Annotated in this window: 49 protein-coding genes, 2 pseudogenes and 1 other annotated feature (1 of these 52 running past the window's edge); of the genes and pseudogenes, 12 read left to right on the forward strand and 39 right to left on the reverse strand. The window is 31.8% G+C overall.

The genetic code is table 11. The features are described 5' to 3' along the window. Window positions 1-2,084: G5 domain-containing protein (locus tag O5Y44_RS02610; RefSeq protein WP_371465464.1), on the reverse strand; the 2,084-nt coding region annotated here is incomplete at its 3' end. 182 nt (window positions 2,085-2,266) lie between these two features. Continuing rightward, complete coding sequence (locus O5Y44_RS02615) at window positions 2,267-2,569, reverse strand: YSIRK-type signal peptide-containing protein (protein ID WP_316447324.1); 303 nt, start codon at window positions 2,567-2,569, stop codon at window positions 2,267-2,269. Window positions 2,570-3,491: 922 nt separating this feature from the next. Between O5Y44_RS02615 and O5Y44_RS02620 the strand changes: the two genes are divergently transcribed. Together O5Y44_RS02620 and O5Y44_RS02625 are read left to right on the forward strand one after the other, a co-directional pair. Next, window positions 3,492-4,256: a M15 family metallopeptidase gene (locus O5Y44_RS02620; RefSeq protein ID WP_271966163.1), complete on the forward strand. Its 765-nt coding sequence runs from the start codon at window positions 3,492-3,494 to the stop codon at window positions 4,254-4,256. A 24-nt stretch (window positions 4,257-4,280) separates the two neighbouring features. Continuing rightward, a complete protein-coding gene (locus O5Y44_RS02625; RefSeq protein WP_371465466.1) occupies window positions 4,281-5,198 on the forward strand; it encodes an SH3 domain-containing protein in 918 nt (305 codons plus the stop codon). A 53-nt stretch (window positions 5,199-5,251) separates the two neighbouring features. On the opposite strand, the gene O5Y44_RS02630 is transcribed toward O5Y44_RS02625, so the two are convergent. The 3 genes from O5Y44_RS02630 to O5Y44_RS02640 form a co-directional block, all read right to left on the reverse strand. Beyond that, on the reverse strand, window positions 5,252-6,493 hold the full coding sequence (locus tag O5Y44_RS02630) for an MFS transporter (protein WP_371465467.1): 1,242 nt from the start codon (window positions 6,491-6,493) through the stop codon (window positions 5,252-5,254). A 312-nt stretch (window positions 6,494-6,805) separates the two neighbouring features. Beyond that, window positions 6,806-7,402, reverse strand: a complete 597-nt coding sequence (locus O5Y44_RS02635) for a ComF family protein (protein WP_371465468.1) — start codon at window positions 7,400-7,402, stop codon at window positions 6,806-6,808. Between the two features lie 3 nt (window positions 7,403-7,405). Then, window positions 7,406-8,944, reverse strand: a complete 1,539-nt coding sequence (locus O5Y44_RS02640) for a DEAD/DEAH box helicase (RefSeq protein ID WP_371465469.1) — start codon at window positions 8,942-8,944, stop codon at window positions 7,406-7,408. 291 nt (window positions 8,945-9,235) lie between these two features. Here O5Y44_RS02640 and hpf point away from each other — a divergent pair, with 291 nt between their 5' ends. Both hpf and O5Y44_RS02650 read left to right on the forward strand, forming a co-directional pair. Next, window positions 9,236-9,781, forward strand: a complete 546-nt coding sequence (gene hpf, locus O5Y44_RS02645; RefSeq protein WP_271987217.1) for a ribosome hibernation-promoting factor, HPF/YfiA family — start codon at window positions 9,236-9,238, stop codon at window positions 9,779-9,781. 663 nt (window positions 9,782-10,444) lie between these two features. Then, on the forward strand, window positions 10,445-11,020 hold the full coding sequence (locus tag O5Y44_RS02650; RefSeq protein WP_371465470.1) for a DJ-1 family glyoxalase III: 576 nt from the start codon (window positions 10,445-10,447) through the stop codon (window positions 11,018-11,020). A gap of 53 nt (window positions 11,021-11,073) precedes the next feature. Here the strand turns inward: O5Y44_RS02650 and O5Y44_RS02655 are convergent, their stop codons facing one another. From O5Y44_RS02655 to rpsF, 5 genes are all read right to left on the reverse strand, one after another. After that, the gene (locus tag O5Y44_RS02655) at window positions 11,074-12,150 is read right to left on the reverse strand and encodes an iron-containing alcohol dehydrogenase family protein (RefSeq protein WP_271966173.1); all 1,077 of its coding nucleotides are present in this window, start codon (window positions 12,148-12,150) and stop codon (window positions 11,074-11,076) included. 231 nt (window positions 12,151-12,381) lie between these two features. Next, window positions 12,382-13,599 (reverse strand): HD domain-containing protein, encoded by a 1,218-nt coding sequence (locus tag O5Y44_RS02660; protein ID WP_371465471.1) that lies wholly within the window; start codon window positions 13,597-13,599, stop codon window positions 12,382-12,384. Between the two features lie 105 nt (window positions 13,600-13,704). After that, entirely contained in the window at window positions 13,705-13,953 is a 249-nt protein-coding gene (gene rpsR, locus O5Y44_RS02665; RefSeq protein WP_003148047.1) for a 30S ribosomal protein S18, read from the reverse strand. A 23-nt stretch (window positions 13,954-13,976) separates the two neighbouring features. Beyond that, complete coding sequence (locus tag O5Y44_RS02670; RefSeq protein ID WP_271966176.1) at window positions 13,977-14,546, reverse strand: single-stranded DNA-binding protein; 570 nt, start codon at window positions 14,544-14,546, stop codon at window positions 13,977-13,979. Window positions 14,547-14,559: 13 nt separating this feature from the next. Continuing rightward, window positions 14,560-14,847 carry a 30S ribosomal protein S6 gene (rpsF, locus tag O5Y44_RS02675; RefSeq protein WP_003144346.1) on the reverse strand — a complete coding sequence of 96 codons (288 nt, stop codon included), beginning with the start codon at window positions 14,845-14,847 and terminating at the stop codon, window positions 14,560-14,562. Window positions 14,848-15,576: 729 nt separating this feature from the next. Between rpsF and adhE the strand changes: the two genes are divergently transcribed. Then, entirely contained in the window at window positions 15,577-18,219 is a 2,643-nt protein-coding gene (adhE, locus tag O5Y44_RS02680; RefSeq protein ID WP_371465472.1) for a bifunctional acetaldehyde-CoA/alcohol dehydrogenase, read from the forward strand. Between the two features lie 102 nt (window positions 18,220-18,321). Here adhE and O5Y44_RS02685 read toward each other — a convergent pair whose 3' ends face one another. The 6 genes from O5Y44_RS02685 to O5Y44_RS02710 form a co-directional block, all read right to left on the reverse strand. Next, window positions 18,322-19,035: an MFS transporter gene (locus O5Y44_RS02685; protein ID WP_371465474.1), complete on the reverse strand. Its 714-nt coding sequence runs from the start codon at window positions 19,033-19,035 to the stop codon at window positions 18,322-18,324. A gap of 12 nt (window positions 19,036-19,047) precedes the next feature. Continuing rightward, a complete protein-coding gene (locus tag O5Y44_RS02690) occupies window positions 19,048-19,557 on the reverse strand; it encodes an MFS transporter (RefSeq protein WP_371465475.1) in 510 nt (169 codons plus the stop codon). A 172-nt stretch (window positions 19,558-19,729) separates the two neighbouring features. Then, entirely contained in the window at window positions 19,730-22,543 is a 2,814-nt protein-coding gene (locus tag O5Y44_RS02695) for a DEAD/DEAH box helicase (RefSeq protein WP_371465476.1), read from the reverse strand. Window positions 22,544-22,563: 20 nt separating this feature from the next. Further along, window positions 22,564-23,367, reverse strand: coding sequence for a dihydropteroate synthase (folP, locus tag O5Y44_RS02700; RefSeq protein ID WP_371465477.1), 804 nt, complete (start codon window positions 23,365-23,367; stop codon window positions 22,564-22,566). Window positions 23,368-23,510: 143 nt separating this feature from the next. Further along, entirely contained in the window at window positions 23,511-24,968 is a 1,458-nt protein-coding gene (locus O5Y44_RS02705) for an MATE family efflux transporter (protein WP_371465524.1), read from the reverse strand. 325 nt (window positions 24,969-25,293) lie between these two features. Further along, window positions 25,294-25,881: a GNAT family N-acetyltransferase gene (locus tag O5Y44_RS02710; protein ID WP_371465478.1), complete on the reverse strand. Its 588-nt coding sequence runs from the start codon at window positions 25,879-25,881 to the stop codon at window positions 25,294-25,296. Between the two features lie 1,125 nt (window positions 25,882-27,006). Between O5Y44_RS02710 and O5Y44_RS02715 the strand changes: the two genes are divergently transcribed. Further along, entirely contained in the window at window positions 27,007-27,285 is a 279-nt protein-coding gene (locus O5Y44_RS02715; RefSeq protein WP_371465479.1) for a type II toxin-antitoxin system RelB/DinJ family antitoxin, read from the forward strand. After that, window positions 27,275-27,598: a type II toxin-antitoxin system RelE/ParE family toxin gene (locus O5Y44_RS02720; RefSeq protein ID WP_371465480.1), complete on the forward strand. Its 324-nt coding sequence runs from the start codon at window positions 27,275-27,277 to the stop codon at window positions 27,596-27,598. Before O5Y44_RS02715 ends, O5Y44_RS02720 begins: the two co-directional genes overlap by 11 nt. 42 nt (window positions 27,599-27,640) lie before the next feature. Here the strand turns inward: O5Y44_RS02720 and O5Y44_RS02725 are convergent, their stop codons facing one another. Then, the gene (locus O5Y44_RS02725) at window positions 27,641-28,483 is read right to left on the reverse strand and encodes an SDR family oxidoreductase (protein WP_371465481.1); all 843 of its coding nucleotides are present in this window, start codon (window positions 28,481-28,483) and stop codon (window positions 27,641-27,643) included. Between the two features lie 212 nt (window positions 28,484-28,695). Here O5Y44_RS02725 and O5Y44_RS02730 point away from each other — a divergent pair, with 212 nt between their 5' ends. Beyond that, window positions 28,696-30,129, forward strand: a complete 1,434-nt coding sequence (locus O5Y44_RS02730) for a bifunctional folylpolyglutamate synthase/dihydrofolate synthase (RefSeq protein ID WP_371465482.1) — start codon at window positions 28,696-28,698, stop codon at window positions 30,127-30,129. Window positions 30,130-30,275: 146 nt separating this feature from the next. On the opposite strand, the gene O5Y44_RS02735 is transcribed toward O5Y44_RS02730, so the two are convergent. Continuing rightward, window positions 30,276-31,034 carry a Cof-type HAD-IIB family hydrolase gene (locus O5Y44_RS02735; RefSeq protein ID WP_371465483.1) on the reverse strand — a complete coding sequence of 253 codons (759 nt, stop codon included), beginning with the start codon at window positions 31,032-31,034 and terminating at the stop codon, window positions 30,276-30,278. A 4-nt stretch (window positions 31,035-31,038) separates the two neighbouring features. Then, window positions 31,039-32,745 (reverse strand): PTS transporter subunit EIIC, encoded by a 1,707-nt coding sequence (locus O5Y44_RS02740; RefSeq protein ID WP_271987229.1) that lies wholly within the window; start codon window positions 32,743-32,745, stop codon window positions 31,039-31,041. Window positions 32,746-32,984: 239 nt separating this feature from the next. On the opposite strand from O5Y44_RS02740, the gene O5Y44_RS02745 reads away from it, so the two are divergent. Continuing rightward, window positions 32,985-33,752, forward strand: coding sequence for a MurR/RpiR family transcriptional regulator (locus tag O5Y44_RS02745; RefSeq protein ID WP_271987230.1), 768 nt, complete (start codon window positions 32,985-32,987; stop codon window positions 33,750-33,752). Window positions 33,753-33,948: 196 nt separating this feature from the next. Here O5Y44_RS02745 and O5Y44_RS02750 read toward each other — a convergent pair whose 3' ends face one another. Genes O5Y44_RS02750 through O5Y44_RS02760 form a run of 3 tightly spaced genes read right to left on the reverse strand, consistent with a single transcriptional unit; the run spans window position 33,949 to window position 38,040 of the window. After that, window positions 33,949-36,573 (reverse strand): hypothetical protein, encoded by a 2,625-nt coding sequence (locus tag O5Y44_RS02750; protein WP_371465485.1) that lies wholly within the window; start codon window positions 36,571-36,573, stop codon window positions 33,949-33,951. 24 nt (window positions 36,574-36,597) lie between these two features. Next, window positions 36,598-37,203 carry a YtpR family tRNA-binding protein gene (gene ytpR / locus O5Y44_RS02755; protein ID WP_371465486.1) on the reverse strand — a complete coding sequence of 202 codons (606 nt, stop codon included), beginning with the start codon at window positions 37,201-37,203 and terminating at the stop codon, window positions 36,598-36,600. Window positions 37,204-37,239: 36 nt separating this feature from the next. After that, complete coding sequence (locus O5Y44_RS02760; RefSeq protein WP_271966208.1) at window positions 37,240-38,040, reverse strand: DUF1444 family protein; 801 nt, start codon at window positions 38,038-38,040, stop codon at window positions 37,240-37,242. Window positions 38,041-38,217: 177 nt separating this feature from the next. Between O5Y44_RS02760 and O5Y44_RS02765 the strand changes: the two genes are divergently transcribed. Beyond that, window positions 38,218-38,478 carry a transporter gene (locus O5Y44_RS02765; protein WP_371465487.1) on the forward strand — a complete coding sequence of 87 codons (261 nt, stop codon included), beginning with the start codon at window positions 38,218-38,220 and terminating at the stop codon, window positions 38,476-38,478. A gap of 50 nt (window positions 38,479-38,528) precedes the next feature. Here O5Y44_RS02765 and O5Y44_RS02770 read toward each other — a convergent pair whose 3' ends face one another. Beyond that, window positions 38,529-39,950 carry a peptide MFS transporter gene (locus tag O5Y44_RS02770; protein ID WP_371465488.1) on the reverse strand — a complete coding sequence of 474 codons (1,422 nt, stop codon included), beginning with the start codon at window positions 39,948-39,950 and terminating at the stop codon, window positions 38,529-38,531. Between the two features lie 331 nt (window positions 39,951-40,281). Between O5Y44_RS02770 and O5Y44_RS02775 the strand changes: the two genes are divergently transcribed. Beyond that, window positions 40,282-41,445, forward strand: coding sequence for a multidrug effflux MFS transporter (locus O5Y44_RS02775; RefSeq protein ID WP_371465489.1), 1,164 nt, complete (start codon window positions 40,282-40,284; stop codon window positions 41,443-41,445). 42 nt (window positions 41,446-41,487) lie between these two features. Here O5Y44_RS02775 and O5Y44_RS02780 read toward each other — a convergent pair. The 14 genes and pseudogenes from O5Y44_RS02780 to O5Y44_RS02845 all read right to left on the reverse strand — a co-directional run. After that, window positions 41,488-41,766, reverse strand: a pseudogene (locus tag O5Y44_RS02780) (transglycosylase SLT domain-containing protein); the annotation flags it as partial. Between the two features lie 159 nt (window positions 41,767-41,925). After that, window positions 41,926-42,528 (reverse strand): annotated as a pseudogene (locus tag O5Y44_RS02785) (ubiquitin-like domain-containing protein); the annotation flags it as partial. Window positions 42,529-42,532: 4 nt separating this feature from the next. After that, entirely contained in the window at window positions 42,533-43,321 is a 789-nt protein-coding gene (locus O5Y44_RS02790; RefSeq protein ID WP_371465490.1) for a TatD family hydrolase, read from the reverse strand. A 280-nt stretch (window positions 43,322-43,601) separates the two neighbouring features. Beyond that, window positions 43,602-44,093 carry a Cys-tRNA(Pro) deacylase gene (gene ybaK, locus O5Y44_RS02795; RefSeq protein ID WP_102169840.1) on the reverse strand — a complete coding sequence of 164 codons (492 nt, stop codon included), beginning with the start codon at window positions 44,091-44,093 and terminating at the stop codon, window positions 43,602-43,604. A 144-nt stretch (window positions 44,094-44,237) separates the two neighbouring features. Continuing rightward, window positions 44,238-45,131, reverse strand: coding sequence for an ATP-binding cassette domain-containing protein (locus O5Y44_RS02800; RefSeq protein WP_371465491.1), 894 nt, complete (start codon window positions 45,129-45,131; stop codon window positions 44,238-44,240). After that, a complete protein-coding gene (locus O5Y44_RS02805) occupies window positions 45,131-45,997 on the reverse strand; it encodes an ABC transporter ATP-binding protein (protein ID WP_371465492.1) in 867 nt (288 codons plus the stop codon). Before O5Y44_RS02805 ends, O5Y44_RS02800 begins: the two co-directional genes overlap by 1 nt. Window position 45,998: 1 nt before the next feature. Then, complete coding sequence (locus tag O5Y44_RS02810; protein WP_371465493.1) at window positions 45,999-46,823, reverse strand: ABC transporter permease; 825 nt, start codon at window positions 46,821-46,823, stop codon at window positions 45,999-46,001. A 1-nt stretch (window position 46,824) separates the two neighbouring features. Then, window positions 46,825-47,781 (reverse strand): ABC transporter permease, encoded by a 957-nt coding sequence (locus O5Y44_RS02815; RefSeq protein ID WP_371465494.1) that lies wholly within the window; start codon window positions 47,779-47,781, stop codon window positions 46,825-46,827. 195 nt (window positions 47,782-47,976) lie between these two features. Continuing rightward, a complete protein-coding gene (locus O5Y44_RS02820) occupies window positions 47,977-49,536 on the reverse strand; it encodes an ABC transporter substrate-binding protein (protein ID WP_371465495.1) in 1,560 nt (519 codons plus the stop codon). Between the two features lie 321 nt (window positions 49,537-49,857). Continuing rightward, window positions 49,858-51,021: a 5-methyltetrahydropteroyltriglutamate--homocysteine S-methyltransferase gene (locus O5Y44_RS02825; RefSeq protein ID WP_271987243.1), complete on the reverse strand. Its 1,164-nt coding sequence runs from the start codon at window positions 51,019-51,021 to the stop codon at window positions 49,858-49,860. Between the two features lie 52 nt (window positions 51,022-51,073). Then, entirely contained in the window at window positions 51,074-51,445 is a 372-nt protein-coding gene (locus O5Y44_RS02830) for a GFA family protein (protein ID WP_271987244.1), read from the reverse strand. Window positions 51,446-51,662: 217 nt separating this feature from the next. Next, entirely contained in the window at window positions 51,663-52,403 is a 741-nt protein-coding gene (locus O5Y44_RS02835; RefSeq protein ID WP_271987245.1) for a cyclase family protein, read from the reverse strand. A gap of 95 nt (window positions 52,404-52,498) precedes the next feature. Further along, window positions 52,499-52,749 (reverse strand) — a binding site (T-box leader). A gap of 262 nt (window positions 52,750-53,011) precedes the next feature. Continuing rightward, entirely contained in the window at window positions 53,012-53,482 is a 471-nt protein-coding gene (locus O5Y44_RS02840; protein WP_271987246.1) for a threonine/serine exporter family protein, read from the reverse strand. Further along, the gene (locus O5Y44_RS02845) at window positions 53,482-54,252 is read right to left on the reverse strand and encodes a threonine/serine exporter family protein (RefSeq protein WP_003147646.1); all 771 of its coding nucleotides are present in this window, start codon (window positions 54,250-54,252) and stop codon (window positions 53,482-53,484) included. The genes O5Y44_RS02840 and O5Y44_RS02845 overlap by 1 nt, the downstream gene beginning before the upstream one ends. 477 nt (window positions 54,253-54,729) lie before the next feature. Between O5Y44_RS02845 and O5Y44_RS02850 the strand changes: the two genes are divergently transcribed. Continuing rightward, the gene (locus O5Y44_RS02850; protein ID WP_371465497.1) at window positions 54,730-56,235 is read left to right on the forward strand and encodes a C69 family dipeptidase; all 1,506 of its coding nucleotides are present in this window, start codon (window positions 54,730-54,732) and stop codon (window positions 56,233-56,235) included. 899 nt (window positions 56,236-57,134) lie between these two features. Here the strand turns inward: O5Y44_RS02850 and rplQ are convergent. Both rplQ and O5Y44_RS02860 read right to left on the reverse strand, forming a co-directional pair. Next, window positions 57,135-57,503, reverse strand: coding sequence for a 50S ribosomal protein L17 (rplQ, locus tag O5Y44_RS02855; protein ID WP_003144119.1), 369 nt, complete (start codon window positions 57,501-57,503; stop codon window positions 57,135-57,137). 21 nt (window positions 57,504-57,524) lie between these two features. Beyond that, window positions 57,525-57,671, reverse strand: the 3' portion of a protein-coding gene (locus O5Y44_RS02860; RefSeq protein ID WP_271987248.1) for a DNA-directed RNA polymerase subunit alpha. Its footprint extends 795 nt past the window's final position; the window shows 147 of its 942 coding nt (coding positions 796-942); its start codon lies beyond the right edge, outside the window; its stop codon occupies window positions 57,525-57,527.

Genomic DNA, 57,671 nt, shown 5'->3' on the forward strand with positions numbered 1-57,671 from the left:
ACTCCATCTTGTCCACGTTCACCTTGAACACCTTGAGCTCCTTTGTCTCCTTTTGGTCCTTGTGGTCCTTGGATTCCATCTTTACCTTTATCCCCTTTAAGTCCTTGTGGTCCTCTAATATTACCAATTTGTTTCCAGTTTTCGCCTTCTTTTTTGTAAACGTCCCCTGTAGTAGCATCAATGTAAGTGTCACCGTCTTTACCATCTTTAGCAGTTGGCGCAGTAGCTCCACTTAGTAATTCAGCACCGTTACGTCCGTCTGCTCCAGAAGCTCCATCTGCACCATTACGTCCATTTGTACCATTCAAGATATCACTTGTACCAATTAATTCATCCACACCTGGATCGTATTTACCGTTACCGTTATTATCATAGTATGCTGTAATACGAGTACCCTCTACTGGTTGTGATGCTGATGCTGTAGATGGGTCGTCTGCTAATGCTCTTCTTACTCTTCCACTTCTTTGATTATTAATTCTTACTGCTGCTTCTGCTAATGCATTTAAGTCAATAGTTGGTGTACGTCCATCTTTACCATCTTTTATGTTAGCTACAACAGACTCTTCACCAGGAACTGTAAATGTAATGTCAGTACTACGACCATCTGCTCCACGAGCAGTTGTAACTTTAGGAGTAGCTCCCTTGTCACCTTTCTCACCTTTTGCACCATCTGCAATCACAACTTCTTTTAATTTTTTATCTGAATTATCTAACTCATTATTACCATTTTCATCATAATAGAAAATAACTGTTGTTGTTTTAGCTTCTTCATTTCTATTTGTTGCAACTAATGGAGATTTCCCATCAAATCCATCTCTTACAACAGTATTAGTCACATTTCCTCTACCATCATTAATAGTGATCGTGTGTGTACCATCAGCTTTATTATCTTTAACAGTAACTGTTGGAGTAACTCCATCACGTCCTGCTGCTCCTGTTTCCCCACGATCTCCTTTGTCACCTTTGGCTCCAGTTAATCCGCGTTCTCCACGATCTCCTTTGTCACCTTTGGCTCCAGTTAATCCGCGTTCTCCACGTTCTCCTTTGTCACCTTTGGCTCCAGCTAATCCGCGTTCTCCACGTTCTCCTTTGTCACCTTTGGCACCATCTTTAATATCTATATTTTGTATAAGTTCATCTACACCTTCATTATAGATATTATTTCCGTCTTTGTCTAAATAGAATGTTAAGTGATTAGTATCACCAACTTTATTTTGATCAACACGTGGTTTTACTACTTCTGTTTTTTCAACTAAGTCTTTTGCTACACCAATTTGAACAATACGTGGTTGTGCTTCTCTTGAAATGGTATTACTAATTGGTAATCCTAGAACTGTTTCTTCTCCGAATTTATGTACTTTATAAGTTATTTGACGTTCACCATTAACACCGTCTCTAACTTTTTTTGTTTCACCTTCTGCCAATTTAGTTGTTGGTAGATAGATTGTTTGGAAGTCAATCGCTTCAGTAAAAGTTCTTCTTCCTGCAGCCCCTCCTGTTGGGTTTGCATCTAAGTATAATGGGCGCTCTTTAAAGTAATAGTTTGAATTACTATAAGGGTCATTAATAGTAGCTTCACTTCCTCCACCTTGGTTAACGTTAAATGTCGTTGTTTGTAATCTAAATGATAGATCTCCATTTACATTACTGAAAGGTAAGAAGAATTTTATTAATTGATTTTGTCTAGTATCTACTGAACTTGCTAAAGTATATCCAGAATGAGACATAAAGTTTTGCCCCTTAACAATACTAGGATTCCCATTAGTCCCTGATACACTTCTTAATTGTGGTGCAGCAAAACCATTACCTGTGTGAAGGATAAAATTATTTCTTACAAATTCTCCACTTCCAGGACTTTGGTAATTAATAGACACATCAATACCATTTCCTCTACGAGTTGTTGTTACATCATAATGAATTGGATGAGCACCACGTGCAGATCCCTCACCTCTAAATGTATGAGTGCCATTACTTACATCTGTTGGCTCAATTGCATCTTCTTTTCTTAAACGTTCAATTTTGTCATGATTAGTCGCTGCTGATGCATTCACTATATTCGTAGGGGTTGCAGTTGGATGATTCACTGGTTGACTTGGGGCTGGACGACTTGGTCCACGTCTTCCAGCTGTTCTGAATCCACTGTATCCTTCTGTACTAGAAACAGCTCTATCAGTACTAGTTTCTCTAGTTTCAGCTTTTGGTGCTGTAGCTACTGTTTCTTTAGGCGCAGATTGAGCCTCTACAGCCTTAGATTCTACAGTTTCAACTACTTTTTTTCTGTACCAGTAGCTGCTACATTATTATTTTTCTCTTTTTCTACAACTGTTGTTATAGCCTTTTCCCACGTATTAGCCGTGGTACTACTTCCACTCTCCGTTGCAACAGCTTGTGTTGATGCTTGAGATGATGTATTTTCTGACGCTTGCGCATCTGCTCCTCCTAGAAAGAAAAGCCCTGATAAAATAGCTACACTGGCAGCTCCTACGTTATACTTACGAATACCGTAACGATTAAACTTCTCGGTAGTATTTTCATCTATCTTCCAATTAGTTTTTGATTTATTCTTCATTGTTAAACTCCTTTTCCCTGCAATAAATGTATTTTTAGGCCATTTATTAAAACCTGTTATGATTCGTCACAAAATGTTCACCTAAAAATCGGCAGCTTTTATGATGATAATATATAAATCATTGACTAAAATATACACCTTAATCTGCTATATGTCAAGCTCTTTTAAAAGCGTTTTAATTTATTCTCTAAAAAATATTAATATAGTATTTTTTACAATAATGTTAACAACTTAATATGAATACGACTCCAAACCCTTTATATCAATGCACTAAGTATTCTTAAGCAATATTTTATTTTTATATTTCTTAGACATAAAAAATTACTAAGACTGCTATAATTCAATCCTTCTTACGTCAACATTTTGTTAGATTATATGACATGAAGTTAATGTTATTTTTTATATTTTTTAACTAATTAAATTCTACTACTGTTTCAGTCACAATTATTACAGTGTTTTATTTATTTCACTATTCTATTAAATATTTTTATGCCCACTATAAAAAATATCATGAATACTTTAGCTAAATCTAGTATAAATCATTGGGAAATTAACACATTAAATTCTTTACATCAATATTTAGAAAATACATATATTACCTAAATATAATAATTCTATTTTTAATATAAAAATAATATAAATATGTCTTTTATATTAATATTTTATATTAGTATTTTTAACATTATTACACCTGAAACAATAATAAATTAGAAATATTTTTTAATATAGATTTAGAAATTTAAGATTATTAAACTCTAATATAGTAATTTTTTAATAAAAATCATGTTTATAATTGACAAAAACAGCTATTCAACTTATCATATTTAATAAGAGATATATTTAAATTAGTATTTATATTTTTTTGCATTAATATTATGAATTAAATGCGGTTATTAAACTTAAAGAAAGGGTTATTTTTTTTATGAAAAAATATATTATTACTATCGTTACAGTTACTTTAGTAGTTTTAACTGTTGCTTTGGGTGGCTTTTATTATTTAACTAAAGATGATAAAGCAACAACTCCTAATTCATCTAATCAAAAACAAGATTCTAAGACTTCTACTAATAAAGAGAACGATAAAAATAAAAATGGTGAAAATGAATCATCAACTATGGGTAAAACTCCAGAAACAGTTACTAAACCTACAGTTATCAACGGTATTATTTTAGCTAATAAAAAACATCCATTACCTGCTAATTATAATCCCGGAGAAGATCCTACTGCACGACAAAAAGTTAACAAACTTATTGCCGATGCTCAAGCATTAGGTCTTAATGTTTCTAACCAAGTATCAGGTTTCAGAGCCTACGATACTCAGGCTGGTCTGTACAATAATTATGTAGCTGCTCATGGAAAACAAGAAGCAGACAGATTTTCAGCTCGTCCTGGATACAGTGAACACCAAACTGGTTTAGTATTCGACCTTATCGACAATCAAGGTAAACTACTAGGGTCAGACGGAACTAACGAAGCCAGTAAAAAGGCTGCTGAATGGTTAGCAAATAACGCACATAAATATGGATATATCGTTAGATACAAACCAGAATTCGTAGATAAAACCGGTTATATGGAAGAAAGTTGGCATATCCGTTACGTTGGAGAAGACATCGCTAAAACAATCCACGAAAAAAATATTTCACTTGAAGAGTATCTAAACGCTCCTGGTGGAGATTACGCCAACTAAAATATTATTAAAAAGGAGAATTAAATGAATAGAAATAGTCAAGGCCCAAACAACCAAAACTTCAATAATCAAAATTTTGATCCTAACTATAATTACGATCCGAATCTGAATAACACTCAATACAATAATCAAGGTTATGATCAACAATATCAAAACACTCAATACCAAAACACACAGTATCAACAACCTCAAGATTATAACAACCAACAACAAAACTACAACGTTCCTCCTATGTATATGGAAGAACCTAAAGAAAAAAAGAAAAGTATTATTCCAGTTGTATTAACAGCTATCATCACTTTTGTAGTACTAGTAGTAGAATTATACTTCGGCTATAATAAATTCTTGAAAAAAGAAAATGTTATCGACTTAGCTACATATGAAGTAAACTTCGTAACATATGGTGCTGAAGGTGAAGGAAAACCTGAAGTTGACATTAAAAAAGTTCCTGAAGTTGCTAACTCAAATGCGGAAATCTCAAACTTATTATCAAACCCAGACATCTCATTTGATAAACAAAGTAATTTAAAAAATGGTGACAAAGTAGAAGTAACTATTTCATTAAATAAAAATACAGTAAACAAATTAAAACTTAAAACAACAGGAGAATTTAAACGTACATTCACTGTTAATGGTTTAAACGAAAAAGCTAAAGAAAAAGAAACTATTATCGTTAAAGAAAGCTCTTCCAAACCTTCAGCTTCTTCTAGCTCTTCAAGTTCTGGAAGTCGTCGTAGTGATGAGCGTACAGTTTATGTTAGACCATCAGCTGGGGTTAACTTAAGAAGTTCTTCTAACGACTCAAGTAGTATCATTACTCCTATTCCAGTAGGACGTTCTGTTTACCAACACTATATCGAAGTAAACTCTGAAGGTGAAGCATGGGCTTATGTTTCATACGGAGGAAGTAATGGTTGGATAAGAGCCGACCTAATCGGATAATAAATTTAAAATAACAAAAAAGTTGATTCACAAAATCGTGAATCAACTTTTTTTTAATTATCTCTAACTTTGATTTTAACCATAAGCATACTTACTATAGTTATTCCTATAACTATTAAGAATATTGCTTTACTTTGCGAGAAACCAAATAAACCATTTTTCACATGTTTAGCAATCCATACATATACATAATCTCCGTAATAGATTCCTAGCGCGAAGAACGCTTGGTATATCCCCATACTTACATTACGGTATTCTCTATCAAAATATTGCATAGCAAGTGAGATTAGCGCATTATATGCACCTCCATACCCTAATCCGTTAAGAATATAACTAAAATAAATAACATATGGATTATTAACATACAACGCTATTATGTAGAATGCTAATGAACATCCTAATAAGAATAATAAGGTTTTTTGAATACCCCATTTTCTAGTGAAATACACTCCCACAAGAACCCCTGCAATAAGCTGAGGAACAGCAAAGACTGCATCCATATACGCAAGCATAAGCGGCGTCATGTTTAGCTCTGTTTTACCATAAGCTATCATATTAGCACCACTTGTTGAAAATTTAATAAATGAAAGTAACAATGCTAATAAACAGATATAAATAAAACTCTTATGCTTAATTACTACTTTTACTTTATCAAATGAAAAACCACTATCAATTGGGCGATAATCTTTCATCATAAACGATAATATAAACGTTACTACTGCAATAACACCTGCTACTATCCACATATAATCAAAGTGTTTATATGTATTCATAGTAAAGACATATTGTATCGGTGCAGCGATAAATTCGGCTAATAACGGTGCTACAGATAATATCGAAACTGATACCGCAGCCTTATCTCTTGAAAATGTTTCTGAGAAAATAACATTAAATAAGGCAAGCATTGTTGCACTTATACCTAGAGATAATGACGATAGGTATAACGTCACATAACTTCCGTTAAACGTAACTAAAAACGATGTTACAATTAGTAAAAATAACGAGATCTGCACGAATATTTTTCTTCTCTTAAAAATATCGCTCGCTAAAAACATCGGCAACCTTACAATTAAACTCATAAGTCCATAACCTGCAGCAATCTGTGCAGCAAGTACCGGAGTTAACGAAAGTCCACCTTGTTCAACCGGCGTTATAGCATATAATTTTCTATATGCTCTTATAATACTTATTGCCGACCAAAATAAAACTAATATCCAAAAAATAATAATTTGATCTTTATTTAATTCAAATTTTTTCGACAAGAAAACTACTAAAATTAAAATTAATGCGATCATTATAAATGAAAATAAAATTTTTGTTTTAACCATCTCCTAACTGTACAATTTGAGGTTGCTCCAAAAGTTCTAAAAATTAACAAAATTTATATGAGAACTCATAGACGAAGTGGTTTATTGATATCTAAATGCGCTTTATAAAAGCTTTTTAGATATCTAATAAACTGTGCGGGGGTGACTTGACAAAATCGATTTCTACGAAATCACGATTTTTGAGTCACTCCCAACCTTTCTAAGACAACATTTAAAATCAACTTTAACATTATACCACAAATATCTAAGTTGTTAAGTAAAAAATACTCAGATTATTTATTAAATCACTTTCGATAATGTCAAAAAACTTATATTTATCTTTGGATAAAATTCTCTTATAGTTTTAGCACAACCTAATAGGGTATTCCCACTTGTAAATATATCATCTATAATTAATAAACTCCCAACCTTTTCCATTTTAGAAACAGTAGGTAGAATATAATATTTATTCTCCCTTCTCTCTTTATGAAGTTTCGCCTGCTTTTCTCTATATTCACAGCCTAATATCTTCTCAAAATTAATATCGCATATTCTGCATAGCTGTTCAATATGATCAAATCCTCGTATAATCTCCCGAATCTCATTAGTAGGTACAATCGTTATCAAATCAAACTTATTTAAAGATAAAAATTGTTTAAATAAATTTTTAAACTTCAGCGCACACGCTACATCTCCAAAATATTTTATTGAATAAATATCATCTTTTACAAACTTATAATCTGAGAAATAATAGAGAGTGTATTCTCCTACTTCTAACACATTTATATCAAGATGTCCCTTACATTCAGCACACAGTTGAAATTTTTCCTTTGTTTTAAAAATTGTATCGAAACCTAACTTACTCCTAATTTCTGATCCACAAAAACTACAATTCATAATCTACCTCCTATTTAACTTTCTATATTTAGCCAAGTTATTCATATATTCAATCTCTTTAATCGCCGCTTTCATCTCCCCGCTAATTTTATCCGATAAAAATACTATATCCCCACTATTATCATAATCTTTTCTTCCTACTCGCCCAGAAATTTGGATTAATGCTGACTTTGTGAAATTTATATGTTTTGCATCAAAAATTATCACATCTAGATAATCAAAAGTCACACCGCGTTCTAATATAGTAGTAGTTACAAGAATATCTATTTTCCTATCATAATACGCCCTGATCTTTTCACTCCTATTTTCATCTTCACTATATACAAAATCTATAATAATATCATCTGCCAAGCTCTTATTTAAATAAAGTACAGTCGTCTCACACATTCCTATTTCAGGGACAAATATTAAGATTCGTCTGTTTTTCGCTAACCTGTCTTTTATAAATTTCTCTATAAATTTGGATTTTTTCGTAAAATCAAACACCTCTGCCTTTTCAATTTTAATTTTCGGCACGGGTAATAAATATCTATGGTATCGTATAGGTATTTTAATAACTTCATCGACACTAGCTTTAATTTTATTTGAAGGCGTAGCTGATAAAAACACAAATACCCCATTATTTTTCAAACTTGTTTTCGCACCATTTTCTAAACATTCATCCCCTGAATACGGAAAAGCATCCACCTCATCAATTATCACTATATCAAAATAATTGTAATACTTCACAAGCTGGTGAGTAGTCATTATATAAAAATTAGATTCTTCTAAAACCTTCTCTTCACCGTGTAATACACTTATAGGATAACCACTAAAATCGCGAGAAAATCTTTCAAATAATTCTTTAACTACATCTCTCCTTGGAATAGCTAAGCAAATAGTTTTATTTTCTAGAATCGCTTGATAAATTACCTCATAAACTATTTCTGTCTTTCCTGCACCACAAACAGCCCAGACTAGTGTACTTAGATCTTTTCTAGTATTCTCTACCAATCTTTCACTCGCTATCTCCTGGACATCACTCAGTTTTACACTTAGTCGTTTAGGTTCTTCTATTTTCGATACTGGAATATTAATATGAATTTTTACAAAATTATCATCACTTCTTCCAAAATCAATACACCTCCTACAATACGTAGTCTTCATACCATTATTTTCAAAACTAAAAAATAAATTTTGATCTCTATTGTCGCATTGTAAACAATGATATTTATCCTCGTCCAACTCTACTGAATATATCTTCTGGATATAAGGACAATTATCTAAACATTGTAATTTAATTTTTAAATTGAGTAATCTAGAAATAGACAAAAGCAGCCCATTGTACTTTCTTAAAAAAGTTAAATCACTTTCTTTCATAGTATAGACTGCTCCTGTAGTTATCTCATCATAAATTTCTTCAAAATCATCGTTTCTTTTCCCAAAACTATCATAACTCTCTTTGATTCTTCTATAATTAATTCTTTTCTCATAATCATCCATTTTTGAATAATAAATTATATAAAGTGCTTCTATAAATTCACAGTACTCCCTAAAAAACATTTTTTCTCCCCTCCTCAGCTGTAAATATTTATTAAATTTTCAGATTATTTTTACTCATATAGTTAATATTTTAAGCTTCTACAATTCTTTCTAACTTCCATAATTGCTATATTTAATTTTATTTTAACAAAAATATATTTATAAAGCAAAATAAATATCCATTTTATAAAAGTGACATTTTTATGCAAACTATATTGCTAACGTTATCAAAAAGTGGTATAATATAACTATAAAAAGAGGGGGAACCCCCTATAAAGTAGCTAGGCTACTTTATGAAAGGAGTGCTTTAAAATGTTAAGATATCAAGTACGAGGAGAAAATTTAGAGATTACTCAAGCAATTAGAGAGTATGTTGAGAACAAAGTTTCTAAATTAGAAAAATACTTTGCTGACAGTTTAGAAGCAAACGTTTACGCTAATGCTAAAGTATACAAAAATAATAAGAAAAAAATTGAAATCACTGTGCCACTTAAAGGTGTAACACTTCGTGCAGAGGAAACTAACGAAGACTTATACGCAGCTGTTGATTTAGTTGTAGACAAACTTGAACGTCAAATGAGAAAACACAAAACTAAAATCAACAGAAAAGGACGCGAAAAAGGATTTGTTGAAGAAAATCTTCTTACTAGCGAGTTAGAAGAAACTGAAGAAACTGCATTAGATTTCGGTAAAGTTAAACAACTTAAAGTAGAATCAATGACAAGAGAAGAAGCTGTATTCCAAATGGAACTTCTAGGACACGATTTCTTCGCATTCTTAGACAGCAACACAAATGAAATTTCAGTAGTATACAAACGTCGCGACACTGGATACGGAGTTCTAGAAATTTCTAAATAATTAACAATGAGTTTAAACTTAATCAACCATCTTCCGTAGGTGGTTGATTTTTCTTTGCAAATGCAATAAAATTAAAATAAAGAAATAAAATAGGTATATAATTTCTCTTGTATTTTTTCATACTCTTATAGCGGCGAAGGACGAAGCTGACCCAAAAGTACTAGATTTTAAAAATAGTATACATAAAAACTCATAAACGCAGTGGTTTATCGATATCTAAATTCACTTTATAAAAGCTTTTTAGATACCTAATAAACTGTGCGGAGGTGACTCGACAAAATCGATTTCTCCGAAATCACGATTTTTGAGTCACTCCCTAGTAAATGAGCCTATAATCTCATTTACTCCTTACAAAATTGTTATTCAATTTTGTTATCACCACTATAGAGTATTTTAAAAGAATATTTTAAGAGTAGACTAATTTTATTGTATCCAATTAGTTTTTATATTCCTTACTATTTTATAGTAGCTAAAGTAAAACACAATAGTGTTTTACTGCGAAGAAATAAGACTACAGGCTTATTTCTTAACCGGAATATCCTTTTGTACAACAAAAGATATGGAGGTGTCGCAAGCTACACAAAAAATAGTAAGGAGAGAAAATATAAACTTACAAAATACCTTTTCTATAACTACACACAATACCTATTAGGAGGATTTTTTATGACTAAAAAAGTTGCTTTATTCGTTGAAAATGGAAGTGAGGAGCTAGAATTTATCGCACCTCTAGATATATTACGCCGTGCAAATATTCATGTTGATCTAATTTCTGCCAACAACGAAGATCGCATAACAAGCTCACATGATGTGAAAATAATAGTAGATAAAAAAATTAACGATATCGACAATATCCTTGACTATGATGCTATAGTAATCCCTGGTGGAATGCCCGGAAGTACACTACTTCGTGACAACGACAAAATAATAACATTCTACCAAGACATGTATAGCGCTGGAAAACTTGTTGCAGCTATCTGTGCAGCACCTATCGTTTTAAGTAGAGCTGGTATACTAGAAGACAAAGAAGTGACTTCTTACCCAGGATTCGATAAAGAAATTAACTGCAAAACTTACAATAACGAAAAAGCAGTAATCGTTGATAAAAATGTAATCACTGCCCAAGGACCAGCTGTCGCAATTTTATTCGGTTACGAAATCGTTAATTATCTACTTCAAGACGATACCGCACAAAACATTAGCAACGCAATGTTAGTTCCAGTATTAAAAAATAACTTATAAAACATAAAAATTAAGACCTCAGATTGAATCATCCGAGGTCTTTTATCATTTTATTATTTTGTTAATTCTTCTAATTCTTTCATCGCATTAAATACAACTTCTGGTGTACAAACATCAACTGCAAGTTTAAACGTTTCTTTTTCACTAGCTGCAAATTCTGCAATTTTCTTCATTTTTTCTTCTACATCTTCAGTTACATTAACACAAGCTAAGTTGTAAGCTAAGTTATTGTCTTTATAGAATGGAACAAGTTTCTCAACTTCTTCTCTCTTACCTTCAGCAAGTAATTGAACTAAGATACCATATGATACTTTTGTACCGTGTAACACAGAGTGTGTTTCTTTAACTAAACTCATACCATTATGAACTGCGTGAGCTCCCGCCATACGTCCATAGTGAACACCGAAGCATCCAACACATCCTGAGATTGCGAATACTGTGTCTACAGCATTTTTGAAACTTTCAGTTACTTCACCTTTTTCCATAGCTTCTAATGCACCATTAGCATCACGTAAAAGTACATCACGAGTGATTTTAGCTGCTTCTAATCCCATTCTTACAAAAGGATCGTTAAATTTATTGTTTCTTTCAACTAAAACTACTGCTTCATACCATTTTGCTAAAGTATCACCGATACCTGCTACGAAATATTCTTTTGGTGATTCTAATAATAAATCTAAGTCTGCCACACAAGCATATGCAGTACGTTTAAAGTATGCAACTTCTCTAAATGTGTGGTCTGGGTGATAAACCGCAGCTACAGGTGCATAAGGTGCACAAGTTGCGATTACAGTTGGTACTGTCATGTACTCAACGTTTAAGTTTTGTGCTACACCTTTGGCAGTGTCGATAACACGACCTCCACCTACTCCAAGAACTACATCAACACCTTCTCCAAATTCATCTGCAATACGTTGCATATCTTCATAAGATGCTGATCCATCATATTTTGCCACTCTAAATTCTCTATTTCCTTTATAAAACTTCGTAAACGCCGCGTAAGATTTTTCTCCAGTAACAATCAAAGGAGTTTTAAACCCTTCTAATCTATTATCAAGTGCAGACAATGCCCCACTTCCTGAAATATATTCACTTACCCCTGGTCTCGCTACATTTGCTAATTCAAACATTTTACATCTCTCCTTTGTTGTTAATTTATTTTTGTTTTTTATAATGTAATTATGATTATAACATTTCCGAAAACTAAAATCAATAGTAAGTTAAAAATATTTTATTTTCTGACAATTAAATTAAAAATTAAAAATCCTCATCTTTTAACCCTATATAAAAACAAGGCAACATAGAAGTGTTCCTATTTTATCTCTTTTAAAACATATCTACATTACCTTAAATTTTTTATTCTATCTCGGGAAAAATATAGTTCCCTCTTTTTTAGTCTGACCTTTCGTTATAGATTCAACGATAGTACTCGCTTTTTCAAGAGCTACTATCTGTCCATCTAATTTCTCAATTAAAATTTTTCTACCTTTATACGGGCTATAGACACTCGCTTCTATATTCTCTATCCTTAAATAGTATTGTTCATCATACCCATTCTCACGTAGCATATTTTGTATTTGAGCTAAATTCTCTTCATTATAATCTACATACTCAAAAAGTTTTCTATTTTGCAATCTTTTCGCTAAATCTGCAGCTATTACATCCTCTTTATCTTGGATAAGAGCACAACAGTATAATAACGAATTCTCATCTAATCTGAAGTACTCTTCTTCACTAACTTCAGCTTTTTCTAAAAATGGAATTAGCACCTTCATATCTTCAAAATAATCTTTATTGTCTTTAAAAATATCTTTCAATCTATTAAATAGTTGAATAAACACTGCTTCATAACTTCTAGCTACAGGGTGATAGTAAACTTGCCAGTACATTTGGTACCTCGCCATAATATAATCTTCTACACTATGGATACCTGTATGTTTTACTACAATCACCTTCCTACCTTCACTTGTTTTTCTAACACGCATCGTACGCAATATTCTTTCTAAGTCAAATTGTCCATAACTCGTAGCTGTAAAGTAAGAATCACGTAGTAGATAATCCATTCTATCAGCATCGAGTTGCCCAGAAACAATCTGATTCAATATATCATTTTCATGAGTATGTTGAATAATAGAAACTATATCTTCAGGCATTTTTTTAGATACTGCTCGTAAAATAGAATTAAGTTCAGTGTCCCCCAATATTATTTTTGCTGTATATTCCTCATGACTATGATTAGTTACATGTTCAAAAGCATGAGAAAACGGACCGTGTCCAACATCATGTAATAACCCAGCAAGCATCACACACACTTTTTCATATTCAGTTAACTCAGCGCATAGCGTCTTAACCTCAGTTACCATCCTTCTTACAATTTCATATACCCCTAACGAGTGAGAAAATCTTGAATGTTCGGCTGTTGGATATACTTGAAAATCTCCCCCTAATTGTCTAATACGACGCAATCTTTGGAATTCTTTACTATCAAGACAATTCCAAATCACTTCATAATGAATATGAATATAACTATGTACTGGATCCTTTAATACTTTAGTTTCATCTAATCTTTTTAATTCCATCCCTATTCCCCCTATCATAACCGATAATTTTTACTATATTTCTCTCTTATTATATCAAAGCACAAAAAAAAGACAAGCCTAAGCTCATCTTTTTCACTCTTATTCTTATTTTTCGTCTACTACGTATGGTAAAAGTGCCATGTGTCTAGCTCTTTTAATTGCTGTAGTTAACATTCTTTGGTACTTAGCTGAAGTACCTGTTACACGACGTGGTAAGATTTTTCCACGTTCAGAGATGAATTTTTTAAGTAATTCTACATCTTTGTAGTCGATAAATTCTACGTTATTTTTAGTGAAATAACATACTTTTTTACGACGACGCATGTTGTTACGACGATTGTTATTTACTGCCATTGTGCATGTCCTCCTATGTAATTTTAGTCTTCTTTAAACGGATTTACTACATCCTGCATGAAGTCATCATCTAGATTACTTGGGAAGTTTTCCCCAAAGTCAGAGAATGATGAACTATCATTAATAAAATCTTGCATAGCTGAATTAGCTTGTCCAAAGTTTTGATTAGTATTGTTGTTATAATAATTTTGATTATTATTATACGCTGGTTGTGATTGAGGTTGATTAAAACTCATAGAGTCAAAACCATTGTTTTGTCTACTATGTGAGCTATTTTTTGATTCAAGGAATTGAACAGTTTCCGCTACTACTTCAGTAACATAAACTGTGTTTCCATCTTTACCTTGATAATTTCTCGTCTGTATTCTACCTTCAACAGAAATCAGACTACCACGTCCTAAAAAACGTGCCATATTTTCTGCTTGCTTTCTAAAAGCTACACAGTTAATAAAGTCTGCTTGTCTTTGACCATTTTGGTCAGTGAATGTTCTGTTTACAGCTACTGAGAAATAAAGCATTGGAATATTCGAACTAGAATATCTCAATTCTGGATCTTTAGTTAATCTACCTACTAATACTACACGATTTACCATAGTATTTCACCCCTTATTTTTCTAATCTTACTACCATGTGACGGATGATGTCATCGCTAATTTTTGCTAAACGATCGAATTCTTTTGTAGACGCATCTGTTGCTGAAGTTAATTCTACTACATAGTAGTAAGCATCACTGAAGTCTTCGATTTCATAAGCTAGGCGTTTTTTACCTAAATCTTTAACTTCTACTGCTTCTGCACCTTCTGAAAGAATATTTACGAATCTATCAACCACAGCTTTTTTAGCTTCTTCATCGATACGTGGTTGAACAGCAAACATTACTTCATATTTTCTCATGTGTGTGTTACCTCCTTTTGGTCTTTGCGACTCTCTAGTTTACTAGAGAGTAAGGAGTAATAAAATTACTCTAGCGATTATTATATCAATTCTAAAAATAAAAATCAACTAATAACTATGTATTTTTTAAATATTTTTTAATTTAATCATCGTTAATAAATATAAGGAGATCATAAATATAATTCACATTAAAAAATTACTGAAAAAATTACATTCTATCTCCCTCTCCTACTTAATTACCTCTTAGTTAGACTACGATAAATATACTTGTTATTCTTTTCATTCTATTATAATACACAAATCCACTATTCTTTAATCGATAGCCGTTATCAATACTAGAAATTTTATTTTTAACATTATATTTAACTATCCAAAATAATAACACTCTCTATAATCTGTTATATATCAATTATTTATTATAATGTAAAATAATGTTGAAAACAACTATTATCAAAGTAATTTATTTATATAACAGAAATATATTATTGAATTTAAAAATGTGCGAATCATTAATTTGTACGTTCAAATTTTATATGAAAATATATATTTTATCTAGGTTTTTAGTTGTATAACAGATGTTTACAACGATTAATTATAGGTGTAAAATATAAATGTAAACAAATAAGAGGTGTTTATAACAAAAATTAAATGATAATTATCCACTATTATACTTTACAGATATTCTCATTATTTCTGTTATAAATTCCTGAATTAAAAGGAGTAAAAATCATGTCTAAAGAAAAATTACAAACTGTAGATCCAGTTGAAGAAGTAAATACGTTAGTATCAAAAGCATTAGTTGCTTTAGATGAATTCAAAAAGATCGAAGATCAAGAGAAAATTGATGCAATAGTTCAAGCAGCAGCCGTTGCAGCTCTTGAAGCACACGGACCGCTAGCTGTTGCAGCAGTTGAAGAAACTGGTCGTGGTGTTGTTGAAGATAAAGCGATTAAAAATCTTTATGCATGTGAATACATTGTAAACTACATGCGCGATCTTAAAACTGTTGGAGTAATCGATAAAGATGACGTTGATGGACTTACAGCTATAGCTGAACCAGTTGGTGTTGTTTGTGGTGTTGTACCAACGACTAACCCAACATCAACAACAGTATTCAAATCTCTAATCTGTTTAAAAACTCGTAACCCAATAGTTTTCAGTTTCCACCCATCTGCAAATGAATGTTCTAAACAAGCAGCTCGTATCGTTCGTGATGCAGCAGTTAAAGCAGGGGCTCCTGAAAACTGTATCCAATTCATCGAAAAACCATCTATGGAAGGAACACACGCTTTGATGAACCACGATGGTGTAGCTACAATCCTTGCTACTGGTGGTAACGCAATGGTTCGCGCAGCTTACTCTTGCGGTAAACCTGCTCTAGGTGTTGGTGCTGGTAACGTACCTGCTTATGTACACAAAGAAGCTAAACTTAAACAAGCTGTTAACGACATCGTATTAAGTAAAGCATTCGATAATGGTATGATTTGTGCCAGTGAACAAGCTGCAATCGTTGATAAAGAATTATACGATGAATTCGTTAAACTTATGAAATCTCACAGAGTACACTTCGTAACTAAAGAAGAAAAAACTAAATTAGAAAACTTATTATTCGGTGTTGAAGCAAACTCTGAAAACTGTGCCGGAGCTAAATTAAACTCTGTAATCGTTGGTAAACCAGCTACAGAAATCGCTAAACTAGCTGGATTCGAGGTTCCTAAAGGAACAGTAATCTTAGCTGCTGAATGTAGTGAAGTTGGTGTTAAAGAACCACTTACTCGTGAAAAACTATCTCCAGTATTAGCTGTATTAAAATCTAGTAGCACAAAAGATGGTATTGAAAAAGCTAGACAAATGGTTGAATTCAACGGTCTAGGACACACTGCAGCAATCCACACTCAAAACGAAGAAGTTGCTGAAGAATTTGGTAAAGTAGTTCGTGCTTGTCGTGTAGTTTGGAACTCACCTTCTACATTCGGAGGAATCGGAGATGTTTACAATGCATTCATCCCATCTCTAACTCTTGGATGTGGTAGCTATGGACGTAACTCAGTATCTGGTAACGTAAATGCTATCAACTTACTAAACATCAAATTAATCGGTCGTAGAAACAACAATATGCAATGGTTCAAATTACCTCCAAAAGTTTACTTCGAACCAAACGCAATCAAATACTTAAGTGAAATGGAGGGTTTAGAGAGAGTAATGATCGTAACTGACGAATCAATGGTTAAACTTGGTTTCGCAGGACGCATCATCGATCAATTAAACCGTCGTAAAAATAAAGTTCAATACGAAGTATTCGCTGGAGTAGAACCTAACCCTGATATCACAACTGTAAAACGTGGATTAGAAATCATGAATACTTTCAAACCTAACGCTATCGTAGCACTAGGTGGTGGTTCTCCAATGGACGCAGCTAAAATCATGTGGTTATTCTACGAAAGACCAGATGCAGACTTCACTGAATTAGTTCAAAAATTCGCAGATATCAGAAAACGTACTGTAAAATTCCCTCACTTAGGACAAAAAGCTAAATTCATCGCTGTTCCAACAACTTCTGGTACAGGTAGTGAAGTTACACCATTCGCAGTAATCTCTGATAAAGAAAATGATAAAAAATATCCGTTAGCTGACTATGCTATCACTCCACACGTAGCAATCGTTGACCCAGTACTAGTTCAAACTGTACCAGCTAGACCAACAGCTTCAACAGGTATGGACGTATTAACACACGCAACAGAAGCATACACTTCTATCCTTGCTAACGATTATACTGATGGATTAGCACTTCGTGCAATCAAACTTGTATTCGAAAACTTAGAAAAATCTGTTAAAGAATTTGACAAAGATGCTAGAGAAAAAATGCACAATGCTTCTTGCTTAGCTGGTATGGCTTTCGCAAATGCATTCTTAGGAATTTCTCACTCAATGGCCCACAAAATCGGTGGTAAATTCCACACTATCCACGGTGAAACTAACGCAACATTATTACCATACGTAATCAAATACAATGGTACTCGCCCAGGTAAAGTATCTCTATGGCCTAAATACGAACACTATCAAGCTGATGAAAGATTCCAAGACATCGCTCGTATGCTAGGACTAAAAGCTGATACTCCTGAACAAGCAGTTGATTCTTATGCTCAAGCAGTATTCGAACTTGGTAAACGTGTAGGAACTCCAATGTGCTTCAGAGATCATGGTGTTGACTACGAAGCATTCAAAGCAGCTCTACCTACTTTAGCAATGGATGCTTACGAAGACCAATGTACTCCAGCCAACCCAAGATTAGCTCTAATCAAAGATATGGAAGGTATCATGGAAGCAGCTTGGTTCGGATTTGATGAGAAAAAATTCGTAGAAAATCAATAAGCTATTCATTCATAATCTCAGAACATTAAACTCATACTTCTTTTCATCCATGAAGTAATGAATAGAATCATCCCCTTAGACAAAATCTAAGGGGATTATTTTTTATTGTTTAACTTTAAATGAATACATCAAAACTATAATTAATAATACTAATAAACTATATAATGCAAATGATGCACTAATAGCGTTAGCGAAAAATAATATTACTGTTGTTCCTATTGGTACTGAAATAGTAATAACGGTACTAAAAATACTATATATTGACGTTTGTCTTTCCTCAGGAACTGATTGTAAAATCAATGCATCTAGTTTTGGATTCGATATTCCTGCAAAATAACCTATTATTACAGTTAAAATAAAAAGTATAAATTTATTTTGGAGTATCAATAGATTTCCTACATACATAATGAATAAAATTATTTCTAATATAGCATTATTTCTTAAACTCATATTTTTATAAAAACTAATTTGGTAGACACCTCCGATAATTGTACTAACTACTTCCACTATTTCTAATAAAGTAATAGTATAGGCTACATTCCCAAATAGTAAGGTCTCATTTTTTACTAGAATTACTAGAAGTAAAGCGAACATCGCAGATGAGTAAAAATTCATCCCTAAAAATAGTATAACAAAGTTATAAATTTTCTTTATCTCACGAAGTATTTTAAAGTTTTCAATAGTATCTTTTAAAAATCTTTTAGTACTTACCTTCTCTTTATTATCTACTTTAAAACTACCAATCTTCTCTTTCATCAATTTTTTGTACTTTGTCAGTATTAAAAATGCTATCAAGAATAACGCTGCATTCAGCATTCCAAAATATGATTAGTTATAACTTAAGAGTCCTAAAACGAATACTCCAACAGCCTTTCCACCAAGTGAGATTGTATTGTTTATAGAACTAATAAATGCTAATGCTTCACTTAGTTGTTCTTTGCGCACTAATCTAGTATTAATCGACATTGATAAATAGCCATTATAACCACCTAGTATATCTGCAACTACATTTACAAATACTAATACAATAAAAATCCACCATTGGACTCCGTAAATGCACACGAAAGCGAATAACGAAAATAATAAAAACTGATGAAATCTTGTCGATAATATTCTGTTGTACTTATCTTTTGTCTGATCTGCAAAATATCCTAAGATAAATGAAATAATATAAGGCAATGTCGTAGCTACCGAAACTATACTTACGGCTAATTCTGGATTCGGTAAATTCGTCGCATAAATAATAAACGCAATATCAAATAACGTTCTACCAGCATTCCCAAACGCCGATGAAATAGTGAATAACCTATAGAGTTTATTTTTCAAGAAAATATTCATCGAATACCACCTCCTATATTATTTTATATTTTACAATCAAACTGTAAAGTTTTCAATAACCAAAATACACTCAATATATTCCCCACAGTACAAAATAAAAAAGAGCAACTAAATGAAATCCTAATTCCCATGAACTCAAATTCGTCTTAGTTACTCTTTAATCTATTATATTTTATATTCTATCCCTCGTGAAATATTCGTACATATCTTCTCGAATTGGAGTCTGTATTTTATAGAAGAACTGAATTACAGTATCTCCGCTTCTTTCTCTAGCTACTAATTTAGGTTCTCCTGTCGTCTTCATCTCACCTAGGAAATAAAATATTCGTGCTCCATCCTTATCATCTTTATTTTTCCTCATAAATAGATAGATTTTCGTTTCATTATTATAGAAATAGTCGCACTCTTTTGATTCTAAATTCCTTCTCGGCTTCGACATCGAAGTAAATCCATTATCCGGTAAAAATCCATGCGTATAATCACGGTTAAATGAATTTTCATCAATATCGTAGTTAATAAATACAGGCAAAGTCTTCGTTCTTTCATCGTATTTATAACCACCTATAGCGAGTGGCACATAGTTAATTCCCCATGAGAATAATTTACAAATATCTTCAAAACTATATTTCTCATACAATACAAAATTAGTATCTTTGTATAAATTATCTTTGTAATATTTATTATATCTGTAAATTCCATAGTCTACCAAATCTTGTAACAATTCCCTAAAAATCTCAGACTGCAGTTGTTCTTCAAACTTCTTAGATATTTTTATCTCAGTTGCATTCTCATCTAAAAATATACAATCATGAAACTTCTTCTTAGTAACACTACTAGTTACAAAATTATTAGTAAGTATCTTTCTACTAACATCCAGCTCATAATCTGCAATAAATTTATTATAGTCTTTCAACATAATTTCTTCAAAAGATGTAAGAACACTACGCTTCTTGTCCTCTAATAACAAACGTAGAATTATAAGTTCTTCTATCTTTTTACTCAAGATTAAATTAGTAGAAACAAAATTTAACATATTCTCTGCAGTCTTCGTCAGTTTTCCACTATATTTAAACTGTTTTTCCTTCTTAGATAAGAATGAATAATAACTTCCAGCTACCTCGAAAATCTTCCTAATATCTATAGCGTCATAGCCCTCAAAGTCTAAATACGTAGGTATTCTACCTAGTTTATTTTTAAGCTTGTTATACTCATCAGTAACAAATAACCACGTATTTAACTTCACATTATCTATCGCGCTATAAATTCTCTGTTTAGAGATTTCATCAAAATGAATAGTCGATGTCCCAGGAATATACCTAGTCCCCTGGGATAAAAACTTCCTTACAGTATCTTTATCATAACTATTATCACCAGATAGAGCCACAGGAATTAAAAAGTTATTTTTATAATTGGCTATAAAATCTATTATTACCACGAACTCCTTATCCGCAGATTTTCGCAAACCACGACCTAGCTGTTGAATAAAGATAATAGAACTTTGCGTAGGCCTTAACATAATTACCTGATTAACCTCAGGAATGTCTACACCTTCATTGAAAATGTCTACGGTGAATATATAGTCTAACATATCGCCATCATTCGCAACTAACTTAGCAATCTCCTGTTCACGACGCTCCTGACTATCTTCACCTGTTAAGCTAGTAGCCTTATAACCACGTTCATTAAACTCTTCACTAAGAACCTTAGCTTCTTGTTTCGATGAACAGAAAACTAAACCCTTTACCCTATCTCCTGAATAGCCATAATAATTAATTTTACTTATAATATGCTCGACACGTTCATTAGACACTAGATTTGAAAACTCGCTCAGTTCGTCAATAACCTTACCATCAACTGCTAGATCACTAATCCCGAAATAATGAAACGGACATAATAGTGAATTTTCCATCGCTTCTTTTAAGCGAACTTCATAAACAATATTATTGTTAAATAATTCATAAATATTAAAACTATCCGTTCTATCAGGGCTTGCCGTCATCCCTAGATAAAATGTCGGTTTAAAATAATCCATCAATCTAAGATAACTGTCAGCTCCTGCCCTATGTACCTCATCTATTATAATTTCATCAAAATGAGTATCATTAAAACTCTTAAAAACATCTTCTTTAGACATAGTTTGAACTGTAGAAAAAACAAAATCCGCTTCTATATTTTTCTCTTTACCTGTAAGTAAACCATAGCTGCGACTAGTTCCAAAAATAGTCTTGAATGTCTCCAGCGCCTGACGAGCAATCTGTTCTCTATGAACGATAAACAACAATCTCTTAGCACCTATACTCTTCATCGCAAAAGCAGCCGCAAATGTCTTACCAGTTCCTGTCGCGGAAATAAGAAGACCCTTGTTATCTTGATTACGAAGTTTTTCTAAGTTTTCTATAAAACTCCTTTGCATCTTATTCGGTTTAATTTCCTCGGAAATAATTTTCTCAGTAACAGTCTCAATCTTATTACTAGCGAATTCTTCAACATACTTATCTTTTATTTCAGAGTAAGACTTGGCCTTCTTCCATAAGCTATTAAACTCATATAGAATGTTATCCGTTAGAATCCTATCACCCTCAACAAAAGTATTCCATTCTTTATTTATCGTAAGTGCAGCACTCGTTAAGTTCGAACTTCCCATCAGTACTTTCCATGAGTCACCTCGTCTAAATAAATAACCTTTAGTGTGGAAACCGTGTTTATTTTCTACACAATCATAAATTTTTAGAGAGATATTTTTAAAATTAGACAATTTCTCTAATACTTTAGGAGTATTAAAATATAAATAATTCGTCGTTAAAATTTTTCCACGGATGTTTTTTTCTTCTAAATTCTTCAAAGTCTGAAGTAAACTAGTTAAACCACTTTCTGAAATAAATGCCACGCTGAAAATAAATTCATCGCAAATTTCTAATTCACTCTCAAGCGTACTAAGAACTTTCATCGCTTCTAGATGATTATTATAAACAAATGTATTCTTCATTTTAACCTCCTTCTGTTAGATTAGCCATTAATTATTTCATATGTTATTAGGGCTTCTTTCATAACTTTTACATTATGAACACGTACCATTCTAGCTCCTCGTTTCACCGCTTCTAATGATAAAGTAGCACTTACTATATCTCTATCTTTCGGGTTACTATTACCACCTAGTACATAATCTGTAGTTCTCTTTCTACTTACCGCATATAAGATTTCACAACCTAGTGAATTAAGTAATTCTAGTTTACGTGTAATTTCTAAGTTAGCTTCTGCAGTTTTGCCGAATCCCATCCCAGGATCAACGATTATGTTTTCTATTTTCACACCTGCATTTAAGCAAATATCCACACTCTCACCTAGTTCACGTACAACTTGTTCAATCTCTTTCCCTTCTTCTACACCACCATTGTGCATAATAAAGATAGGAATATCATGTTTAGCAGCAACATCAGCCATAGTACTTCCTTTAGCACCATTCACATCATTTAGTACATCTACCCCTGCTTCAATCATGTATTCAGCTACATTAGGCTTATACGTATCGACACTAAAACACACATCAGGGAATGTTTTTCTTAAAGTTGGAAATACACTTTGTAATCTAGCAAATTCGTCTTCCTCACTAACTACTGTCGAACCTGGACGAGTTGATTCAGCACCAATATCAATGATATCCGCACCTTCAGCTACCATCTTACGAACACCTTCTATCGCAGCTTCCACATCATAAAAATCTCCCCCATCTGAAAAAGAATCCGGAGTAAAGTTCAATATTCCCATAATTAAATATTTTTTTTCATTTAATAATTGTTTTAATTTATTCATTCTGTCACCTTATCATTTTATTTTACATACCTTACTATTATATCACGTGACTATGGGGTTTGCAGTAAAAAAAGAAGTAACCCTAAAATTATGATTTTAGAATTACTTCTCTATTTTGTTAATTAGGTACTACTCCCAACTTTTTACTCACTCTTTTTCTTCAACGAACGAATAACTGGTTCTTTCCTAAATGCATAATACAATTGAGCTGCCATTACAACCCATAGAATAGGTTCTACAAATATTACTCCTAAATATCCTGCACTTGGAATAATAAATATTACAAATAATATTTTCCCTAGCATTTCTATAATACTTGAAACTAGTGGCATCATCTTTTGTCCTAATCCTTGCAGAGCATTTCTCAATACTAAAAGTATCGCTAAAAATGGGTAAAATACAGAACTAATCTTAAGATATAGCGAAGCTTGGTAAATTAGTTCTTCATCGTTACTTCCCGTGATAAGTTCATTTAAATATGGACTTGCGAAAAATAACATAATACAGATGAAGACTGACCAAATTATCGTAACAAGCGCACCCTTACGTAATCCTTCAACTATTCGACTATACTGTCTTGCTCCGAAGTTTTGCGATGTAAAAGTCGTTATGGTCGCACTCATAGATCCTACTGGAAGTAGTGAGAACATCATTATTCTTCTAGCACTCGTCTGAGCACTGATAATTACTGGACCTAAGGCATTAATCGATGTTTGTAAGATTACTGTACCAATTGAAACAACAGAAAACATAAGTCCCATTGCCAAACCTTGGCTAAATAAATCAGAATAAAGTTTTTTATTCCATGTAAAATGTTTTTTTGTTGGAATTAGAAATGGTGTTTTTCTACGAATATAGTTAAAACATAATACTGCAGAAATACCTTGTGAAATAATAGTTGCAACTCCAGCCGAACGTACACCCATATGTAGATATGCTATGAAATATGTATCTAATACAGTGTTAATAATTGCTGAGAAAATTAAGAAATATAATGCAGCCTTACTATCTCCAACCGCACGAAGTAATCCCGCACATAAATTGTACGCAAGAGTAACACCTACAAATACTACTATAAGATAACTATACTTATAAGACTGATCAATGATATTACTTGGTGTTCCTAGTAATTTCAGTAATGGATATAAAGTAAAATTACCTAATACTGCAATCACAATACTCAATACCCCACCTATTACAAATGTGGCAGCTACAGCACTCTTTAACTTTTCATAATTTCCTGCACCGTAATGACGAGCAATAACAATACCCATACCATTTCCTATACCTAATGCAAAACCAACTACAAGCTCAAATATCGCAGCAGTAGCTCCAACAGCAGCAAGGGATTCTTCTCCAAGGAATCTACCAACAATCATAATATCTACCGTATTATAGAGTTGCTGAAAAATATTTGCTATCATAATTGGTATCGCAAAAGCAATCATCGCCCGTAAAATCGGACCTTCTAATAAATTTACTGATGTTTTTTTCATAAATAATATTATAGCACTTTGAAATAAAGTTTCAAGAAAAAACCTGAAAACTATTCTGAAAATGGAGAAAGGCCCATCTTTCGATGAGCCGTATATTTCACTGATTCGAAACTAAGAATTTTATCGTCCTTTCGTCCTAAAAATTCTAGTTTCTGTAGCATGTGTTATTCGTACATTCTATCTTCATCCTTTGGACTTGATAGAATTACGACTAACCGATGAAAAAAATATCTATTATCTACATAGTTTAAACTCAAAATCAAAAATTACCCTAGAAATGGAGAAAGGCTCATCTTTCGATGAGCCATTTATATTATGAAAAAAAATATTATTAAGTTTTGTTATGTTTATATTATATCCTGCTTACCTTACATGAACTTTAGGTTATAATTAAAATGAAACTAAAGTTGAAAAAATTTGAAAATAATAATTATCTAGTTCTTTTCATAATATACTTCAAATTTGGACATTCTATCACTTTATCAATTTTAAAACCTAATTTCTCATACAGGTTCTTAGCGATTATATTAGAATCAAATACTGTTAAAGTTATACTATCAATATTTTCATCTTCAAAAATACGCTGAACAAATGCCCCTAATGCATTCTTTCCAAGACCTTTCCCTACTTTTTGTGGATTTAAAATAAATCTCCCTAAATGCACATTATCTCCCTCGATTTTTATAATTTGTATTATCCCAAGAAATTCTTCTTCATGAAAAATAGAAAATATATTCTCTAATTTCTGTATCTTATTTAAATTTAAAGGATAAGAAACCTTTAATCCCATCCATTGCTTTTGAAATTCTTCACCTTTCTCATTCGACCATTCACAGATCACTAGAGAATTGTTTTTGCTTATACCTTTTTCAAATCTAATATCCATATCTACACCTTCGCAAATATCATCTATACTAAATATTTGCACACTATTCGATTCTTTATAGAATTGTTCTAACTTAATTTCTAAAAATCTAGATTTTTCATTTGCTAATCCCTTAACAGTATGAACATTCACAAAATTTTTAAAATGGTTATCTTAATTCATTCTATCTAAATAAATTAGATATATCAAATAGTTATGCCTTTTATTTAACCTTAACTAATAAGGTTTTCTCTTCTTCAAGTATCTCTCCTTAATCAATAAGGCTCTCAATACACCCTAATAATATCTTAAAAATTATTACTTGTCAAATCTCCATAAAAATGGAGAAAGGCTCATCTTTCGATGGACCGTATATTTCACTGATTCGAAACTAAGAATTTTCTCGTCCTTTCGTCCTAAAAACTCTAGTTTCTGTAGCATGTGTTATTCGTACATTCTATCTTCATCCTTTGGACTCGATAGAATTACGACTAACCGATTAAAAAAAATATCTATTATCTAAATATTTTAAACTCGAAATCAAAAAATACCCCAAAAATGGAGAAAGGCTCATCTTTCGATGAGCCGTATATTATGAAAAAAAATATTATTAAGTTTTGTTATGTTTATATTATATCCCACTTACCTTAAGCAAAGTTTAGACTATAATTAAAATGAAATTAAAGTTGAAAAAATTTGAAAATAATCCCCTGAAATGGAGAAAGGCCCATCTTTCGATGGACCATATATTATGAAAAAAAATATTATTAAGTTTTGTTATATTTATATTATATTCCACTTACCTTACATAAACTTTAGACTATAATTAAAATGAAATTAAAGTTGAGAAGTTTTGAAAATACTCCCTAGAAATGGAGAAAGGCCCATCTTTCGATGAGCCATTTATATTATGAAAAAAAATATTATTAAGTTTTGTTATATTTATATTATATCCTGCTTACCTTACATGAACTTTAGACTATAATTAAAATGAAATTAAAGTTGAAAAGTTTTGAAAACAATCTTTAAAAATGGAGAAAGGCCCATCTTTCGATGGACCGTATATTATGAAAAAAAATATTATTAAGTTTTGTTATGTTTATATTATATCCCACTTACTTTACGCGAACTTTAGAATGAAATTAAAATGTAATTAAAATTTATATTTTCATTATCCTCTAAACTTACTATTATAATAGATATATTTCCTTTTAAATTTTCGTTGTTTGTGTTGACAACAACCGAAGAAATGATATAATCAAGTAAAGAGGTGATATTATGCCAACAACAAATCTAAATATACGTACAGATAGAATTATTAAGGAAAATGCGGATAAAATATACTCTGAACTGGGATTAAGTATGACAACAGCTGTTAATTTATTTTTACGAGCTACTATAAGAGCAAATGGAATCCCTTTTGATTTAAAATTATCAACTGATAAGGAATTATCAGAAGCTAAACTATTATTAGAAGGTATTGAAGATATCAAAAAGAATAAACTTATCGATGGAGAAAAAGTTCTTTCGAATTTAGAGAAAAAATATGGAGTATAAATATAAATTTACTTCACATGCAGAAAAAGATCTCGATGATATCTTATCTTACCTTGAATTTACCATAGCTAGTCCTACAGCAACTAAAAACTTTTTAAAAAAACTTCGATCAACAATAAACAATATATGTTTATTTCCAAATAGTTACAAGTTAATTCAAAATAAATATATAAGTGGTATTTGCATTAGAAAAGCATTAGTTATGCAATATATTCTTTATTACTCAATCAATTCTTTGAATAATGAGATTATAATAATTCGATTCTCTCATAGCGAACAAAATGAAGATGATTTTTTCAAAAATAATAAATAGAAATAAGGTGACTTTGTTATACATTGTCACCTTATCTTTATTTTATTTCCCCTCAACATACTCCTCTAAAAGTTGTTCTAATGATGTTGCTGATCTTCCTAATACTGTTTCTATATCTAGTGACACTCCTTCTTGTTCACCTTTTTCTATAGCTATATATGTACTTACCCATGAATCATATTCCCATTGTTCTGCTTCCCATTTTCGACGTGATTTATATGCTTCTTCTACTGTTTCATTGTAATATGGAATTTCCTTACCTGTTTTTTCACTAACAATCTCAGCGATTTCTTTCATCGATAGATTTCGTGGACCTGTTAAGTTTAATACTTTATTTCTATATTCTTCTGTATTTAACATGACTGCCACTACCATATCTGAAGCATCTTTACGCGCTACTGCAGACACTAAACCATCCCCTGCCGGTCCTCGAAGTTCTCCATATTCAAAACACATATCTAAAAAGAAATCTAAATAAAAATTATCTCTAAGAAATGTATATTGTAATCCTTGTTCTTTTATATATTTTTCTGTTTGATAGTGATCTCGTGATAAAGTAAATGTTGCATCTTCTTTATTATTATAGAATGAAATATATACAATATGTTCTACGCCTGCTGTTTTAGCTGCATCAATAAATCCAATGTGTTCTTCTACCCTTTTTGCATTTTCTTTTGCTGATACCATTAATAATGTTTTTACTCCAGTTAATGCCGCACGACTTTCTTCACTATTCTCGTAACTTGCCTTTCTTATTTCTGCATCACTGTATTTCTTAGCTTTCATAGGGTTTCTTGCGATATGAACTGTTTCTATCCCTTGTTCACTTAAAAATTCCGCTACTCTTCCACCTAATTTTCCTGTTACACCTGTCATTGCTATCATGTTGTTCTCCTTTCTTGATTTCTAACTTCTTCACTAATTATACTAACATACTAACAATTAAAATTAAAGTACGCACTTTATTGCATTGTAGTTATCATAAAATAACTATTACCCAAACACCTCCTTTAAGATCACCAAAATTATATCCTTTACAATTCATCTTTAACATTATAAAATTAAGTGTATATTATTAGAAATGTTGGTGTTTATTTATGAATTTGAATTGTAAAATAAAATTTGAGAAATATTTAAAAGAAAATAATTTAGAAGATAAAAATAACATATTAGAACTTTTCAATCGGTTAAGTTTAGAGCAACTTGCTGAAAAACTTCTAACTTTAGATGAAGATGAAATTGTAAACTACGCAATTGAGTATGTTTGTGAAGAACTTCTTATTACTTCATCGTATAAAATAGAACGTACTGGAATGAAACTTGGCCTTCACAGAATGGAACATATTCTTGGACTTTTCGACCATCCTGAAAAAGATCTTAAAGTAATTCATGTTGCTGGTACTAATGGTAAGGGATCTACTTGTTCTTATTTAAAAGATATCTTAAAAACTAAGTATAGAGTCGGATTATACACAAGCCCTGGTATGCTAAGTTTTAACGATAGAATTCGTGTTAATGATGATTTTATTTCATATAAAGAAGCCTACCGATTATTCAAACTAGTTCAAGAAACTTACGACAAAAACAATCCAGACCCTAGTGACAAACTGTCATTCTTTGAAATCATCACTGGTGTAGCTTTATTATACTTTAGAAATCAAAAAACAGATTTCGTCATTATGGAAGTTGGTCTTGGTGGAAGATACGATGGAACAAATATTTTTAAAGAAAAAGTATTATCTATTATTACAAAAATTGGTCTAGATCACACTGCGATTCTTGGTGATACTCTTGAAAAAATTGCATATGAAAAAAGTGGAATTATCCAAGAAAATGATAATGTCCTAATATATCCTGCTAGTGAAGGTGTTGTAAATGTAATAAAAGACATCTGTCAGGATAAAAATGCTAACTTAAGCATACTAAACGAAGAAGATATCGTTGTGAACAAAGTCGAAGCTAGAGGTAACGAATTCTCATATAAAGGTGTAGATTATTCTACTAAAATGGTCGGTGCACACCAAACTTTTAATGCATCTTTAGCTTTAGAAGCATTATCTAATCTGAAAAAACGTAGTATTATCGATATAGAAGATGACGTTATAAAAGAAGCTCTAAGCAAATCAGTTTGGGTTGGACGTTTAGAATGGATTCGTAACAATATTCTATTAGATGGCGCTCATAATAATGATGGAATAGATAGTTTAGTAGCCTACCTAAATAAGCAAAAATTCCCTAAATTGAAAATTCTACTTGGTATTCTTGAAGACAAAGACTATAAAGATATGATTGAAAAATTAAAAACTATCCCTGCTGAATTCTCAGCAACTAAAGTTCCAATCGAGATTAAAGAATCAAATCTTGATAATCTAGTTCAAAGTTTTGGGGATACTCATGTTACTAAATATGAGAATTATGAAGTTGCTTTAAATAATATTATTCCCAATCTGAAAGATGATGAAACTCTTCTAATTACAGGTTCACTTTATCTTATCTCAGCGGTAAGAGGTAAAATATTGGAGAAATATTAGAAATATTAAAAATCCACTGCGTCTATGAGTTCTCATAGGAACTTTGTTAAGTTTTAGGTCTTTTGGGTCAACCCCTGGATTTTATTTATTGACTTTAATACATGAAATAGTAAAAAAGAACCAGCATCTCTGCCGGTTCTTTTTTACTATTTATAGTTTTCTACAAAATGTTTTATCGCCGCTGCAAAATCTTCTACTACATGTGTAGCTTGGTTTTTCACTTCTTGTGGCGCGCGGTTCATACAGTATGAAATATCTGCTACTTTAAACATATCCACGTCATTCCCTGAGTCTCCTAAAGCTATTACTCTATCATACCCTGACCTGATAGCTTCTATACCACTAGCTTTAGAAATATTTTTTGCTGTGATTTCCATACGTGTTGAACCTGATTTATAAATCTCTACTTCTGGAAATTTCTCTTTCATTATATCGTAATGATAATCTAATTGGTCTTTTGTTGGTCTTACATTTATTTTATAGATTGTTTTTCCTTTTAGTATTTCAAAAGGATTCTCAACACAAATTAGTTCCATGTTCCACAATCTATCTTTCTTCTCATGATCAAAATTACCGATACGTTGTTTTCCATCTAAAGCATCGAATATTAATTTGCTTTCCTTTAGATATTCGAATATTCCAGTTAAATCTTTAGTAGGAATATGTTTTTCAAAAAGAACTTCATTTTGTCTTGTTACGACCGCTCCGTTAAACCCTATCATGTGTGTAACATCCATATCATTGCCTTCTGCAATATATTTGATTTCTTCAACAGAACGCCCAGTCGCAACTGAGAAATCCCCGTATTTTTTCGCATCATGATACGCTTTTAAATCTTCTTGTTCTACGAACACTGAATTCTTAACATATGTACCGTCTAAGTCTGTAACAAACAAATTCTTCATGAAATTATTCCTCCATACCAAGCATTTCTTGGATTTCCATTTTTAATACATTAGCATGAGATCCGTAAATTGATTGCATTTGCATATCACTTTCTGCAAATCCCATAGCTCCAAGTTTCGTTGTAATACGTTCTTGGTCTACTAAGCTTTTATCTTTTACATTAATTCTTAAACGAGTTATACAAGCATCTACAGCTTCGATGTTATCTGGTCCACCGTGTGCTTTAACTAATTCAATCGCTTGTTTTCTAATTCCTTCTGGTGTTTTTTGTACTGTTTCCATTACTTCATCATCACCAGCAGCTACGTCTACTGATTTTGGTGCTTCTTCTTTACCGATTGTAGCGATTTCTACACCAAGTTTAGCACGAGCTTCATTTTTATTAGATAATTTAACATCATCTCCGTCTTCACGACCAGGAGTTTTAAGATCGAATTTAACAATCATAAATCTGAATACGATATAGTAGATGAAGAAGTAAACTACACCTACGATTGGTACTAACCACCAAGCTGTTTTAGGACCTTGAAGTACTCCGTAGATTACCCAGTTAATAAATCCGTGTCCAGTTGGAGTAGCGACCCCTGCTCCTAACATGTGCATTACGAATAATGCTGAACCAGCTAAGAATGCGTGTACTACATAAAGAATTGGAGCTACAAATAAGAATGTAAATTCGATTGGTTCTGTAATACCAGTTAAGAATGAAGTACCTGCAGCTGCGAATAATAATGATCCTACAACTTTACGTTTTTTCTCATCAGCTGTTTTGTACATTGCATAAGCTGCACCAGAAAGACCGAACATGAAGTAAACGAATTTACCACCGTTGAATCTTGTAATACTTGGATCTACATGTTGTACGTTTGGATCAGCTAATGAAGCTAAGTAAGCGTTGATTGTACCAACTACACGTTGTCCACCAATTTCCCAAGCTCCACCTAGTTCTGTTGTACGAACTGGCCAGTTTAAACCGTGGTGAAGACCGAATGGTAATAATGCTCTTTCTACTAAACCATACAGGAACGTTCCAATAGGTCCTGATTTAAGGATGAAGATTGATAATGCACTAATACCTTTTTGTACTGGAGGCCATACGAAGAATAGTCCAGTTGCAACTGCTGACATGATTACGATAGTTGCGATAGGTACGAAACGTGGTCCACTGAAGAATCCAATAACTGTTGGTAATTGAACTTTAACAGCCCACTTATGGACGAAGTATACAACTATACCTACAATGATACCCCCGAATACACTAAGGTCCATTGTTTGAATACCAAGTACTTTTGTCTGCATGGCATTTGATAATGCTAATTTTGCTTCGTTACTTGATAATTTACTAGTATCTACTAATTTGTGACTTTGTACCAATAGGAAGTTAAGTACGTAGTGTAATACGATGAATCCTAGTAAACCAGAAAGTGCAGCAGAACCTTTTTCACGTTTTGCTAAACCTACAGCTACCCCAACTGCAAAAATAATTGGTAAGTTGTTGAATGCTGTATCTCCTAATACGATTAGGAATTTCATAATAAATTGAATAATGTCATTTTTTAATGCTGGGAACATTTTTAGTGTGTTTGAATTACTGAAGGCTGTCCCGATCCCTTTAATAATACCTGCACCAGGAAGTACAGATACTGGTAATAAGAACGAACGTCCGAATTGCTCAAAAGCAGAAACGAATTTATTTTTTTTCTTTGCCATTACCTTTTCTCCTTTGTTATTTTTTATAGGTACATTATAACAGATTTGAAAACGATTTTTTCGATTTCGCCTAAAAGTTTCTTGATTTGTAATTTATTACTATTTTAGTAAAATTTTACTGAACTATAGAAAACCTTAACAATATAGCTTTTATTTTTCTATATTTTGTGATATGATACTTTATGCTGAGTAATCAAATGAAAATCTTTAGTAAATTTTACTATAGGGGGAACTTTTTTATGTTTTTTGAGAATTTAAAAGAAAACTATGATAGACTATCGATTTCGGAACAACAAGCTATTGATTATCTAATGAAACAAGATAATATTGAACATACCACTCTAAAAGAAATTAAACAAGAAATCCTTGTTTCTTCTTCTACTGTAATTCGGGCTTGTAAAAAATTGGGATATAACACATTTATTGACTTAAAATATGATTTGAAAATAAGCAAAGAGTTAGCTAAAAATAATAAGGCGACCTCATCTACCTTTAACAACTTAAAAGAACAACTTAGTGTCGAATTTTCACGTACTATGTCTATTCTTAATCAAGATGATTTTGATATTTTTGCTGATAAAATAATTAATGCACGTCGTATTTTTTGTTTAGGTAGTGGTTCTAGTTATATGGTTATGAGTGATTTCAATAGAAAGCTTAAACTTATAAATCTTTGGGCCAATGATTATTTTGAACATTATTCTATTAAAAGAATCCCTGATATTTGTACAAAAGATGATGTAATTCTAGTATTTTCTCTAGGGGGAAATACAGACGTAATTAATGATTGCGTCTTAGCAGCGAAACAACACGGTGCAACTATTTTATCAATCACTAGCCTTGTGAATAGCCCTCTTGCTAAAATGAGCGATCACTTAATAAAAGTCTACGATGCACCAAAAAACAGAAAAAAAATTCGTTCTCGACTTATGTTAAACGTAGTTGGAATAATTCTATTTGAAACTATCGTAAATACAATAAGCCCTGGTCAATATGTAATAGATTAAAATTAATAACAAGGGATTGGCTCGATAAAATCGATTTCTCTGAAATCACGATTTTTGAGTCACTCCCTTATTTATTTTCTTATATTTCATTTCAATATTAAAAATTCAGTCTATAGCTAAGTTTTTTTCTTCCAATGAAATATCCTAAACAAAGAGGATGGCTCAAAAGCCATCCTCTTTGTTACTGATTATCTAGTTATTTTTTATTTTTAACCTTATTTTTAGGTACTCGTTTTGCTGAACCTATATTCCAAACTGTCTCTTCTTGTGAGGCAATTTCTTTATAGATATTAGCATTACTTATTTCTGTAGCAGCTTTAGCTTCTACTGCTTTTTTTTCAGCTATTTTTGGTTCATCTTTTTTTACTTCAAGTGTAGTTTTACTCACTTCATTATTTATAGATAATCCTGTAGTTGATATACCAACTGGTTTATTTGAATTTTCAGCTGTATTACGTGTTGCTGAACCATATACAGAAGAATATACTGGAGATGGTTTAAATTTACCTACACTACGTGATTTAGGAGTGATAGTATTTGAACTCATCATTTGACTTGTTACTGATTTAGTCGATGTAGAAATTCCTGATGAAGAATATTTTTCAAAAATTGCATCAAGTATTTTTTGATTATTTTCAATTTTTTCTTTACTTACTGGTCTATATCCATAATCTACAGTTTTATATTCACCTAACTTAGTTCCATTACCTTTATCAAAGTACTCAGAGACATCATTAGTGTATAATTTTTCTGTATAATCTATTCCGCGTTCAACTTCTTCAACTTGTTCACTTTCTTCGTGAGCTTTAGCATCTTCTACTCTCTTCTCAACTACTTCTTTAGGAACAACTTTTTCGTCTGTAAATTTATCTACATCATTAGCTTTTTTAATAATCTTATTGTTTGGAGATACTTCTCTTATTAAGCTATCAATATTTACTGAATCTGCAGATTCTTCAAGATAGTTTTGTTCTTCTAACTCTTCGATTTCATCTTCATTTAAATGATAATCACTGTAACCAGAAAGTCTATCTTTTTTAACTTCTTTAATTTCTTCGTAATCTTCAACTTCAATGTCTTCTATTTTAGCCGCTTCTTGAACTAAATCAACATAAGTTTCTTCTTGTTTTTCTTTCTTAAGGTCAGCTAAATTTTCATTAAGTTCTTCTATTTCAGGAAGAGTTTCTTCTTTTCTTGGAGAAACATCAATATTCTCAGTTTTAATAAGCTCATCTAAGGCTGTTCTTTCTTGAGTATTCTCAGATTTCTTACCTTCATATAAACCTTTTCTGAAGTTTTCAACTTCTTCGCTAGATTCTTGGCTTTCTTCGAATCTTTCACCAACAAGTTTTTTACTTACTCTATCGATATCATCTTCGAATAAATCTTCATTTCCTTCTAACACATCATGTACAGAAGTATATTTTAATTTTTCACGACGACTTCCTTCCGCATCAAGTTCTCTTACCTCAAGTGCTGGAGCTTCTTTCTCGTGAGTTTTACTTTCTTTTTCACGAATTTCATCAAAAATTCCATCTAATTTTTCGTTTTTCTTAACGTATAGTGGATTATCTTTTTCGATTTTATCGCTTCTTCTCTCTAAAGAATTAAAGTTTTCTTCAAATTCTTTACGAGCTTCTTTATTTTTAGTAACTCTTTCTTCTTGAACTTGAGTTTCCTCTTGAGTTTGACCTTTGAATGAAGTAGCTACTTCTTGTTTTAATTCACTACTATCCTTCCCTAGTACTACACTATCTCCAAGTTCATCAATCTTATGGTCTTGTTTTAATCTCTTAGTACGAACAGCTGCAAGCGTTGGGTGTTTTCTTCTTGTTGGTTTCTCATCAAAGATATCAACGTCAGTTATTTCAGAATTTGTAACACCAAGTTTCTTCAATGCATCTCCTAAGTCTGTAACTGTTCTAGCTGAAGCTTTCTCTTCTTTTTCTTCATATTTTGTAATATCAATTTCTTCAAATTTAGCCTCTTCTTTAACTTCATCTACAAACTCAATCTCAAGTTCTTCTTCGGATTCAGAATCAAATCTTTCAACAGATACTTGAGGTTTTTTCTTAACTGGAGTTTCCTCTTCGTATTCTTCTTCCTCATAATCATCTAATACCGCTTCTAACTCTTCTTGATCAATCTCATCTTCACTTACGTTAAACAATTTATCTTTAAGCCTTGAGAAGAATCCTACTTTTTTATCTTCTTCGTATTCTTCCTCGTCTTCATAATCTTCAAAGTCTTCTTCTTTTACTACTCTTGATTGTTCTTTTTTAGCTAGTTTAGCTTTTTCTTTTTGTTCGCGTTTTTGGCGTTCTAGATATGTTTTATAATCTTCAGCCTCATCATCTTTATCTTCTTCAAGAAGCTCTTCATTTAAAAAGTCATCATCTAATTCTTCATCATTTTGTTTAAATAAATTCTTGAATTTAGTGAAGAATCCAGTTTCTTTTTTAGATTTTCTCTCTTGTTCGAAGTCTTCTTCATAATCATCATCTTCGAATTTATCTATTTCAAAATCCTCAAGGTTTACTTCTTCATAGTCTTCAAATTTCTCTTGAGTTTTCTCTCTTTTTCTTCTGTTTCCAAAATCTGATTCAAACTCATCTTCTTCAAATGTTCTCTTAGACTTTCTAGAACTAAAGTCTATTTCAAAATCTTCTTCATCTTCATAATAGACTCTTTCTTTTCTCTTGTTTTCAGTTCTTCTTTCCCTAGTTTCTAAAGAACTTTCTTTCTTTTCTTTACGCGATATCTCTTCTTCGAATATCTCATCTTCATCTTCTTCTAAAAACCACTTTTTCCAATTAACCATACTTTACACCTCCTAAGCTAGATTTTATTTAAGATTCAAATCTTTAACTCGAGTTCCTACTTTAGTATCGGCACCTAATACTAAAATCCCTCGTGCTTCTTCTTGTGGTAATCCTAATTCACGTTTTGAACATAGCATTCCGTTTGATTCTACACCACGTAATTTTGATTTTTTAATTAATAAACCACTTGGCATCATCGCACCACTTAATGCTACAACAACTTTTTGACCTGCTTCTACATTAGGAGCTCCACAGACAATTTGTAATATCTCATCTTCACTAACTTTTACTTCCGTTACTTTTAGCTTATCAGCATCTGGGTGTTTTTCACAACTTAAAACTTCTCCAACTACGAAGAAATCGTCATTGTTTCCTTCTAAATCAATTTTGATTCCATTTTTTTCTAAACGTTTTTGAAGAATTTCTTTTTGTTCTTCTGTTAAATCAATACTTCCTTCTCCATCTAATTTCAAGTTTTCAACATTAAAAATATTTAACCCAACTAAAGCACCATTTTCATCTTTAATTAGAGTGATATTTTTTTTCTCCTCGTATGTTACCTCTTCTTTACTTTGAATAGTAATTAATAATGTTTCTCCTAACATTTTCTTATTGTAAAAAAATAACATGACTCTCTCTCCTATACTTAATTTTAATTTTTAAAGTTATTCTACAAAAATAAAATAACTCTCTAGTTCTTTTCCATCATATTTAAATGTAATTGTTGTTATTGGCACAAGCCCTTCCGTAAAAAAATGAACCATCATTTTTTGCAAAATTTCTAAGCCCTGTTTATTATTTATATCTGCGATAATTAACGTATCTTGATGTGGCAAGCCGACATAAAATGAATCACCTATTTTCTTATAGAAATAATCTAATACATTCTTATCAAATATTCTAGCTCCATCATAACCATCTTTTGCATTTAGGAAATAAAATCTATTCCCTGCAACTTCATCCACATTATACTTAAGTGGTAAGTTTTCTAAATTGTTTTTAGCAACTTCTAAAACTTCTTGCTTATTTTTTGAGAATTTATCTAAAAAACTACTGTCTAGCAATTTATAGCCATCTTTAAAATCATACGCTAAATAAATTTTAGTTTCATTTGTATGTTCAAAACTAACAAGATCTTTCTCATTATCTTTGTTAAAACTGCTAGCTCTTACTACGGGATAAATATTTTTCAATAATTGTTCTTCATTAATATTATCTAAAGAAACACTTGTTTGTGCACTGAAATTTTCTACTATATAGTAGACAAACTCTTCTATTTTTTTATCCCCTTTGCTAGTTTTCTTATCTCCTAGCTTTCTGACAAAACTATCTATATCTATTTTTGCACGACGATTTTCATACTCTAAAATAAAAACACTATTATCTTTTTCTCGTCGTTCGTGAATTTTTAAAGTAGGTAGTTTTTCTATTATTTTTTCAAATATATAATCTCTTGTATAAGACATATTGCCTCCAATTTGTGTATAATATGGCAACTTAATTATATCATATTTATTTGTATTCAATCAACATAAATAGGGAATATATACAAATATTATTCACTTTTTTACACTTTAGTTATTTAATTGCAGCTTACTCTTTTATTTGTTATAATTTTATATATAAAACTTAGGAGGAATTTTGTGAATAACGAAGCTAAAAAAGCTGAATTATTGGGAAAATACAATAATTGGGCAAAAAAAAATAAACAACGCTTGTTAATTTCTGTTGTTGTTTACTTAATAATAATTTTATTGAATTTCATATTTTTAAAAAATAATAAAATTACTATTCTTTCTTCTTTATTATTTTTTACTTATGCTATTTATGTATTTTCATTAATTTGGTTTATAAATAATAAACTTATTATGAATATTGATTCTATAGATTTTGATATAAAATAAACTGACTTAAATTAATCACTTTCGATTATTTAAGTCAGTCTTTTTATTTATTAAGCTTGTTGTACTTCTAGCTCTTCTTCATCTTCTTTTCCAATTTTATCAAGAGCCATAATTTTTTCTAGTGGGTTAGCTATGATAAATAACAGCACACCTAATACTCCCATAATTATTGCAATTATAGTTAATACTTTTTCATAACCCCAAGTTTCAGTCCAACCTACTGTTTTACCTGTAATCCATGAAGATACAACATATGTGAAATACCACATTGCCATAGACATAGCGGCGAATTTTTTAGGTAATAATTTACTGAACAATGCCATACCAATTGGTGATACTAGTAATTCCCCTACTGTTAGTACGAAGTATCCACCTAGTACGTACCAAATGCTCATTTTTATTGATCCATCTAGTTTTCCACCTAATGATTGAAGTCCTAGTACAAAACATACAAATCCTAAACCAGTTAGTAGCATACCCCAACCCATTTTCGTAGCAACTTTCCAGTCATTATTTTTTTCTGCTTTTTTCATCCAAAACCATCCAAATAGTGGAGCAAGTACTATACATAAAAATCCGTTGAATGAAACTAACCAAGTAATTGGCATATCAAATCCTAACACATTTAAATTTACAAGCTCATCTGTCATAAGAGTAATTGTTGTTTGTGTTTGGAAATACGCTGACCAGAAAACTGTAGAGAATACAAAAATTATAACAGCAGCATATAAACGACCTTTATCATATTTAGATCCTTTTAAATCTTCTTTATTTTCTTCAGCAGATTCATGTTTATTTTTACCAACTGGATATTTTCCTGAATCACCTAGTAATTTATTTTTACCAAATGTAAATAATAAGAATGTAATAAATAAACAGATAGAAACCATTAAGAACGCTGGTGTAAATCCGTAAACAGCGATTTTACCATCTGCTCCTTTTGTAGCTCCCCAATCTTGGTAAATTAGACCACCGATAATTGGGCCAAGTAAGCTTCCGATATTTACGAAAGTATAGAATATACTATATGCAGCATCTTTCATAGATACTTGTTTTTGATCATATAGTTCTCCTACAATAGCTGATAGGTTACCACGGAAGAATGCTCCAGCAATCGAGTTAATAATTACCCCTATTAAGAAGACGTAGAATCTACCATGAGCAAATGCAGTGAACAGTGTCCCTATCGAGTTAAATAGAATACCGAACTGAATTGCACGTTGCATACCAATGTATTTATCAGTTAAATATGCCCCAAGAAGTGGTAAAAGCGAACCAATTGTTCCTAGATAAGCCATTACGTCCCCTGCGAATGTTTTATCTAACCCTAATCCACCTTGTTCTACAGAATAAGTATAAAATAATATTAAAAAACCTGATGTTGCGTATGATGCGTAACTCTGAATGGCTATCATTACATTAATAAGCCAAAGCCCCTTAGGATGCTTAAATTTCTGAGAATTTTTTACCATATTAACAACCTCCTTTTCTACTTTATACTTTTATTTTAACAAACCTAAACCCTTGATACAACTGTTTTTTAAGAAGATAAAAAACATTATACACTCCCTAGTTTGAATACAAAATAATATTTAAAAATATAAAGTTAATATCTTTTATGTTAAGTACAAAAATCAAATTAACCACGTTTAAAAACAGTAAAATATTTAGTTAAGATTTATTATCAATAAATATAAAATTTCATATTAATTATTTTTAGTTCTATAAAGAAAAAAAACTTACGAAAAAAATTTTTTTATGCTATAATACGTAGCATATTTCAAAAAATCGAAAGGAATCAATATGACATTAAAAAGAAATTCTAAATTATTTTTAGTTCTATTTTTAGGAACTTTATCGGCTTTTGGGCCATTTGTTACAGACTTATATTTACCAGCATTGCCTACTATGACATCATTCTTCAATGCTAGTACCTCAACAATTCAACTTACTCTAACAGGTAGTATGGTTGGTCTTGCATTAGGGCAATTGCTTATTGGACCTATCAGCGATAAATATGGACGTAAAAATCCATTAATAATAAGCTTAGTTATATATTTAATAAGTACACTAGCTATTATTATCTTTCCGAATGTTTACGCAATGATAACATTGAGATTTATCCAAGGTGTTTCTTCTGCAGGTGCTGTAGTTATTTCTCGTGCTATTTCTACTGATTTATACCATGGACGTGAACTAGCTGCATTCTTTGCATTACTTATGGCAGTTAATGGATTAGCACCTATATTTTCTCCTATATTAGGGAGTCTATTACTTCAACTTACAGACTGGCGCGGAATATTCGTAACTCTTGCTGTAATAGGTATTATCTTATTAGTTGTAAGTTTCAAATTCCATGAATCACTAGAGTCTAGTAAACGATTGAATCTTCCTATAACTAAAACTTATTACTCGATCATCCTAGTCGCAAAAAATAAACTGTTCTTTGCCCTAGTTATCATACAAGGATTCGCCTTAGCTGCAATGTTTGCATATATAGCTGCATCTCCATTTATCTTACAAACACACTATAATTTAACTCCATTGATGTACAGTTTGTGTTTTGGTCTTAATGGTTTTGCTATAGTTTTAGGTAGTAAAAGCGCTGGTAACTTTAAAGAAAAAAATAGTATCAAACTTGGATTATCACTTATGCTAGCAGTTAGTATATATCTAGCAATCGTTTTAACATTAACGTTACCTTTCCTATTCATTGAAGCTGGATTTTTCCTTCTTCTACTGGGGCTAGGTTTCATATTACCTGCTGGTTCTGCTATTGCTATGAGTTTAGAACGTGAGCGTGCTGGTAGCGCATCTGCATTCTTTGGATTCGTGCCATTTTTCTTAGGTGGTGTCGTTTCACCTCTAGTAGGAATTGGTAATATCTTCCACTCTAGTGCAATTGCAATCGTGATTTGTTCTGCAATATCTTTTGTAACATTCAAATTAGTTGAAAAGAGAATATAAAATTAAAAAAAAGACGATCAAGTGATCGCCTTTTTGTTTATATTATCTCATTCCCCAAGCTGCTAAACCTTGCGCTTTGTATGCACGAGTAGCTGCATTGATTTGGTCTTGAACTGTTGCTGTAGATCCCCATCCTGGCATAGTTTGGAATAATCCACTAGCTCCTGAAGCATTTCTAGCATTTACTTGTCCGTTTGATTCACGTGCAATAATGTGTTCCCAAGTTGAAGCTGAAACTCCTGTACGACGAGCCATCTCTTGAGCTGCTGCCGCTCCTTCTGCTCCTGCAGTATTACCATTTGATAATCTTACTGAACCACCAGCTGATGAATATGATTGAGCTGGAGTTGATTGAGCTGAGTATGATTGGCTTGAAGCAGCTGATTGACTAGCTGATTTTTGTTGATCTGCTGGACGTTGTTTAGTTCCTACTACAACTACTTTAGTTGTTGCTTCTGTAAGTACTTTTTCTGAAACAACTTCTCTAGAGACTTCTTTTCCGTTTTCTCTTACAACATTATAAGTTACTTCTTTTTCTCCATTTTTACCTTCAACTTTAGTAACTTTTTCATCTACATATTTAGAATCATCTTTTTCTTCTTTTGTTTCAAATTTGATTTCTTCTTTTTTAACTTCTGTAGCTTTTCCATCTCTTACGATTTTAATAGTATCAACTGTTGCTACTTCTTTATTTAAATCTGATGTTACTCTATCGTTTTCTCCAAGAGTAATGTTTAATTCTTTTAAGATATCTCCAACTTTTTTGTAAGTAGTTTTTCTTACTGTAGTTGTATTACCATCAACGATTGTTATTTCATGGGCTTTATAGATGTTAATAGTTTCCCCACCGTTTACTTTTGTATCTAGTCCTGGTTCTACTCTATCATCTGCTCCAAAAGGAATATCATTAGCAATAAGAACTTCTCTTACTGTTCCTTTTTTAGCTTTTAGCTCAACTTTACTTCCGTTATCTAAACTTACGGCGAAAACATTGTGCCCTGTATATTCTTCCGCTACTACGAAAGCTCCTGATAATAATAATCCTGATGTTGCTGCTGCTGCAATAATTCTACCTAATTTCATTCTGTTAATCAATCTCCTTTTTATCTTCTAATCCGAACAACGTACATGCATTATTGAATGTTTGTTTAGTTAGTTGTTCATACGACATTTCTTTAAGATCTGCAATTTCTTGTGCTACATAATGCACATATGCAGGTTCATTTCTTTTTCCTCTATATGGTGTTGGTGTTAAATACGGACAATCCGTTTCAATTAACAACTTATCTAATGGACAAGCTTTTGCTACTTCTTTAGGTGTCTTCGCATTTTTAAATGTTACTGGACCTCCTAATGAAATGTAGAAGTTCTCTTTTAGCATAATATTCATACTTTCTACAGAACCAGAAAAGCTGTGCATTATTCCACCAATTTCACTAGCTTTTTCTTCTTGAAGTATCTGTATTGTGTCTGCCATAGCATCACGTGTGTGAATTACTATCGGTTTATTTACTTCTTTAGCTAGTTGAATTTGTCTTCTAAATACTTCTTTTTGAACATCTTTTGGACTTTTATCCCAATGATAATCTAAACCAATCTCACCGATTGCTACTACCTTATCATTTGTTAAAGCAATATTTTTTATCATTTCATATTTTTCTTCTGTGAAATCTATTGCTTCTACTGGGTGCCAACCAACTGTTAAATATAAAAAGTCATATTTAGCTGTAATTTCCAGTGCTTTTTCTATACTTTTATTATCGAAACCAACTATGTTTATTAATTTCACTCCCGCTTCTTTCGCACGAGCAATAGTTTCTTCTAAGTCTTCTAAATAAGCATCATCATTTAGATGCGCATGTGTATCAAATAACATACTACGCCTCCTTACTCCTATTAGTATAACAAAACAAAGTTTCAGTAGAATATCTAAACTATTTCAATTATGTTACAATACTTTTTCAATTAAGATGAATATTGTTACTTCATACGTTTTCAGCAATTTTTAGAGTGATTTGTTGTCTTTTTTCAACAATAATCTATAAATTTTTAATATTTAAATTTTACTGAATATATATTAATTTTTGTCAAAAAATAAAAACGACTCAAATAATAAGATACATCAATTATCATTATTAAAAGTCGTTTTCTCTATTTTATTCAGCTTTGAAGTCTACTACTTGAGCTCCGATAAGTTGCTCTAACACTTCTGGTTTTACTTCTACTTGGTGACCTACTTTACCTGCAGAAACAATAATCGTTTCTACTTCACGACATTTTTCATCTACAAAAGTCGGGAATAGTTTTTTCATCGCAAATGGTGAACATCCACCTTTTACATATCCTGTAATTTTTGTCAGGTCTTTAAGTGGTAACATTGATAAACTTTTCACACCTGCCGCCTTAGCAAGTTTCTTAAAGTTTATGCTATCTTCACTCATAAGTACTCCTACAACATAGTTTCCTTTGCCATCTGTAGTCATAATTGTTTTAAATACTTGATTGTGGTCGCGCCCGATAATATCAGCTACTCCTACACCAGTCTTCGCAGCATCACTTTCTGCATCAAATTCAAAATGATTATATTCTACACCATTTTCATCTAAAAATCGCATAGCATTTGTTTTAATTTCTTTTTTCTTAGCCATAATAGCTCCTCTTTTCCATATTATGTAATAATATTATTATTTTACTCCAAAGTTCGCCTACTGTCAAAATCTCTTTTAAATAATTTGAAAAAATACCAACCTCAAGAGCTAGATCTTCTAATCTTTGAGATTGGTATTTAAATTTTATTTTAATACAAAGTGTCCTTCTTCAACTTCTTCGAATTTTTCAGTACCAGTTATTACTATTTCCTCTGCACTAACTTCGAATTCTTCGAACATCTTTCTAGCTCTTATCGGATCAATAATCGGCATAGAACTTAGCAGACGTTTTGTATAAACGTGCTGTGGATTTTTCATAATTTGTGCTGTTGCTCCTAATTCTACTAGATTACCTCTATACATTACAGCTATTCTATCTGCGATATACTCTACTACACCTAGGTTATGTGAGATGAATAAATATGTTAGAGAGAATTTTTTTTGTAAATCTTTTAATAAATTAATTACTTGTGCTTGTGTTGAAGCATCTAAAGCTGAAGTTGGTTCATCGCATAAAATGAAATCTGGTCTTGTTACAACTGCACGAGCAATACCGATACGTTGACGTTGCCCTCCACTAAAAGCATTTGATAATTTTAACGCATCCTCATTAGAAATCCCTACAAACTCTAGTATTTCTAACGCTTTTTTCTTCGCTGTTTCTTTATCCTCTTTATGTAAAGCTTCCATAACTATATCTAAAGCACTCATTCGCGGATTTAGCGATGAATAAGGATCTTGGAATATAATTTGCATCTTGCTATATACTTCTGTAAGTTCTTTTTTTGACATTTTTGTTAAAGACTTTTCATTACCTTCCACAAAAACTTCCCCTGATGTGAATGGATCAATATTTAAAATCCCCTTACCTAGAGTAGTCTTTCCACTTCCAGATTCACCTACTACAGCTAGAGTCTCAGCTTTATAAATATCTAAACTAATATCATTAACAGCTATAGTTTCTTTGACTTCTTTGCCCATTCCTTTAGATTTATAAACTTTTCGTACATTTTTTAGTTTTAAATACTCTTTACTCATTACTCCACCTCTTTCAGATACTCATGAGTATCGCTAAGTTTTTGCCAAGTATAGTGTTTGTCGTCTTCCTTATAATCAACAGTCAGAAGTTCATTATTAGTATTTTCTAATCTTGCCGCTGCAAGAAGTTGTTTTGTATATGGGTGTTGTGCATTGCTGAAGATTTCTTCAACATTTCCTTTTTCGACAACTCTACCTCTATACATAATATATACATAGTCACACATTCCAGCTATTACACCAAAGTCATGGCTAACTAGTGCAACACTAAGTTCTGTTTCTTTTTGTAATTTTTTAATAAGAGATAAAATCTGTGCTTGAACCGTAACGTCTAAAGCTGTTGTTGGTTCATCTGCTACCAATAACTTAGGATTAGCAAGTAATGCCATAGCTATTAGTATTCTTTGACGCATACCACCTGATAATTCATGTGGATATTGCTCCATTCTAAGCGGTGCATTAAGAATTCCTACTTTTTCAAGTTGCTCTATTGCTAATTTTTTTGCTTCTTCTTTAGACTTATTTTGGAATCTTTCTATTACTTCTATTAAGTGAAAACCAATTGTTCTAACTGGATCTAGTGAGGTCATAGGGTTTTGGAAAATCATAGAGATTGGTAACTTTTCACCCTTCTTAACTTCCTTTTCATCAAAGATAAACTTATCATTTTTATCAAAAATATTGTTAGGAAGAATAGACATTATGCTACGCATCAGAATACTTTTTCCACTACCTGATTCACCAACAACACCAGTGATATGACCTTTTCTAAAATTAATATCGATACCGTGTATTAACTGTTTATCTACTTCTTTATTTGGTTTATAATTAACCGTTAGATTTTTTAATTCTACTATGTTTGTCATACTATTCTCCCTCCTTTTGAATATATTTTGTAAGTAAGTTACCAATATTATTGAATGAATAAATTGTTAACATTACAAATAATCCAGGGATGATAGCCATATGAGGAGCACGTTGTAGACTTTGTTGTGCATTTTGTAGCAATGTTCCCCAAGAAGTCATAGGCTGTTGAATACCAAGACCTAAGAAACTAAGCGCCGCTTCTGTCATTATTGCGTTAGCTATTGAGGCACTTGCCGCTACTACTAAAGTTGGTATTATAGCTGGAATAATATGTTTCTTTAAGATAGAGATAGTTTTTACACCACTAAATCTACTATATACTACATAATCATATTCTTTTGCCGATAGAGTTTCAGCGCGAACTAATCTCGCAAGACGCATCCAAGAAAAACATCCTATTACTATAATTATTGAATCAATTCCTGGTTTTAAAAATACACTAAGTACAATTACTAATACTAACCATGGAATAGATGATAATACATCAACTAAACGCATAAGTAAAGTATCAACAACTCCACCAACATAACCTGCGATAAGTCCTACTATCGTTCCAATTGTTACGGCAGTCACCATCGCCAGTAATCCTACTATAAGAGAAATACGACCTCCATATATTACACGAATGAAGTAATCACGACCTACCTCATCCGTTCCGAATAAATGTTGTAAACTCGGTGATTGAGATAGATTCGCTACATCAGTAGCCGCTGGATCTATAGGAAGTAAAGGTGCTATTAATGATACAAACACTAATATCACAATAAAAATAAGTGAAAAAATATAGATTTTTGAACTTTTAGCTATTTTAATAAATCTTTTCATCTTACTTACCTCCTCTTCTAATTCTAGGATCTACTATTGAGTAAAGTATGTCTGAAATTAAATTACCTACTATTACTAATGTAGCTGACAGTAACATTACCGCCATTATTATAGGGTAATCTAATGCTCTAGTTGCTTGTGTGATATATGGTCCGATTCCTGGCCAACTAAATACTGTTTCTGTAATAATTGCTCCAGTTACTAACATCGGCAGTGACATACCCACTTGAGTTATTACGGGTATTAGCACGTTTTTTATAATGTGCCTTGTGAAAATTTGAGTTTTTGTCGCTTGAAAAGCTTGTTGAACCACTACATACTCTTCATTTGTTTGACTTAAAGCTGAAGACCTTACATAACGTGTAAGTTCTGCAAAGAATACAATTGTTAATGTTAGATAAGGCATAATAAAGTGTGATAAGAAATCACCAAAATCGTCCTCTTTACCAATTGTGTGCATCCCTATTATTGGGAATAAGTTTAATTGATATCCTAAAACATAGATGAATATCATCGCTATCCAAAATGATGGAGTAGCTATTCCAAGTGAAGCTACAGCATCGATAAGTTTATCTTGCCACTTACCTTTATTTGCAGCCCCTAATAATCCTAGTACTATTGCAATCACTAATGCTGTTACATATGCAGGTAATACTAATGATATCGTATTAGGTATTTTCGCTAGAATTTCCTCTCCTACACTATTGTGAGTTACTAATGAGTGACCGAAATTTCCACTCAATATTTGTCCTAACCAATCCACATACTGAATTAAGAATGGTTTATTAAGTCCACTTTGCTCACGAAGAATATTAATTTCTTCTTGTGACATATTCGACGTTATCTGTGCATCGATAGCATCATATGGTGCTAAATGTATTAAAGTAAATACTATAAACGATATTACTAAAAGTAATGGTACTGCTTGTAATATACGTTTCAAAATATATCGAATCATACAATCTCCTTAAAATTTTAATTACTATATTTTTATGAAATTCATTTATAATTTATCACAAGTCTTTTTGATATAAATTATAAATTAACATTCCCCTTAAAACTAATAAAGCGAGGGAGATACTATAAAATCTTATTATAAATAGGATTTTATCGTACTCCCCCTCACACTATATTTTATTTTCCACTACTATTACTATTTAAGAGTAATTTTTGATAAATCATCAAATGTGTAGATTGGTACTAACTTAGCATCGTTAACATTTTCAACACGTTTGTTAACCGCTAAGATTTTTTGATTATCTACGATTGGGTATAGGTATGCTTGGTTAGCAATTTCTTGTTGAAGGTTTTTGTACACTTCTTTACGTTTAGCTTCATCTAATTCAGCTGCACCTTGTTTGAATAATCCATCAATCTTTTCACTTCTATATTGGAAGTAATTTGAAGTACCATTTGATCCAAATAGCTTAGAGTATAAATCAGGATCGTTACCCATGATATATCCACCTAAGAATAAGTTGTAAGCTTTAGAACCAGGTTTTCTTAACTCTGTAAAGATAGCTGTCTCATCTCCACCACGTAGCTCAACATTAATTCCTACTGCTTGTAATTGTTGTTGGATGAATGTTGCTTGGATAGTATTTGCAGCATCGTTACTTGCATATCCTAAATTAAGTTTCAAGTTAGAAACTCCAGCTTCTTTTAATAGTGATTTTGCTTTTTCAACATTTTGAGTATATTTCTCTACATCATCAGTATGGAATGGATTTTTCGGTGGTAAGAATGAATAAGGGTTTTGGTAGTATTTGCTATCTAAGTAAGCCGCTTTATTCATATCTTCTTTGTTTAATGCGTATAAAATAGCTTGTCTAACTTTAACATCTTTTAATTCATCTGTGTTTGTGTTTAGTCCTAAGTATCCGATACGGTTTTCACTGTAAGGATAAGTATCGATGTTTTTAGAATCTAAATCTTTAATTGCAGCAGGTAATACATATGCTGCATCTACCTCACCTTTTTGTAATGCTACTTTTGTAGTATCAGCACTCTTAATAATACGTAGTACTACATTTTTAACTTTTGGCTTACCATTGTAATAATTTTCATTCGCTTCAAATTTAATATATTCTCCACGTTTGTTTTCTACCAGTTTGTATGGTCCAGTTCCTACTGGTGTTTCTTTTAATTCTTTAACCGAGAAGTCAGATACATTTCCATAAACGTGTTTTGGAATAATGTAAGTTTCATTCGCAATGTTATTTGCCGCAGCTGCACTTGGTTCTGGGAACTTAAATACTACTGTGTAGTCATCTACTTTCTCAATAGTTATCGGTTTGTCACCAATCCATAAGTTTTTAAAGTTTCCATTTTCTTTTTTAGCTTTTGTTTGATAAGTGAAAACTACGTCATCTGCTGTGAATTTTTGTCCATCAGACCATTTTACGTCTTTTCTTAAGTTAACTTTTAAGCTAAGACCATCTTTTGCAAGTTCAGTAGATTCTGCTAAGGCATATTCTTTTGAACCATCCCCATTAACTTTGATTAATGGTGAGTAAATAATATTAGTCATTGTTAATCCCCAACGGTCACTTACCTTGATTGGGTTAGTTGATGATGGATCATCACTAATAGCATACGTGAAAGTATCTTTATCTTGAGAAGTGGTAATTGTGTTTTGCGTTTTTGAACTACATGCTGTTACAACACTCATTACTAACGCTAGTGCTCCTATAAACAATTTGTTCTTTTTCATTCTTTTTTCCTCCTTGATTTTAAGTCCTATTTTTCAAACTATGAAATATTTTGGTTACCCCTATTTAATAATGGTTAAATACATTTGCCTATTTGGCAGCGAGAGACTTACTTTGCTACTCATGTATTGATTAAATAGATTATATTTTATAATATGAAATATAAAACCAGATATTACTTATACATTGAACGAATGAAATCAATGCTAGTTTAGTTTACTGTATTATCGATAAAAAAGTCAATTTATGTGCTTACCTTTATCATTTACTTTAATTATATAATTCTATTTATTTAGTATACTTGAAATAATACTAAAATATTATTAATTTTCTGATCCCCAAACTTCTTCTACTATTTCTTTGATTAGACCAATTTTTTTCCATTGATCTTCTTCAGTAATCACATTTCCTTCTTCAGTAGAAGCGAAGCCACATTGAGTACTTAAGTAGATATTTTCTAATGGTACATATTCACTAGCTTCTTTAATTCTTGCGATTACTTCTTCTTTATCTTCTAAATCTGCAAATTTAGATGTAATTAATCCTAAAACAACTTTTTTATCTTTTCCAACTTTTGCTAGTGGCTTGAAATCTCCTGCACGATCTGTATCGTATTCTAAGTAGTACGCATCTACGTTTTCTCCAGCAAGTAACTCGTCTTCAACATTTTGGTATCCACCTTGAGAAATCCATTTAGAAGCGAAGTTACCACGACAAACGTGCGTATTAATCGCTAAATCCTCAGGTTTACCTTCAATTACTTCATTGTTAAGAGCTAGGCAACGTGCTGCATATTCTCTACGAACTTCTTCTAGAGGACGTGCGTCACGAAAACGATTCGCAAATCCATCATCAGCTAATGCTCCCCAAGTACAATCGTCAAATTGTAATACACGTAATCCTTCGTTGTAAAGGTCTGCGATTACTTGTTTATAAGCTGCTACAATAGCATCTTTTAATTCTTCGAATGTTGGATAGAATTTTTCGTATCCTTTGATGTGATCTTCTGTACGAATTAATTCAAAGTATAATTGTGATGGTGATGGAATTGTTAATTTTACAGTTACACCTTCTTTATCAGCTACCAAGTCTCTTAAGAATTTGTAGTGAGCTACAAATGGATGATTTTCCCCACTAATTTTCCCTGATACTTTTGCTGTATCTGGTTTAGTTTCAATTCCTTTAAATGGATATCCTTTTTCTCCTTGAACATGTTCTACACCGTTAAGTCCCCAGAAGAAATCAAGGTGCCAGTATGCACGACGAAACTCCCCATCAGTTACTCCTTTTAATCCATTTGCAATTTGTTTTTCAACTAATTCTGTAATTGTTTTATCTTCTACTTTAGTTAATTCTTCTTGTGAAATTTCTCCTTTTGAGAATTTTTCACGAGCTTCTACTAGCTCTTTAGGTCTTAAAAATGACCCCACGTGATCTACTCTGTATGCTGCTCTTTCTACTACTTTATTTTGACATCCTTGACACATAATATTTTTTCTCCTTTTATCTAACTAATTTATTTTCTCTATCTTCTTAGATTTATTTATCAAGCAACCAAGAAAAGGCTGGATCCTGAAAAATATGACGTTTAGGAACAGTTTGTAAATTCTGATCGCATTCATCTACTGTACCTAATTTCAAAGCATAGACTTCTGGTATATTTTCTTGAACAGTGAAAATTTGACTATGACAGTTCTGGCAGTAATAACGCTGTTTCCCTGGAGAAGAACTATAGGAAACAAGATTTTCTTTTCCATGTAATACTAGCTTTTTACTGCTAACTTTAGCATTAACTGTATAGGCAGACGCAGTTGCTTTCCGACAAATTGAGCAGTGACAAAAAACTAATTCCGATAATTCCTCATCTAGAGTGTAGGTCACTGCTTTACATAAACAAGATCCTTTAAGCATTATGTATGCTCCTTTTTACTACTTTATTTTGACATCCTTGACACATAATATTTTTTCTCCTTTTGTTTAACTGATTTATTTTCTCTTTTTGTTTTATTCTTCTGACTTTATTATTTTGACTTTATTATAAACTTCTAGTAACTTTTCTCTTCAAACTTTTCTTCTTTTCTAATACATATTTTTTCTCATAAACTAAAACTTTTTTATAAAGACCGTACTATTCATCTTCTGGTAGTATCGCTACTACTCTTACTGGTGATCCAGTTGCTTCTGTCCAGTTTGGATAAGCAATTGAAATTAACGCTCCAGTTGCAGGCACTTGATCAAGATTTGCTAAAACTTCGATTTGATAAATATCTTGTTCTAGTAAGTAATACTCTTGAATTAGTCCTTCCGCAGCTGCTGTAACTCCTGAGTCAGTATCTAGAGTTTCATGTCCGACAGCTTTAACTTTTCTTTCTTTAATTAAGAATTCTAATGCATCTCTTCCCCAACCTGGAGTGTGTTGAACATCATTTTCGTCTAGATTTCTAATTTCATCATAGCTAGGCCAACGTTTAGACCAATCACTTCTGAATGCTACGAATGATTCTGGTAATATTTCACCATGCTTAGCTTCAAAATCAAGGATATCTTGTTTAGAAATTACATAGTCATTATTTTCTGCTACTTCTTTACTTTTATCAATTACGTATAAAGGTAATAGTAAATCTTTAAGTTCAATTTCATCTAACCAACGTCCACCTTCTACGAAGTGAATTGGGGCATCAATATGTGTTCCATATTGACCTACTACTGAGAATTTTTGAACATAAAATCCATCTTTTAAAGTAAAGACATTTTCTTTTTCTAGTGCAGGAAGTGCAGGAAACTTAGGTGAATTTTCATCAATCTTGTGGCTTAAGTTCACCCATTTTTTGTTTTTTAAAGTTTTGTAAATATTTAGTAATTCTGACATGTTACTTTCCTCCGAAATTTTATATTATTTTGTAAGTTAAGTATCCTTGTGATTATTTTGAGAAATAAAAAAGTCCTCACAGAAGCTTATGCTTCTGCAAGGACGTCTATAATTTACGTGTTACCACCTTACTTTATGATATTCTCACAAATATCAACTCAAAAAGTACGTATCAATATATATTGATATTATACCCTGAAGCTATAACGGGCTCACCCGTAAAGGCCTAATTATTCGACCATTACCACTCAAAGACCATTTTCAAAGTTTCCAATACGATCTCTTTTCACCAACCGAGACTCTCTTTACCATCTTTCACTCTTACTTATCTTTTCATCGTGTGAATCATTAACTTGATACTAAGTATATCAGTAAATTTTTCATGTGTCAACAGTTTTTTTGAAAAAATTGTGTATTTTCTCTTGAAAACTTTTTGTAATTGTATAAAATTGTCGGAAAATAAAGGATAATTTCTGATTATTTAAAATTTACTATCCCTCTTTATTTAAGCACTCAGTATTGTAAAATATAGATTTCTGATTTCTTAATCATTGAAGTATAAAAGACATAATAATAAATTTTTTAATTAATTATTATGTCTAATTTTTTTATTTATGTTTTTTCTGTAATAATGGGTTTAATACTACCCTGAAAATTGAATCCGCGATTATTATTCCTACTGCAAGTCCCACTGCACCATAAAAACTATTTAAGAAGATTTTAGCAGAGTTTCCATATTCGTCTAATAATAATGTTCTAAATGCATCGTAAATAGTAACCCCTGGTACTACTGGAACCAGTCCAGGTACGAAGTATACTGTTAAAGGATTTTTAAATTTAATCGCACAGATTTGACTTATATTTGCTAGAAGTAGTGAACACACCAAACTCGACATGAATACACTTTGACCATGACTCCACATTTCCCAATATCCACACCAACCTATTGCACCAATTACACCACCTGTAGCTAAAGTTTTCTTCGGAACATCACAAACAATAGCAAATGAAACTGATGATATAAAACTAAAAACGAAGTGATATAGTAATAATAAAGCATGACTTAATACTGCCATCATTATAATGCACCTCCTAACAATCTAACAAGATAATAAACTGTTACAATTCCCGCACCTAGTGCAAAAGCTACACAGAATGTTTCTATAAAACGAATTGTTCCAGAAATAAATTGTTTGGCTATAATATCTCTCATGGAGTTCGTTATTGTAATACCGGGTACAAGTGGTACTACAGCCCCTATCATAGCTAATCTTAAAGACTGACCATTCAACAATGCAAATCCTAAATAACCTGCCACTCCTCCAGCAAAGGTGCTTATATATTCTGAAATGAATGGAGCTTTTAAATACCCTATAACTTTTACATATACATAAAATGCTACTGCTCCAGCTATACTCCCAGGAATTACATCCCAAAAACTTCCCTCGAATATCAATACAATACTTCCGCTAAGAATTCCTGAACAAAGAACTTTAAACCAATTTTTTATCGGACTCTTTTCTTCTTGCACTCTTTTTAGTGCATCATACATATCTAGTAAGCTGATCTGTCCTGATGTATATGCTCTAGATAGTGTATTGACCGCTGTTGTCTTTGTTAAATTATACGTTCTATCATTAACTCTTCTGAAATCAGTCCCCAGCCCTTCTATTCTAATAAAAATACCTGTTAAGGTAACGTGTGTATAATATTCATCCGTTCTAACTTCTCCTACACCTTTTCTAATAATTCTCTCCAGTGTATCCTCTGTTCTATAAACTTCAGCGCCATTTTCCATTAGGATTTTTCCCGCAAGTAAGGCTGTTTTCATTAATAATTTCTCATACATCTCTTTTTCCCAATTAAGATCAGCAAGATAGTCAAAATAAAAAAACTATATATTATTACACAGTTTTAATAAATATCGTTTTTAGGATTATCTGTACTACTTTCTAATCTCCCAACCTTTCTTAAATCGTTACCATGGTTATTATATCATAAATATTGTAATAAAAATATACTTTTTATAATTTTATTCTTCTATTTTTTCATCTTCAATAATTTTTATTTTTTATAATGTTTTTAATTTGTTATTATTCTTTTTCCTTTTAATAAAATCTTTATTTTCTTTAAATAAATTATTTTTTTACGATATCTTCTCATATCGCTTGAATAAAATATTTATAAGTACTACAATAAAATTAAAGAATATTTCATGTAAGGGGGAAATATTATGAAAATTATATTTTTAAAAACTCTACGAGAATAAACATTTTTACACGTCATATATAAAATCAATTATTTACAAATTAGGAGGAGAATTATTATGGGATGTACAACTATTCTTGTAGGAAAAAATGCTAGTTACGACGGTTCAACTATGGTGGCTCGTACTGAGGACTCACCATCAGGAGTGTTTAGATCAAAAAAATTCATAAACGTAAGTCCAGAGGAACAACCTCGTAAATATAAATCTGTTATTTCAAAAGTAGAAATCGAATTACCTAATAATCCGGTACGTTATACTGCAGTACCTAATGCTATATTAGATAATGGTATTTGGGGACAATGTGGTGCTAATGAATACAATGTTTCAATGAGTGCTACTGAAACTATTACATCTAATGAACGTGTTCTTGGAGCTGATCCATTAGTAGAATATAAAGCAGCTATTGGTAAACCAGGAGACGATGATTATGTACCTGAACAAGTAGGTGGTATCGGTGAAGAGGATATTTATACAATAGTAATGCCATATATTGCAACCGCACGTGAAGGTGTTACATTTTTAGAGAAACTATTAGAAAAATATGGTACTTATGAAATGAACGGAATTGCGTTTCAAGATGAAGATGAGATTTGGTGGTTTGAAACTATAGGTGGACATCATTGGATGGCACGTCGCGTTCCTGATGATAGTTATGTAATTATGCCAAACCAACTTGGTATCGATAAATTTGATTTTGAAGATGCTTTTGGAGCGAAAAAAGAATATATGTGTTCTGAAGATTTAAAAGAATTTGTTGATAAATATCACCTAGACTTATCAATCGATGGAAACTTTAATCCACGTCATGCTTTTGGTAGCCGTAGTGATGCCGACCATACATACAATACGCCACGTGCTTGGATACTTCAACGCTATTTCAATCCAACATCTAACTCTTATGATGGTATAAATGCTGACTATCGCCCAGATTCTGATAATTTACCTTGGGCTAGAGTACCAGAGAAAAAAATAACTGTTGAAGATATTAAATATGGATTATCTCACCACTATCAAGGAACTGAATATGATTCATATTCTAAAAACATTAATTCTGTTAAAAAAGGAACTTTACGTCCAATCGGTATAAATCGTACTAACTTCTTAGGATTAGTTCAAATAAGACCATATATGCCTGATGAACTTAAATCTATTCAATGGCTAGCTGTTGGTTCTTGTGTGTTTAATGCAATAGTTCCATTCTACACTAACATTAATCGCACACCTGAATACCTAGCTAATACAACTAACCAAGTAACAACTGAAAACTTCTACTGGACTAATCGCTTAATTGCAGCTCTTTGTGATGCTCATTTTGCTGATACTGCTTCACATATTGAACGTTATCAATTAAAAGTTCAATCACAATCAAGAGAACTTCTTAATAAATATGATGAAGAGTTTGTAGAAACTAAAGTTTCTAAAGAAGCCGCTAAAGATTATCTAGAAAAAGCTAACGATAAAATTGCTAAAGAACTTAAAGTTCAAACAGATGATTTATTAGATAAAGCGTTATTTACAGCAAGCTGTAATATGAGAAATAAATTCGCAAGATCTGATGCGTAATTATAAAGAAGAACCATATGGTATTTTCCATATGGTTCTTTAGTTTTACATTGTTTATCTGAAAAACAAGTATTCAGTACTTATTTTGCACGTAATGATTTCTACGAATCGAAGATTCTAGAAATCTCAACGACGCGCGCAGTAGACGTACTTTGCACGTAAGATATACTTTCCATAGTGTCCTGATTTCAATTTGTCAATTCGCAGTGGTTGTCAGCCAATCACTCATTTCATTTGTTCTCAGTAGAAATATACCTATCATTTCATCGTTTCACTCTTCATTCTTGGTATTTCCTTGTTTAGCTTTCTTCTAACCTTCTTTCGATTCTTCTCAAGAAGCCAAGAATAAACCTATTGGGACAACTGTGCGTATTTTGCACGTAATGATTTTTACGAATCGAAGATTCTAAAAATCTTAACACTGCCTCGCAGTCTTGACTATGAGTTAATCGTTAAATTTCACAAATCCAAAGGATGCAGAGAAATTTTATCGAGTAACTTATGCAACAATAACTCTAATCATCAGGAGCAAAGCGACTAAGATGATTAATAGTTATCACTGCTACTTTTATTCGTCTCTTCGTTCCTCTAAAAGTAAGTCTTCGTTGCGTACTTTGTACCTAACGTTTTATGCAATTCGAAGAATTGCTAAAACGAAAGGTACAAAGCAAAAAAAGACTACCTTGCCTGGTAATCTTTTAAAGTATAATTAGATTTAATTTTTAAAGGGACAAAAGGGTATCCTAGCAGAAGCTAGGATACGTTAGAGCTAGACGACGTAGCCTTTTCCTACGCATTTCAAGCACTCTTTTGCCAAAAAAATTAGTTTAAATTCTTGTTGTATGTGTTGTTTAGTTGTGTGTGTATGTAGTATGTTATTGTTGTATGAAAAATTTTTATTAAACTAATTCTATAATAGCTGTTTCTGCACCATCACCTTTACGTGGTCCAACACGTAGAATACGAGTGTATCCACCGTTACGGTCTGCATATTTAGGTGCTACTTCTTCAAATAATTTTTTAAGAGCTAATTGACTCTTACCTTCTTCAGTTGCTACTGCAACAGGTTGGATGAATTTAGCTGCATTACGTCTTGCTGCTAGATCACCTTTTTTACCTAATGTAATCATTTTTTCTGCTAATGAACGAACTTCTTTCGCTCTTGTAACAGTTGTTTCAATTCTACCGTGTACTAGTAGAGCAGTTACTAAGTTTCTTAACATCGCTTTACGGTGAGCTGATGTACGTCCTAATTTTCTGTAACCCATTAGTGTGCCTCCTTGTTAGTTTTATTCTTCTTTGAATCCTAGTTCTAACTCTTGAAGTTTAATTTTAACTTCTTCTAGAGATTTACGACCTAAGTTTCTTACTTTAATCATTTCTTGTTCTGTTTTGTTAGCTAATTCTTGTACTGTGTTAATTCCTGCACGTTTTAA

Source organism: Gemella sp. 27098_8_155 (assembly GCF_041433725.1).
In the GTDB taxonomy this organism is placed as follows: Bacteria; Bacillota; Bacilli; order Staphylococcales; family Gemellaceae; genus Gemella; species Gemella haemolysans_D.

Coding starts and splice junctions, on each gene's coding strand:
- O5Y44_RS02615 (WP_316447324.1), bottom strand. CDS start 2,569: ATGAAGAATAAATCAAAAACTAATTGGAAGATAGATGAAAATACTACC.
- O5Y44_RS02620 (WP_271966163.1), top strand. CDS start 3,492: ATGAAAAAATATATTATTACTATCGTTACAGTTACTTTAGTAGTTTTA.
- O5Y44_RS02625 (WP_371465466.1), top strand. CDS start 4,281: ATGAATAGAAATAGTCAAGGCCCAAACAACCAAAACTTCAATAATCAA.
- O5Y44_RS02630 (WP_371465467.1), bottom strand. CDS start 6,493: ATGATCGCATTAATTTTAATTTTAGTAGTTTTCTTGTCGAAAAAATTT.
- O5Y44_RS02635 (WP_371465468.1), bottom strand. CDS start 7,402: ATGAATTGTAGTTTTTGTGGATCAGAAATTAGGAGTAAGTTAGGTTTC.
- O5Y44_RS02640 (WP_371465469.1), bottom strand. CDS start 8,944: ATGTTTTTTAGGGAGTACTGTGAATTTATAGAAGCACTTTATATAATT.
- hpf (WP_271987217.1), top strand. CDS start 9,236: ATGTTAAGATATCAAGTACGAGGAGAAAATTTAGAGATTACTCAAGCA.
- O5Y44_RS02650 (WP_371465470.1), top strand. CDS start 10,445: ATGACTAAAAAAGTTGCTTTATTCGTTGAAAATGGAAGTGAGGAGCTA.
- O5Y44_RS02655 (WP_271966173.1), bottom strand. CDS start 12,150: ATGTTTGAATTAGCAAATGTAGCGAGACCAGGGGTAAGTGAATATATT.
- O5Y44_RS02660 (WP_371465471.1), bottom strand. CDS start 13,599: ATGGAATTAAAAAGATTAGATGAAACTAAAGTATTAAAGGATCCAGTA.
- rpsR (WP_003148047.1), bottom strand. CDS start 13,953: ATGGCAGTAAATAACAATCGTCGTAACAACATGCGTCGTCGTAAAAAA.
- O5Y44_RS02670 (WP_271966176.1), bottom strand. CDS start 14,546: ATGGTAAATCGTGTAGTATTAGTAGGTAGATTAACTAAAGATCCAGAA.
- rpsF (WP_003144346.1), bottom strand. CDS start 14,847: ATGAGAAAATATGAAGTAATGTTTGCTGTTCAACCACGTATCGATGAA.
- adhE (WP_371465472.1), top strand. CDS start 15,577: ATGTCTAAAGAAAAATTACAAACTGTAGATCCAGTTGAAGAAGTAAAT.
- O5Y44_RS02685 (WP_371465474.1), bottom strand. CDS start 19,035: ATGCTGAATGCAGCGTTATTCTTGATAGCATTTTTAATACTGACAAAG.
- O5Y44_RS02690 (WP_371465475.1), bottom strand. CDS start 19,557: ATGAATATTTTCTTGAAAAATAAACTCTATAGGTTATTCACTATTTCA.
- O5Y44_RS02695 (WP_371465476.1), bottom strand. CDS start 22,543: ATGAAGAATACATTTGTTTATAATAATCATCTAGAAGCGATGAAAGTT.
- folP (WP_371465477.1), bottom strand. CDS start 23,367: ATGAATAAATTAAAACAATTATTAAATGAAAAAAAATATTTAATTATG.
- O5Y44_RS02715 (WP_371465479.1), top strand. CDS start 27,007: ATGCCAACAACAAATCTAAATATACGTACAGATAGAATTATTAAGGAA.
- O5Y44_RS02720 (WP_371465480.1), top strand. CDS start 27,275: ATGGAGTATAAATATAAATTTACTTCACATGCAGAAAAAGATCTCGAT.
- O5Y44_RS02725 (WP_371465481.1), bottom strand. CDS start 28,483: ATGATAGCAATGACAGGTGTAACAGGAAAATTAGGTGGAAGAGTAGCG.
- O5Y44_RS02730 (WP_371465482.1), top strand. CDS start 28,696: ATGAATTTGAATTGTAAAATAAAATTTGAGAAATATTTAAAAGAAAAT.
- O5Y44_RS02735 (WP_371465483.1), bottom strand. CDS start 31,034: ATGAAGAATTTGTTTGTTACAGACTTAGACGGTACATATGTTAAGAAT.
- O5Y44_RS02740 (WP_271987229.1), bottom strand. CDS start 32,745: ATGGCAAAGAAAAAAAATAAATTCGTTTCTGCTTTTGAGCAATTCGGA.
- O5Y44_RS02745 (WP_271987230.1), top strand. CDS start 32,985: ATGTTTTTTGAGAATTTAAAAGAAAACTATGATAGACTATCGATTTCG.
- O5Y44_RS02750 (WP_371465485.1), bottom strand. CDS start 36,573: ATGGTTAATTGGAAAAAGTGGTTTTTAGAAGAAGATGAAGATGAGATA.
- ytpR (WP_371465486.1), bottom strand. CDS start 37,203: ATGTTATTTTTTTACAATAAGAAAATGTTAGGAGAAACATTATTAATT.
- O5Y44_RS02760 (WP_271966208.1), bottom strand. CDS start 38,040: ATGTCTTATACAAGAGATTATATATTTGAAAAAATAATAGAAAAACTA.
- O5Y44_RS02770 (WP_371465488.1), bottom strand. CDS start 39,950: ATGGTAAAAAATTCTCAGAAATTTAAGCATCCTAAGGGGCTTTGGCTT.
- O5Y44_RS02775 (WP_371465489.1), top strand. CDS start 40,282: ATGACATTAAAAAGAAATTCTAAATTATTTTTAGTTCTATTTTTAGGA.
- O5Y44_RS02790 (WP_371465490.1), bottom strand. CDS start 43,321: ATGTTATTTGATACACATGCGCATCTAAATGATGATGCTTATTTAGAA.
- ybaK (WP_102169840.1), bottom strand. CDS start 44,093: ATGGCTAAGAAAAAAGAAATTAAAACAAATGCTATGCGATTTTTAGAT.
- O5Y44_RS02800 (WP_371465491.1), bottom strand. CDS start 45,131: ATGAGTAAAGAGTATTTAAAACTAAAAAATGTACGAAAAGTTTATAAA.
- O5Y44_RS02805 (WP_371465492.1), bottom strand. CDS start 45,997: ATGACAAACATAGTAGAATTAAAAAATCTAACGGTTAATTATAAACCA.
- O5Y44_RS02810 (WP_371465493.1), bottom strand. CDS start 46,823: ATGAAAAGATTTATTAAAATAGCTAAAAGTTCAAAAATCTATATTTTT.
- O5Y44_RS02815 (WP_371465494.1), bottom strand. CDS start 47,781: ATGATTCGATATATTTTGAAACGTATATTACAAGCAGTACCATTACTT.
- O5Y44_RS02820 (WP_371465495.1), bottom strand. CDS start 49,536: ATGAAAAAGAACAAATTGTTTATAGGAGCACTAGCGTTAGTAATGAGT.
- O5Y44_RS02825 (WP_271987243.1), bottom strand. CDS start 51,021: ATGTGTCAAGGATGTCAAAATAAAGTAGTAGAAAGAGCAGCATACAGA.
- O5Y44_RS02830 (WP_271987244.1), bottom strand. CDS start 51,445: ATGCTTAAAGGATCTTGTTTATGTAAAGCAGTGACCTACACTCTAGAT.
- O5Y44_RS02835 (WP_271987245.1), bottom strand. CDS start 52,403: ATGTCAGAATTACTAAATATTTACAAAACTTTAAAAAACAAAAAATGG.
- O5Y44_RS02840 (WP_271987246.1), bottom strand. CDS start 53,482: ATGATGGCAGTATTAAGTCATGCTTTATTATTACTATATCACTTCGTT.
- O5Y44_RS02845 (WP_003147646.1), bottom strand. CDS start 54,252: ATGTATGAGAAATTATTAATGAAAACAGCCTTACTTGCGGGAAAAATC.
- O5Y44_RS02850 (WP_371465497.1), top strand. CDS start 54,730: ATGGGATGTACAACTATTCTTGTAGGAAAAAATGCTAGTTACGACGGT.
- rplQ (WP_003144119.1), bottom strand. CDS start 57,503: ATGGGTTACAGAAAATTAGGACGTACATCAGCTCACCGTAAAGCGATG.